The organism is Stenotrophomonas sp. STEN008 (assembly GCF_056760435.1).
The window spans coordinates 57672-114926 of the sequence record NZ_JBRRET010000002.1; the positions used below are offsets into that span (position 1 = coordinate 57672).

Consider the following 57255-nt stretch of genomic DNA (forward strand, 5'->3'; position numbering starts at 1 on the left):
CACGACCCGCGAAGGGACCGTCGCGCAGGGCGTTGACCCGTTCGCGGCCCTCGGCCAGATTGCGTTCGGCCAGCTGCATCGCCGATTCCAGCTGGCTGCGCACGGTTTCCGGTGTCTGTGGTGACTGGCTGATCGCGTGCAGGCGCAGGATCAGGCCCTGGCTGCCCTGCAGCAGCGTGTCATGCAGGTCACGGGCGATGCGCTCGCGTTCGCCGTTGCGCTCCTGCAGCCGGGCCCGGAACAGCGCGGCCAGCTGTCCGCTGCGGATCCGTACGGCCATCACCAGCACCGCCAGCACCAGCAGCGCGCACAGCAGCTTGAACCAGACCGTCTGCATGAAGGTCGGTGCGATGCGGAAGCTGCGATGCGCCGGCACCCGGCTCCAGATGCCGTCTTCGTTGGCGGCCTCCACCTCGAAGCGGTAGCTGCCGGGGGCCAGGTTGGTGTAGTAGGCGCGGGTGCTGCTGCCGGCGTCCTGCCAGTCCTCGTCGACACCCGACAGTCGATAGCGGTAGCGGTTGCGTTCGGGCCGGGCCAGTGAAAGGGCCACGTAGTCGATCTGCAGCTGGGTGGTACCAGCGGGCAGGCGCAGATTGTCACGCAGTGGTTCGTGCACGTTGCCGTACAGCACATCGCCGATGCGGACGCTCGGCGCCATGCTGTTGACGTGCGCGTGGGTCGTGTCCAGCCATGCCAGGCCCTGGTTGGTGGCCAGCCAGAGCAGCCCGTCACCGGCCAGCACCGCCGTGGAGATCGGACCGCTCTGCAGGGCGACGCCCGGCATGCCGTCCACGGCATCGAACAGGCGCGGCGTCACCGGCAGGCCGGCGCGCAGCGCGTGCCGCAGATGCGCGCTGTCCAGACGCACCAGGCCGCGGCTGCCGTTGAGCCAGAGCCGACCCTGTGCATCGGCCACCATGCCGGTGATGCCCTCGAGCACGCCCGCAAGGTCGGTGCGTACCGGCATGAAACGTCCGCCGCCCAGGCGTGCGGCCAGGCCCGATTCGCCGGCGACCAGCAACAGATCGCGCTGCTGCAGCAGGGCAGTCACCGGCCCCACTGACAGCCCCTGCGCGGCACCGAAGGTCTCGATCGTGCTATCACCCAGATGGCGCAGGCGTCCATCGGCATACCCCAGCAGCAGCTGGCCGTTGTCGTCCATTGCCAGGGAGGAACAGGCCTGCTCGGGCAGGCGCGTTTCGCGCTGCCAACGGCCCTGCGCGTAATGCAGCACGCCGCGCTCGCCGGTACAGACCCAGGCCTGCTCGTCATCGGGAAACAGCAGCGCGTGCAGTGGCTGGCCGGTGAACGGCGCCGGCAGTGCGATCCGTGCGGTCCGGCCGTTACGCGTGCGCGCGAGATTGACCCAGTCGAATTGCCAGATCGGCGTCGGCGCGCCGCGTGCAGCGGCTTTCAGTTGCGCGCCACTGCCGTCGAGCAGCTCCCGGCGCAGGTCATAAGGTGCCAGATCCTCGCCGTAGCCATACACGCGGCCATCGCTGGCACGGACCAGCGAGCGATACGGATCGGCAGGACCGGCCGACAGCGTTTTCACGCTGCGCGCGCGGAAGCGGTTGAGGCCGAGATTGGTGCCGACCCAGATATTGCCTTCGCGGTCGGCCATGATCGGCACGGCCGACGTTGCGGTCAGGCCATCCGGTGAATCGAAACGTTCCATGCGCACGGCGCGCCTGCCATCGAACGTGACCCTGGCGACCCCACCGTGCGGGCTCATCGTCGCCCACAGCGCGCCATCAGCGGTGAACTGCAGCCGCGCAGCGACCAGCTCCGGCAGGCGGCGTGCTTCGCGCTCGTGCTGTGGCAGCACACCCTCCGCGTTGGCCAGCGGCGAGGTGCCGCGCACGCGGTCGGCCAGCCACACCTCGCCCAGCGGGCTCTCCACCAACGTGGCCATCTGCGAGACAGCGATGCCGGTGTCCTCGAAGCGGACGGCACCCGGCGCGCGTTTCCAGATCTTCAGGTCGGCCAGCACCCAGAAGGTATTGCGGCTGTCCTGCAGGACCCACTGCACGCGCCGCTCGGGCAGGCCTGCGCTGGCCGGTGGCGGCCGCCAGCGCTTGCCGTCGAACCAGCGCAGCCCGCCGTTGATGGCGGCCCAGCGGCGCCCCTGCTGGTCGCGGCTGAAGCGCGGCACCACGCCGACCGGAACCCCTTCCTCGCGCCCGAAGTTGCGCAGCTGGCCATTGGCGAACTGGCTGATGCCCGCCTGGAAATAGCCGATCCACAGCGCATCGCCATCGCCGGGCACCAGGGTGACCATGTTGGTGGAGGGAAATCGGCTGCCGGGCGGTGCGGGCTGCCGCTCGAAGCGACGCCCGTCGAAGCGGTACAGCCCGGAGCCGGTGGCCAGCCAGAGCAGGCCGTCGCGATCCTGGGCGATGTCCCAGATATCGCCGGGTGCGCCCTGTCCCACCCGCCAGGCGGTGTGCTCGTAGCCGGGCAGCCCGCTGCTCACTGCCGGGCGCTGCACGGCGTGGGCGGGCAGGGCGATGCACAGCAGCAGGCACATCAGCAACGCCGTCAGGCGACGCAGGGAAGGGAAGGGGCAGCCATGCATGCAGCGCATTCTCGCAGGTGCGGGGCAGGGCGGGGTGACCCGAACGGGGTAGGCGCCTGCCGCGGCACTCGGCTATCACGCCGGCATGGACCACAGAGACTCTCCATGCAGCGCCTGTTCGTGATGTTTCCTGACCGCGGTCCCGGCGCCGGCCTGTTATGGCTGCGGCTGTGCGTGGTCGCAGCGCTGTGCGTGCGCCCGTCCAGCGCGGGCTGGCTGACGGCTGCCTGCCTGCTGGTCGCCCTGTCGCTGCTGCTGGGGGTGCTGACGCCGCTGTCGGCGCTGCTGGCCGTGCCGTGCCTGTTCTGGCAGTCGGTGCCGTGGGCCCTGGCGTTGCTGCCGTTGGCCCTGCTGGCACTTGGGCCGGGTGCCTACTCGCTGGACGCGCGGCTGTTCGGACGACGTGTGCTGGAGCGACGGTCTCCCCCATTCGGGTAGGTGCTGCCCTCGTCCGTCGGGGGTAGGGCATCGTGCCGGCGCCCCGCACCATGGGGCACCCCGTCGTGGCACCCCTCCATGGCTACCGTATCCCGCCCTGTTCCGACCGTCGCGGCGTTGCCGCCCCGGCAGGCTGCCGCTCTGCAGCGTGCGCTGCATTACATCGATGAACACCTGTCACAGCCGATGCGGGTCACCGAGCTGGCTGACGCGGCCTGCGTGAGCCGCTTCCATCTGGTGCGGCTGTTCCGCACCGGAACCGGCGCGAGCCCACTGCGCTACGTGCGCCGCCGCCGTATCGAGCGTGCCCGCCAGCTGCTGCCCGTCGTGCAACTGCCGATGTCCTGCCTGGCGCAGCAGCTGGGCTTCTTCGACCAGAGCCATTTCGTCCGCAGCTTCCGCGCGGAGACCGGCTGCAGCCCCGGCCAGTACCTGGCTGGAGATGCAGCCCTGTCCCTTCCCCCTGCCCTTGTTCGCAACGGAGTCCATCCATGAGCCTCGCTACCGCAATTCCTGCCAAAGGCCTGCTATCGCCCACCGATCACGCACTGGTCCTGATCGATTTCCAGTCGCAGATGGCATTTGCAACCCACACGATCGACATCTCGGCGCTGCGCAACAACGTCGCGCTGATCAGCAAGGGCGCGCAGGGTTTCAATGTGCCTGTGGTGCTGACCACGGTCGCGGAGACCTCGTTCTCCGGCCCGATGTTTCCGGAGCTGCCGGTGATCTTCCCCGGGCAGAAGGTGTTCGATCGCACCTCCATGAACACCTGGGAAGACCAGCCGGTGATCGATGAGATCAATCGCATCGGCAGGCGTCGCCTGGTGATGGCCGGGCTGTGGACCAGCGTGTGCATCGTGGGGCCTGCGCTGTCAGCGCTGGAGCAGGGTTTCCAGGTGTACGTGATCACCGACGCCTGCGGCGATGTCAGCGTGGAAGCACATGAGCGGGCGATCGCCCGCATGGTGCAGGCCGGTGCGGTGCCGATGACCAGCGTGCAGTACCTGCTGGAGCTGCAGCGCGACTGGGCGCGCGGCGAGACCTATGGCCTGACCACCGGCATCGCCCGTGATCACGCGGGCGGTTACGGCATCGGCATCCAGTACGCCAAGACCATGTTCGGCGCCCAGGAAGGCGGGCACTGACCATGGATCCGGGGCTCGACCTGGCGCTGCTGATCCTGCGCGTGGCGGCGGGCGGCTTCCTGCTGCCCCACGCGCTGGGCAAGCTGTTCGGCTGGTTCGGTGGCCCTGGCCTGAGCGGTTTCGCGGCCGAACTGCGTGGCTTCGGCCTGCCGTCGGCGGCGCCTCTGCCATTGCTGCTGGCCGGGCTGCAGGTGCTGTCCGGAATGGCCGTACTGCTGGGCTGGCAGACACGCATCGCTGCGCTGGCCGCAGCGGCGTTCATCGGCTTCACCGTGCTGCTGGCCGTGCCCAAGGGCTGGTTCTGGATGCGCGCCGGCGCCGAGTACCCCCTGATGTGGACCCTCGTCTTGCTGGCCATCGCGCTGGCCGGGCCGGGAGCCTGGGCGCTGGACAGCCCCGTATTTCCCGGAGACATCGCATGAACCATGAGCCACTCGATCCCGGCCGCCGCAGCGTCGTACTGGGCACCGGCGCTGCCGTGGCGCTGGGCCTTGCCGGACAGGCCGGTGCCGCCCTCGATTCCGCCCCCAAGGAGCGCCGCATGCACACACTGGTCATCCGCAACGCCCGCATCACCACGCTCGATCCACACCGTCCGCATGCACAGGCGCTGGCCGTACAGGAAGGGCGCATCATCGCCGTAGGCAGCGATGAAGAGATCATGCGTGGTTGGGGAGCCGAAGCCACGCTCATCGACGCACAGGGCAGGCGACTGGTGCCCGGCCTCAACGACAGTCACACCCACCTCATCCGTGGTGGCCTGAACTACAACCTGGAGCTGCGCTGGGACGGGCTGCGTTCGCTGGCCGATGCAATGGCCATTCTCAAGGCACAGGTCGATCGCACCCCGGCGCCGCAATGGGTGCGCGTGGTGGGGGGCTTCACTGCCGCCCAGTTCCACGAGAAGCGCCTGCCGACCCTGCAGGAGCTCAACCAGATCGCACCGGATACGCCGGTGTTCCTGCTGCACCTGTATGACCGCGCGCTGCTCAACGGAGCGGCGCTGCGTGCATGCGGCTACACCCGCGAAACGCCGGACCCGCCCGGTGGCCAGATCGTGCGCGATTCGCTGGGCAACCCCACCGGCCTGCTGCTGGCCAAGCCCAATGCGTTGATTCTGTATGCGACGCTGGCCAAGGGGCCACGCCTGCCGGTCGAATACCAGGCCAACTCCACCCGTCACTTCATGCGCGAGTTGAACCGGCTCGGCATCACCTCGGTGATCGATGCCGGGGGAGGCTTCCAGAACTATCCCGAGGACTACCAGGTCATCGAGCAGCTGCACCGCGACGACCAGCTGACCGTGCGTATCGCCTACAACCTGTTCACGCAGAACAAAGGCAAGGAAGTGGATGACTTCCGTGGCTGGAGTGAGATCCTGCAGCCCCGCCAGGGCGATGATCTGCTGCGCCACAACGGCGCCGGCGAGATGCTGGTGTTCTCGGCAGCGGACTTCGAGCTGTTCAGCGAACCACGCCCCGAGCTGCCGCCGGAACTGGAGCCGGAGCTGCATGATGTGGTGAAGCTGCTGGTGCAGAAGCGCTGGCCGTTCCGCATCCACGCGACCTATGACGAGAGCATCGGCCGCATCCTCGATGTCTATGAGCAGGTCAACCGCGAAGTACCGTTCGATGGACTGCACTGGTTCATCGATCACGCCGAGACCATCACCCCGCGCAACATCGAGCGGATCCGGGCACTGGGTGGGGGCATTGCCGTACAGCACCGCATGGCCTACCAGGGCGAAGCGTTCGTCGAACGCTATGGCGTGCAGGCGGCACGGCACACGCCGCCGGTGAAGCGCATGCTGGCCGAAGGCGTGCCGGTCGGCGCCGGCACCGATGCCACCCGCGTGGCCAGCTACAACCCCTGGGTCGCGCTGTCGTGGCTGGTCACCGGGCGCACCGTCGGCGGCCTGGCGCTGTATGGGGAGGAGAACCTGCTGGAGCGCGAGCAGGCCTTGCGCCTGTGGACGCAGGGCAGCGCATGGTTCTCCGGCGATGAAGCGGTGAAGGGCACCTTGAGGGAAGGCCAGTTGGCCGATTTCATCCTGCTCTCGGCCGATTTCTTCCGCGTCGAAGATGCCCGCATCGCCGACATCACCAGCGTGCTTACCGTGGTCGGTGGCCGCATCGTGCATGCCGGCGAAGACTATGCCGGACTGGCGCCGCAGCTGCCGCCGGCGATGCCGGACTGGTCGCCGGTCAACCGGTTCGGGGGGTATCACGTGGGCGGCGCGTCCACCGGCCTGGCGATGGCGCATCACCATCACCATGGTGCGGCCTGCAGGACCCACGGTGCACACGACCATGCCGCGCGCCACGCAGCACCCAGCAATGATCTGACCGCATTCTGGGGTGCGATGGGATGCTCGTGCTTCGCATTCTGAGCCTCGCCCTGCTGGCCGCGCCGTCCCTTGCGCTCGCCTGCGAGGGGGGCTACTGCAGCGATGCCGCTGATGGCACGTTGCAGTGGGATGCCTCGATGCGTCTGCGCGGCATGTACTACGACCCGACCCGCTTCGGTATCGGCGGCGGCGAGGATGGCTACGGCCTGCTTCGCGCATTGGCGTCGGCCACCTACGGTGAACGCGACTGGAAGGCGATGCTGCAGCTGGGCGTGCACGGCGAGCGTGGGAGGGCCGGTGGACCTGGCAGGACCGATCGGGGTGCGCTGGACGTGCAGCAGGCGTACTGGCGCTGGCAGCGCGGCGGCCTGCATGTGCAGCTCGGGCGGCAGGAGGCGGGCCATGGCAGCTCGCGCCTGCTGTCGGTGCGCGACGGGCCGAATATCCGCCTGGCCTTCGATGGTGCCAGGGTCGGATGGCAGGGCGGACTGGGCGTGCTGGAACTGATGGCACTGCGTCCGGTGGAGAACCGGCCGGGTGCGTTCGATGACCGTGGCGAACGCGGTTCGCATCTGTGGGGTGCCTATGCAACCACGGCGCCAGGCCAGGGTCCGGGCCAGTGGGACCTCTATCTGCTGGACTATCGCCGGGAGGACGCCCGCTTCGCGGCAGGCGCCGGCATCGAGCGCCGGCAGACTCTCGGGGCGCGCTGGTTCGGCCAGGCCGGATCGTTGGACTGGAACAGCGAGCTGGTCGTGCAGGGCGGTGAGCTGCGGACCACCAGCGAGCAGCTTGATATCCGCGCGTGGACGCTGGCCACCGATACCGGTTGGCGTTGGCCGCAACTGCCCTTGCAGCCACGGCTGGGACTGAAGGCCGACATCGCCAGTGGTGATGGCCGCCCGAACGACGCCCGGCTGGGCACCTTCAATGCCCTGTTCCCGAAATCGGCCTACTTCAGCGAAGCCAGCCTGCTGGCGCCGGCGAACCTGATGGACGTGCAGCCAACCCTCACACTGCGGTTGCACGAATCCGTCACCACTGAACTGGGCATGCAGATGGCCTGGAAGCACCGCCGCGCCGATGCGGTGTACACCACGCCCGCACCGCTGGTGGCGTTGCCCGGCAGCGCAGGCGGCGCGCGCAGGATCGGCCGCCAGTACAAATCCGAAACCCGCTGGCAGGCCAGTGCACACTGGCAGTGGCAGCTGCAGCTGGCCTGGGTCGATGCCGGTCCTGCGCTGACGCAGGCCGGTGGCCAGGACACGTTGTTCGCCTCGATCGTTGGAGCATGGCAATGGTGAATGCACGCACATCGCAACCTCCCGCACCGGCCGCAGGTGCCTGGTCCCCGCTGAAGATCCGCATGTTCCACTCGATCTGGCTGGCGATCCTGGCCAGCAACATCGGTACGTGGGTCAATGACGTGGCCGCGGCCTGGGTGATGGCCGAACGCACAGGATCACCGTTGATGGTGGCCCTGGTGCAGTCAGCCACAACCGTACCGATCGTGCTGCTGGCACTGGCCGCAGGAACCCTGGCCGACATCGTCGATCGCCGCACGTACCTGCTGGCCACCCAGGGATGGATGCTGGCAGTGGCGGCCTTGATGGCGGTGCTGACCTCGCTCGGCATGCTGACGCCGCAGCTGCTGGTGCTGCTCACGTTCTGCATGGGATGTGGCGCGGCGATGGCGATGCCGGCGCAGGCAGCGATCGTCTCCGAGCTGGTTCCGCAGTCGATGCTGCCGTCGGCAGTGGCGCTGAATTCGATCGGCATCAACATCGCCCGTTCGATCGGGCCTGCTGTCGGTGGCCTGATCGTCGCCCAGCTGGGAGCCGTGTGGGCCTTTGGCTTCAATGCCATCACCTTCGCTGCGATGCTGTTCGTGGTCTGGGGCTGGAAGCGTGACCCGAAGGCATCGAGCCTGCCGCCGGAAGGCTTCGGTGCCGGACTGAAGGCCGGACTGCGCTATGCCAGCCGCGCCGGGCGTCTGCAGGCGGTGCTGATCAAATCGGTCGGCTTTTTCTTCTTCGCTGCGGCGATGAACGCATTGTTGCCGGTGGTGGTGCGAGGGCAGATGCATGGCGGTGCAGGGCAGTACGGCATGCTGCTGGGCTGCATCGGCATCGGCGCGGTTGCCGGGGCGCTGCTGCTGCCTAGATTGCGCGCACAGCTGGACCGCGATCTGCTGGTGTTGCTGGCGACGCTGGCGCTGGCACTGAGCTTGGTTGGACTGGCGCTGACCCGCAGCTGGTACCTGCTGCCGGTGGTGATGCTGGTTAACGGTTTTGCCTGGATCACGGTGCTGTCCTCGTTGCAGATCGCCGCACAGACGGCGGTTCCGGCGTGGGTGAGGGCACGAGCGCTGGCGCTGTACATCATGGTGTTCTCGGCAGGCATGGCCGCCGGCGGCCTATGCTGGGGCGCGCTGGCGCAGCGAACATCGCCGGAACTGGCGCTGCTGGTTGCGGCAGCAGGCGCGGTCATCGGCGGGCTGCTGGTGTGGAGGGTGCGTATCGCTGGCACCGAAGATCTCAACCTGCGCCCTGCGGGTCATTGGCCGGCGCCGGAACTGTCGGTGCCGGTCTCCAACGATCGCGGGCCGGTGCTGGTGACGATCGAATACCGCATCGATGCCGCCGACCGTGCATCGTTCCAGGCGCAGATGCGCGCGCTGGGCACGGTCCGGCGCCGCGACGGTGCGGTGGTGTGGGGCGTGGTCGAAGATGTGGCCAGCCCGGGCATCCATCTGGAGTATTTCGTGACCCCGTCCTGGCTGGAGCACCTGCGCCAGCACGAACGCATCACGGCCGACGACAAGGCGATCCAGGAAGTGCTGCGTGCCCTGCACCGTGGTGAACGCGCGCCGGTGGTACGTCATTTCGTCGGCGGGCATGACCCGTTGCCCACGGCGGTACCGCACCATCACAGCGATATCTGACAGGTAGCGCCGGGCAATGCCCGGCGGATGCTGGATACGTTCGCCGGGCAATACCCGTCGCTACCCCGCAGGAGCGGCGGCACAGTGGGGCGCCGCCGCGGGACATCATTTGCGGGCGAACGCCAGCAGGTCGGCGTTGAAGCGATCGGCATGGGTGACGGTCAGGCCGTGCGGCGCGCCGGGGTAGACCGTCAGTTCGGCGTCCTTGATGATCTGCGAGGACAGCTTGGCCGACGCATCGAAGGGGACGATCTGGTCGTCGTCACCGTGCACGACCCATGCCGGCACGTCGATCTTCTGCAGATCTGCGGTGTAGTCGACTTCCGAGAATTCATGGATGCAGTCGTACTGGCCCTTCACACCGCCCAGCATGCCCTGCAGCCAGAACGAATCGCGCATGCCCTGGGTGACCGTGTTGCCGTCACGGTTGGCGCCGAAGAAGGGCGTGGCCAGGTCCTGGAAGAACTGCGAACGATCACCGCCGGTGCCCTTGCGGATGCCGTCGAAGACCTCCAGTGGCGTTCCGGCCGGGTTGCCCGCGGTCTTCAGCATCAGTGGCGGTACCGCACCGACCAGCACCACCTTCGCCACGCGCGCGCTGCCATGGCGGCCGATGTAGTGGGCCACCTCGCCACCACCGGTGGAGTGGCCGACCAGGATGGCGTCCTTCAGGTCCAATGCGTCGATCACCGCGGCCAGGTCGTCGGCGTAGGTGTCCATGTCGTTGCCGTCCCAGGTTTGGCTGGAACGACCGTGGCTGCGCCGGTCGTGGGCGATCACGCGGAAGCCGTTCTGGCCCATGAACAGCATCTGCGGGTCCCAGGCGTCTGAGGACAGTGGCCAGCCGTGCGCGAAAACGACCGGTTGCCCGGTGCCCCAGTCCTTGTAGAAGATGCGGGCGCCGTCGTTGACGGTGATGTAGTTGCTCATTGCGGTTTCCTTGGCGGAAGGGAAGGACGGCGGCGGCGAAGGTGGCCGTCGCCTGTGGCAGTACAGCGCAGAGGCGATGCAGTGGCTTGCACGGCTGTGCTGGATGAGCACGGATGTGACGCGGATCGCTCTGGCGCGCGGCGCTCGTCGTACCGACCATGAGTGCTGGTCGTGGGAGGGGGTGAAGATGAGGACTCTGCCGGGATGGGGGCTGCTGGCCATGCTGCTGACGACATCCGCAGCGGCGCAGACCCAGGTCTACAAGTGCACGGACGGCGGGCGTGCGCTGTACCAGCAGACGCCTTGCCAGGGGCAGGCGGAGTGGCGCTGGGAAGTGCCCGCCGAGCAGTCGCTGCCGCGCGGCAGTGCGCCGCTCACCGCCGAGGCGACCCCCACGGGTAACGGTGGACGCAGGCCGACGCGGCGATCGGGCCGTGCACAGGGGGCGTTGATTCCGAACAGTGCGGATGCTGCGGCCTGTGCACGGGCGCGCAGGATGCGCACGGAGGCGCTGGCCAGAACGCGCCGGGCGGATTTCGTCCAGCGCAGGCAGTGGGACGATGCCGTGTTCGAGGCCTGCCGCTGAAACGGGTCGCAATCAGGCCAAAAACGACAACGGCGCCGTTCGGCGCCGCTGTCGGGTTCTGTCGGGGGATTCAGCGAACGTCGCTGGCCGCTGCCGGCGCGGGTGTGCTGTCCGGCTTCGGCAGGCTCAATTCGGGGTTGCCCTGTTCGGCCTGCAGGATCTGGATGCGGCGCTGCAGGGCGTCCAGCTGGCTGTTGGTGCTCTGCACATCGGTGCTCAGGCTGACGGCCTGCTGCTGGGCCTGCTGCAGTGACGCGCTGACCTGGGCCGACTGCGCCTGCTGCTGCTCCATTTCCTGCTGCAGGGTACGCAGGCGCTCTTCGTTGTAGGCCACCAGGCGCTCGGTATAGCGCTTGCCGGCTTCCAGGCGGGTGGTATCGATGTAGACCTGCGCGAGCTGTTCGGTCTGCTGCACGAACGTGCGATAGACCCGCTCGGCGTTGTCGACGGCATCGGTCTTGATGACGCGCCAGAAGTTCTTTTCCTGGAACAGGGCGACGTAGTAGGTCAGGGTGCTGGCATTGAAAAGCAGGCTGGCGCCGTAGTTGCCGTTGTACGTGGTACGCAGTTCGGTCAGCTGGCGTGCGTCCATCAACTGCTTGAGCTCGTCCACCGTGTTGCGTACCACGGGTGCGCTGCTGCGTACCGGTTCGGCTGCGGCTTCGCGGCTGCTGCGCGCCGCCAGTGCGGACGGTGCCGCCAGCAGCATGGCCACGGCCAGCAGTGCCGCGCCGCGCGCGTGGCGGGCGAAGACGGTGCCCCCTGAAGTTTCTCGCATGTCTGGACCATCCACGGATGAGTGTGGGTTGAGATGGAAGTGTTCCCCGCCCGGGAGTCTAGCATGCGCGGCGGCGGCGCCAAGGGCGCCGGCCCGGCTCAGAACACAAGCTGTGCGCCATTGCACTGGATGGACTGGACGTTGACATCGGTGCGGCCCAGCTCCAGCCCCAGCAGGCTGGCCAGGGTCGTGCTCAGCAGGGAGCCGACGGTGTTGAGCACCGGCTTGAGCGCGGCCAGCACCGGGTTCAGCACGGTGCACAGCACACCGCTGCAGGACACGTTGTTGCCGGGCGCGGTGACACCGCCGCCGGCCGCCGCGTCGAGGAAGCCGTCCGGGGCGGTCTGGATGTACGAGGCCAGATTGGTGCGGACGCAGCCGTTGTAGTCGATCAGGTTGCCCAGCAGGCTGTCGCAGCGGTTGATGAGCAGCCCGCCGACCAGTGAGCCGAGCAGCCCGTCGAGCAGACCCAGGCCCTGTCCCGTCACGGTGGCGCGGTAGCCTGCCCACACCGAGCCATCTTCCCAGCAGGTGCCCAGCCCGATCAGGCAGGGTTTGGGCACGCCCTTCTTGACCGTCCAGTTGCCCAGCGGTGCCAGGTTGCGCGACGGGTCGCCGTCGCGCAGCAGGGGAATGAGCTGGTCGACGTTGTAGCGGCCGCCCGAGGGGAACGCTGCCTGCAGGTAGCGGTCGGCCAGTGCCTTGGCCGTGTCGTTGGCATTCATGCCCTGTGCCGGCGAGCTCAGCATGCCCGACAGGACACGCAGCAGCTCGTTGACCAGGTGCGAGACCGCGTCACCGACGGCCAGGGGATTGATCCGGGTGGTGCCGGTCTGGCCGGCGGCCAGGGTCAGGCTCTGCGTGCCGGTCAGCGCCGGCAGGGTGATCTTGTCGTTGATCAGCGGCCGTCCCAGCAGTGTCAGCAGTTGTTCGTTCTGCAAGGTGGCGTCGCAGACATTGCTCTTGGAGAAACGGTCGGCGGCATTGACCTTGCCGACGCACGCGCGCAGTACCGAGGAGTCCACCTGGATGGTGGCGGTGGGCGGTGCCGCGCTGCACTGGATGCTGGTCAGTGTTCCCATCGCGTTGGCCACGTCCACATGCAATGGCAGGTGCAGGCGCGTGCCCAGCAGGTTGAGCAGTGGCCCCACCCCGAACAGGCGGTCGCTGTCGACGTCGACCATCAGCCGGACCTGTGCGTTGTAGGCCCGCGAACCGACACCGCCGATGGCGATCGACGGCGGTTCGACAACACCTGCCTTGATATCCATGCCGAGCAGGTTGAGGTTCGGCACCGCTACGCCATTGCCATCATTGGCGATGGAGATGGCTGCATTGACCAGGTCAAGCACGTTGATCTGCGACTGCAGCGCACTGCCCACCGTGCCGTCGGGAGAGATCACCTCGGCGAACAGTCCGCCGCCGCCGTTCTGGCTGCCCAGCGCGATATTCACCCGATTGATGTCAAGGCGGGTGGCCACCAGGTCGGACAGCGCACGCAGCTGCACGCCCGCGGTGGTGCTGCGGCCGACCACCGTGGCGGTGGCGTCCACCAGCCGTGCCAGTGAAACCTGGTTCAACGACAGCAGGCGATTGAAGTCGGCCACGCTGAGATTGGCGGTGACCGGAATGCCGAGCGCATTGAGCAGGCCTGACGGTGTGATGTTGGCCTGCGCCAGTCCGTCGTACGACAGCACCGTGGCGTTGGTGACGTCCAGCCCCACCAGGCGCAGGGTGCCCATCAAGGGCGAGTTGCCGTTCGTGCGCAGCAGCTGCGAACCCACCGCGAACACCGCCGTCGGTTCCGAGCGGCGCGCCACGGCCTGTACGGTGATGGTCGGCAGGCTCTCGTTCTGGCCGAAGAACGGCAGCACGCTGCGGGTCGCAACCACCCGCACCGCATTGCGCGGATTGCTGGCGTCGACCGTCTCGCTGAAGCGGTTGCCTCCGCGTGCGGCGCTCCAGTTGCCGCAGCGGACCTGCACCGTGCCCGGGAACTGGTTCTGCGTGAGTGCGCTCTGCCGCGCGGCGCTGTTGTCGCCGTTGTTCGATGTACACAGCTCAAGTCGCTGTGCACCTGCCAGCGCCGCCAGGTCCACGACCTTCTGCGCATCGCGCTTGGCCCAGAACAGGAAGCCGACCTCGATCAGACCCAGCATGGCCACCAGTGCCAGCATCACCAGCATCATGGTGACGGACATGCCGCCGCGCGGGCGGTGGAAACGGGGCTGGCGAGAGCGGTTCATGGCATGCCTCAGCGTCCGGAGTTGGAGGTGCTCTTGGAACTGCCGACATCCGTGTCGAAGAAGGCGGGGATGTCCTGCTCGAAACTCTTCAGGTAGCGCGCGTAGCTGGCGGTGGCCTGATCACCGAGGATCGGCAGCCGCGGGCCGGCCTGTTGCCCGGACGCCTGCAGCTGGAACAGCTGGCGCGTGGCATCACCGACCTCGTTGCGCCGCGGCGCAGCCGGTGCAGCGGCCACCCGGGCAGGAGGCGCGGGCGGCATCGCGGGGGGCGGCGCAGGCGCCGCGAGGTCGACGGTTGCCAGTGCTTCGGCCTGCTGCGGCGCGATGGCAGGGGCCGCTGCCGGGCTGCCTCCCAGCATCTGGCCGGTCAGCGGCGCCTGTGGCGCCTGTGCGTGGGCTCCCGTGGCAAGCAGGCAGCAGGTGACCGCAGGCAGCAGGCGTCGGATCAGGGTCATCGCGGTCATGGCGTGTTCTCGGTGGGGTGGTCGGACGTGCCGAAGCGCTCCAGCATCGACGGCGGCAGACGGGAGGGATCGCGATCGCGGGCGTCACGGCGTGTTTCGGCCGCCAGCCGGCTGCTGGCGGGGGCGGTAGCGTTGGTCGGCGCGGTGGTGATCCGTGCCGCGCTGCTGGCCGCCGCCTGCGCCTGGCGCTGCTGCAGCCGGCTGCGGATCTGCTGGGCCTGCTGCTGGATGCTGCGCCGGGTGTCTTCGTTGAGGTTGGCCTGCGCAGCCAGGCGTTCGGCCGTGGCGTTGTCGCCGCGCAGGACCGCCCACAGCGCCAGGTTGGCGGTCGCCTTGGCGTTGCCCGGTGACAGTTCCAGTGCTTTGGCCAGCGGCTCGCGGGCCTGATCGAAGCGGCCGGCACGCAGACGCGCATACCCCAGGTCACCCAGGTAATCGGTATTCAACGGCTGCAGCTGGGTGGCGCGGGCCAGCGACAGTTCGCTGCCGGCCTCGTCATCGCGATGCGCGGCGATCAGGCCCAGGCCATGTGCCGCGGCGGCGGCCTGCGGCCCGCTGCTGAGTTCGCGGTACAGCGCGGCCGCGGCGTCGGTCTGGCCGGTCTCGCGCAGTGCATTGGCCTGCAGCAGGCGCAGCGCCGGAGGATCGCCGTAGCGCTGGCGGAATGCATCCACATGCGCCAGCGAGGCGTACCAGGCCCCTTGCAGCTGCATGCGCTCGATCAGCTCAAGGTAGGCATTGCGGCTGTCCTGCGGCGCGGGCCCGGGCTCGGCCAGGGTGGGCGCGCGCAGGTACTTCGGGGTGGACGAGGCGCATCCCGCGACGGCAGTGGCAAGAGCAAACAACAGACAGGCGTGGCGCAGAGCAGGCATGACGGTCATCCCATGTTCGACAGGGTTTTGGCCAGCGCGACCAGCGCAGGCCCGGCCAGCACCAGCATCAGTGCAGGCAGCAGGGTCAGCATCATCACCACGGTCATCTTCACCGAGAGCTTGCCGACCTTCTCTTTCAGAGCATTGCGGCGCTGTTCGCGCAGCCGGATGCTGAACTGGCGCAGCGGCTCCTGCACCGCGCCGCCGTGGGCGTGCACCTGCAGGATCAACTGCACCAGGCTGGACAGGTCGTCATCGCCGTAGACATCGCTGAGCCGGCGCAGCGACTGGGCGCGAGTGCGTCCATGGGTGTAGGCGACGTTCGCCTCCTGGATCTCGCCACCGAGCACCGGCAGTGCGTCGCGCAGCTTGTCGCCCAGGGTCTGCAGGCTCTGATCCATGCTGAAGCCAACCCCCTGCAGAAGGCGCAGCAGGTCGATCAACAGCGGCAACTCGTTGTTGACGGCGCGCCGCCGCCGCTTGACCCACGCGGCCAGCACGAACTTGGGCAGCAGCAGGCCGGCGGCGAGCGCGCCGACGATCACCATGATCCGGGCCAGGCCGGTGGCATCGCTCACGGCCAGGGTCAGCGCCAGCACCAGTACTGCCAGCAGCAGGCGCAGGCCCAGATAGATCGCCGTGCCGCGACGGGTGTTCCAGCCGGCCAGATCAAGCAGCAGGCGATCCTCGCCTGCCAGCAGTGCGGCTTCCAGGCGCCCGCCGCTGAGCGTCCGGCCGAAGCGCTCCAGCCAGCCCAGTGAATCCCTGCGGGCCGCGTCCTCGTCGGCGATCGGATCACGTGGCTGCAATGCGGTCTTCAGCGTTGCCGCACTGCGGTCCTCGCGATGGCTGCGGACCCAGCCGCCCACACCGAGCAGGGCGACGCCGGCGGCCAGGACCAGCAGGGCAAGTGCGAACCAGGCAGTTGCGCTCATCGGGAACCTCCGCTGCGGATGCTCATAGCGACTTGGCCAGGCGATACAGCAGGAAACCCCCGAGCAGTTCCAGGCCCAGGGCGATCAGCAGGATCTTGTGACCGAGCGGATCGTGCAGGACGGGCTGGAAGAACTCGGGGCTGGAGATCGCCATCAGTACGGCGCTGGCGGGCGGAAGCAGTCCCAGCACCCAGGCCGACATGCGGGTCTCGGACGTGGTGGCTGACAGCTCCTGCTGGGCCTGCTCCAGGTCGCGCATGAAATCGCCCATGCGCTGCAGGATCTGATCGGCGCGGCCGCCGATGCGGACGCTGACGCCCATCACCACGGCCAGCACCTTCAGCACCTCCATCCGATAGGGCTGCGCGGCGAGGTTCAGTGCGCGGTCCAGGTCCATGCCGCCCCGCGCGTATCGCACCGTGGTGTCCAGCAGCTCACGCAGCGGCGGCGTCGCCTGCTGCGACGCGACCTGGAAGGCCGACTGCAGGCTGTTGCCGAGCGCGGTCAGGCGGACCAGGTTGTCGAGGAAGTCCGGCAGCTGATGCAGCAGCTTGGCCTGCAACTTGGCGGTGCGGCGCATGATCCACAACCAGCAGCCCAGCAGGTACAGCAGCAGCGTCAGCGGCAGCATCCATGCCGTTCCCAGCCGCAGCATCGCGAACAGCGAGAGGGCCAGGCCGGGCACCAGCAGCATCAGCGGCACCTTCCAGCCGGTGGCGAGGCCCGCGCGTTGCAGCAGGCCATTCCAGGGCAGCGCGCGACGGCCAGCTGCTGCCGGCAGCGGCCGCGATCCATCGTTGGCCGCAGCCGCGTTGCTGCCCGGGCCCGCGCTGCCACGTGCCAGCTGCTGTTCGGCATGCTGCAGGGATGCCTGCCGCTGTTCGCGGCTGTTGGCGGTGCCCCACAGCCATACCGCCAGCGCCAGCAGCACCGACACGATGCTCAATACGCCCAGCAGCAGGCCGGTTCCCATGTTCAGTAGTCTCCGTAGAGGGATTCGCGCAACAGTTGGCGGAACGGCTCGAGCTTGTGCGAGTGCGGCTGGAAGCCCAGCCCGATCCAGCGGTCGGTCTCCTTGCCACTGCCGTCGATCTGCACTTCGTGGCGGAACATCTCCTGGGTGGTGATCAGGTTGTCGCTGACGCCGGTGATCTCGGTGATCGATACCAGCACGCGCCGGCCACTGCCGAGGCGCGAGATCTGCACGATGAAATCGATCGCGCTGGCGATCTGCCGGCGCAGGCTGTCTTCGCTGCCCTGGAACCCGGCGAAGCCGGCCAGCATCTCGATGCGATAGAGACAGTCGCGCGGCGAGTTGGCATGGATGGTGGCCATCGAGCCGTCGTGGCCGGTGTTCATCGCCTGCAGCATCTCCAGCACTTCCGCGCCGCGCACCTCGCCCACCACGATGCGGTCGGGGCGCATGCGCAGGCTGTTGCGCACCAGGTCACGGATGCTGACGGCGCCCTGTCCCTCCGCACCACCGATGCGGCTCTCCAGGCGCACCACGTGCGGATGGTTGAGCGAGAGCTCGGCGGTGTCCTCGACGGTGATCACGCGCTCGGTGGGTGGCACGTAGCTGGCCAGGGCGTTCAGCAGCGAGGTCTTGCCCGAGCTGGTGCCACCGGAGACGAGGATGTTGCAGCGACCCAGCACCATCGCCTTCAGCAGCGCCTGCATCGGCGCATCGAAGGTGCCCTTGGCCAGCAGTTCATCGGGCGTGAACGGGTCCTTGCGGAACTTGCGGATGGAGACCATCGGGCCGTCCACCGCCAGCGGCGAGATGATCGCATTGAGGCGGCCGCCGTTGGGCAGGCGCGCATCCACCATCGGGTTGGAGTCATCCAGGCGCCGGCCAAGTGGTGCGAGGATGCGGCGCAGGATGCGCAGCAGATGGGTGTCGTCGGTGAAGCGCTGGGTTGCGCGCTTGAGCTGTCCGCCCTGCGAGACGTGCACATCCTTGAAGCCATTGATCAGGATGTCTTCGATGGTGGGATCATGCAGCAGGTCGTCCAGCGGGCCGAAGCCGGTCAGCTCCTTGACCAGGCCCTCGGCCACCACCTGCATCTCCTCTTCATTGATCGGGATGCGCCACTCCTGGATGAAACCCACGGTCTGCACCTGCACCCAGCGCGCGATCGTGTCCGGTGCCCAGGAATCGATATCGATGCGCTCGTCCTCGATGCTGTTGAGCAGGTGCTCATGCGCCGCGGACAGCACCTTCTGGTACTGCTCGGTCTCTGCGAACGGCAGATTGCCCGCAACGTGGTCAGGCACGGTGTGGCGGGCGACGGCGTGCGGAAACGGGGTTACTTTGTCTTCCATTGCGATCCACCCAGGGCAAGGGCAAGTCTTTCCCGCAGGCCGTGCGTCTGGACCGGGCATGCAGCCGGATCCAGGCGTTGGACGAGCGGGGCGAGGGCACGCAGGTACGGATCACGCGGCGCGTCCTGCAGCAGCAGGTGGCCGTGGCTGGCGGAGGCACGTACGCGTGGTCGTTCGGGGAGCGTGGCCAGCAGTGGAAGCTCGAACCGTCGGGCGATCTGCTCCGGGCTCATGCCGCTGCTGTCGTCATGGCGGTTGATCACCAGTTGCAGGCGCTTCTCCCGTTCGCGCTGGCCGGACAGATGCTTGAGCGCATGGTCAAGCGAGACCAGAGTGGCAATCGAAGCGTCCGCGACCAGCCAGATCTCGTCGGCCTGGTCCAGCAGCAGCGGGGGCAGTTGACGCAGCGGGCAGCCGCCGGCGTCGCAGAGCACGCTGGCGAACACGCCGCGCAGCCGCTGCAGCAGGGCGCCCGGATCGGACGGCGGAAGCGCATCGCTGCCGCTGGCGCGGTCGAGCAGGACCAGTCCGCTGTCATGGCGCGCCATCGCAGTGCGCGCCAGGGTGGCGTCGATGCGGCTGGCATTGCGCAGTGCGTCTTCGTAGTGGAAGCGGCTGTCCAGATTGAGGTAGAGCGCCAGGTCGCCCGCCGGCTGCGCCAGTTCCAGCAGCAGACCGTCCTGGGTGCTGGCCTCGCCCTGCGCCAATGCATGGGTCTGCTGTGCAAGCACGGCCAGATGCGCGGCCAGTGTGCTGGTGCCGACCCCGGCACGTACGCCCAGCAGCAGGATCAACCGCGCCTTGTGCGGCTGGTGTGCGGCAGCGGCGGGCCGGGGCGAGAGCGCGCGGCGAAGCGCGGCCTCGATGCCGGTGTTGTCGCTGTCCAGGTCGAGCACATCGCGCAGGCCGGCGCGCAGCGCCATCACCACGCCTTCGACCTGCCCGGCACTGGTGGCGCCAACGGCGACCAGCGCAAGGTCCGGCTGGGTCTGCTGCAGCTGCTGCGCCAGCACGGTCGAGGCGGCGGCGTGCTCGGGGCGGAAGTCGAGCAGTACCAGATTCTGCGGACCGCGTTGCAGGTCCTGCGCGGATGTCGGCTCACCGCTGTCCTGCCAGTGCAGGGTGGTGGCAGGCGGCAGCTTGGCCGCCAGCCGCGGCAGCAGTTCGCGATCCATCCCGTACAGGACCAGGTTCATCGGCGGTCCTTGCGGATGCAGCGGCTGGGCAGTGGCGTAGGGCATGGGCGTGGTATCGCAGGCATTATGGATTCAACGTGAGAAACCGGGCACCGGGTCCTGGCTGACCGGACCCAGCAGCCAGGAACCCCACTCAGGCAGGTTGGGCCGGGCCTCGCGCTCGCCTGGCAGTGCCAGCTCGGCATTGCGGGCGAGGGGCTGCACCAGCCGTGGCGTGACGATGATCACCAGTTCCTTGTCTTGGCGCTTGTAGTCGAAATCGCGGAAGAACGAGCCGATGATCGGCAGGTCGCCCAGCAGCGGGATCTTGTTCACCGTGGAGGCGACCGTCGAGCTGACGAGACCGCCGATCACGAAGCTCTCGCCATCGCCCAGTTCCACCGTGGTATCGGCACGGCGGGTGCTGATCGACGGAATCTGCACACCGTTGAGGGAAATGGCGTTGGTGTAGTCGAGGTCGCTGGCTTCCGGCGCCACCTTCAGGGCGATGCGGTTGGGCGCGAGCACGGTCGGGGTGACGGTCAGGCCGATGCCGAACGGCTTGTAGGTGATGGTGGTGGTCCCCAGGCCCTGGGGTTCGAGGATCGGCAGTTCACCACCGGCGAGGAAGCTGGCGCTCTGGCCGGACAGCGCGACCAGGGTCGGCTCGGCCAGCACCCGGGCCATGCCATTGGACTGCAGCAGATCGAGGTCCGCGTTCCACAGGCCCTTCGTCGAGCCGAACACCAGGCGGAACGCCGACGAGATGGGCGATTCCGATTCGTTGCTGGAATTGCCCTCCTGCATGCCGGGCAGCACGCCGGTGTTGCCCGGCAGGATGCCGCCCGGACGAGCGAAGCCATAGGCAAAACCGCCGTTGCGGTTCTGGAAGCTGATGCCGACCTGTTTCAGCGCGGTCTTGTTGAACTCGACCACCTTCACCTCGACCTGGACCACACCGCCGCTGGCGATGGTGGAGGCATCGGCCAGCTGGCCATCCTTGCCCAACGCCATCGCGGCCGCCTTCTGTTCCTGCATGTGCGAGAGCGCGCTGTCGGTGCTTCCCTGCAGCAGGCCCTGCTGGTCCTGCTGGGTGAACACCAGACCGCTGGAACCCGCATCGGCCGCCCCCTGCACCGCGCTCTGCACGCGGACCTGCACGCGCTGTGGCTCCGACTGCTTGCGGTGCCACAGCAGCAGGGTGGTGGTGCCGGGGGCCTTGCCGACCAGCAGCGCCTGGCGCTGGCCACGCAGCATCACGATATCGGCGACGCCCGGATCGGCGATGGCCACCCGTTCCAGGTCCGCGGGCAGCGTCCACGGCCGCTGTTCGCGGGCCTGCAGCACCAGGTCGTCAGCAGCCACGCTGGTCGCAGGCGCCAGCAGCACCAGCAGCAGAGCGAGCCAGCGCTGGCGGGAGGAGGGGCTTGGACTCTGGCGACGTTCGGTCATGGAAGCTCTCGGTGCAGGTCAAAGGGAGCCGCGGGGCGCAGAACCATCGCCGCGGATGATCTCGATTCCGGATGCGCGCGGTGCGCTGCGGCGGGCGGCGGCGGGCTGTGCGGGGGCGTCGTTCACCGTGCGTGCGCGTGCGCTGCTGCGGCCGGCCAGGGCATCGCCATCGATGCCGGCGAAGGCGTGGTTCTCGGGGCGCTGCAACGCCAGCTGCTGTTCCGCGTCCAGGCCACGCAGCGGATCGATCACGCCTCGCGCCTGCGGGAACAGGGCCAGGTCGGGCTGGCCGGCGTCGGCGGGATTGCGCAGCGCGAGGTAGAGCTTGCCCTGCTGCGCGCCCAGCAGCAGCCGGTTGGCGTCGGCCACCGGCACCGCCAGCACGGCGCTGCGGGCCGGCTGGGCTGCGTCACCGCTACTGCCGCCACTGCTGCTGGCGTTGCTGGTGATATCTGCCGCGCGCGGGTCTGCACGGTTACTGGTATCGGCGCTGGCATTCGTGCTGCCCGCGTTCGGGGCGATGTCCTGCTGGCCATAGCTGAGCACGCGCAGGCGCGACAGCAGAAGGCGGGTCTGTGCGGCGTCGGGCGCCGCGTTGTAGCTGGCAGGTTCGCTGCGCAGGTTGAGGAACACATCGACGAAATCGCCCGGCAGGATACGGTTGCCGGCACCGACCAGTTCATCCACCGGCACCGCCAGTGCACGCTCGCCGGGCCGCAGCTGCAGCGAGAAGCCCTGAGCCAGCACCGCGTCGCTGATGGTGCTGCCTTCGGCGATGTCCTGCACCGGCACCTTGCCGACCACGGCGGCCAGGTCGGCGACGGCGCCCGGCACGGCCGCGCTTCGACGCGCCAGGCGCACGCCATTGGCAGTGATCGGTTCACCGGCCGGCAGCCGGGCGATGGCCTCGACCACCGTAATGGCCTGTGCGTCGGCCTGAACGACCGGAGCCGCGCTTTCCGCCGAAGGGGCGGGCCTGCGGCCGATCACGAATGCGATCAGCGCCAGCAGCACCGCGAGTGCGATCAGAGCGATGGCGGCGATGCGGGTCAACTTGAGCATGGAACCGTCTCCTGTACCGTCAGTTGCCGGAGCCGAGGTCGAGCTGGGCGACCGCGACGCTGCGGATGGGGGCCCGCATCACCCAGCCGTAAAGCGTGGCGGTGCCGGGGAAGAAAGGGTGGGCGGCGTAGTCGTAGCGGACGGTGACCGTCATGCACTGCGCGGTCGCCATGCCCGCGCAGGGTGCCTGCGCCGAGACCTGGATCGGACCGGTGCCGCCGGCGCTGCAGTCAGGGTTCTGCCTGGAGAACTGCAGCAGCCATTGCATCGACTGGCGTGCTGCGACGCACGCGGCGGTGCGTCGTTCGTTGGCGGTTCCGAAGCGCAGCGATGCGCGCGCGCCTTCGGCAGCGGCCGTTGCAAGCGTCTGCTGGGCAGCCATGATCAGCACGCCGGAAAAAGTGAACAGCAGCAGCGGCACCAGGCCGAGAATCATCATCAGCGCGTATTCGACGGCAACCACGCCACGCTGGCGCCGCGGACCGAGGGTGTTCATGCGAGACCTCCGTAGGTCGTGGCCAGGAGCCAGCCGATCGCCGCCAATGCGAGGTAGGCCGCATAGGGAATGCCGCGGCGCCCCTGGCGGGCAGCCTCCATTCCGCGCAATGCGGGGTGTGTCTGCCATTGCTCGCTGGCCCGCGACACCTGCAGCTGCACGCGCATCGGAAGGTGCGTGCCGAGCTGGCGCCCGAGCAGGATCGCCACTGCATGGGCGCCGGCGGCAAGGCTGGCCACTACCCATATCGGCAGCAGGGCATGCCATCCCAGCAGCAGGCCGAGCACCGCAAAGAATTTCACGTCGCCAGCGCCCATCCAGCGCAGTGCGTAGAAGGGCAGGAGCGCGAGCAAGCCGGCAACGGCACCGAGCAGGTGCGCCGGCCATGGCAGTCGTGGCTCACCAAATTGCCCGGCGACGAGCAGAGGTATTGCGAGTGCGCACGCCGCCAGCAGCCAGGCATTGGGCACCCGGCGGGCATACAGATCGCTGATCGCGATCCGCAGGCACACACCGATGGCCAATAGTCCCAGCAGTGTCATCGCACTCCCCTTCGTCCGTCACTGGACCGTCTGCAACCGCATCCCGGCCTGCGGCCACCGTGGTCGCGGATGGCGCGACCAGCGGTGGTGCGTCCGCAGGTCGCTCAGGTGGTTGCTTCGGTGGCGATTGCCGAAAGGCGGGTGAACAGCGTGGTGAAGAATTCCGTGATCTGGGTGCGGCCCACGGCAATCAGGATGCCGGCGATCACAGCGGCCAGCAGCCCGTACTCGAGTGCGGTCACGCCATCTTCTTCTTTCAGGAACTTGCGGATGGAAGCGTTCATGACGGTTGTCTCCCTCTACCTGTCAATGGCAACAAGACACCTGCATCGGCCGGTTGCCCGACTCCGTCGGGACCGTCCATGGACCTCTGCCATCCTGGCGGAGGTGGCAATGCGGGACTGTCCCGCATCGCTAAAGCAGGGTGATCTCCGCCAGGGAGTGCAGCGACCGCGCATGTGCGACCGCGCGGCACCAGGCCGGTGGTCGCAACGTCATCGAGCAGCGCGTGCATCGTCATGCTGTCCCCTGGGTGTGACCGCATCGGAGCGGTTCGATCACCGTGATACCGACTTTGCCTGAATGGCGGCCGGGTGCAACCGGAACCTATATGCAAATTCGGCAGGAATCTCTTATTCCTGATAATCGGTTGCTTATTCTGTGATGAAGCGCCGTTCCCAGGCGTAACGATTCATCGTGATGTTAATAATGTGACCCGGGTTAACGCATGCGAGAATCGTGCCACTGGCGCCCACATTTCCTTCACGCCGGGCGCGGGTTGCTGTATTCCCGTGCGACCTGTTTACCTGCGTGGATTATCGGGCATACTCGTATTCAAGGTTTGGTACTTTCAAGGTGGAGCCGGCCAGTGGCCGCATCCATCACGGCAACGGATGATGCTCTTGGAAACCGCGCGCACCTGTAGGGCAGTGGGGGTTGCGGCGGGCAGCTGACCAACGGGGGACGACACTGTCATGGTTGATGGTGGGGTGGTTGACAGCGACGACGGCGAGCTCCGGTCGATCGACCTGGCCACGCTGAGCGGTGTGCTTCGCGTATGCGATGTGGAACTGTTGCTGCTCGACGGCAATGGTCCGCGCGCGGCGTTCGCTTCGCGCGTGCATGAGGAAGCCCTGTTCTGCAGCATCAGCTGCGGATTCCATTGCCGTGGCCGCTTCATGCTGCCGCCGGACTGGGCGATGCTGGGGTATCTGCAGGCCACCGACGAGGCGGTGAGCTGGTGCCATGGCGTACCGCTGGCGGCCGGGATGGCGTTGACCGTGCTTCCCGAAGGCATCAGTGAATTCACCCTCAGCCCCGGTACCCGCTTGACCCTGATGCTGGTGCCGGTATCCCGCGTGCAGCGCAAGCTGACCGAACTGAGCCTGCGCAGCACACCGCCGGCGGGACAGGCGCTCTCGCTGTTCAATCTGTCCGGTGATGATGCCCCGCTGGCGCTGCATTACCAGCAGCTGCACCAGCAGCTGGGGCAGGGTGCCAGCCTGCAGCCGGAGGAAACCGAGCGGCTGCTGCATGAGCACATCCAGGCCCTGCTGGGTGCCGGTGCCGTCGATCGCCCGGGGTGCAGCCGCGCACGGCGTACGCATTACCTGATCGCCCAGCGCGCCGAGAATTTCATGCGGCTCAACCTGCGTCGCAATATATACATGAATGAAATCTGCGACGCCGCCGGTGTCAGCGAGCGTGGCCTGCGCTATGCATTTGAAGATCTGTTCGGTACGTCGCCCAACCGTTATCTGTCCATGCTGCGCCTGTGTGCAGCCTGCCGCAGCCTGTCGATGGCCGACTCCAGCAGGCGTTCTGTCAAGGCGATCGCGCTGAGCTGTGGCCTGTGGGATCTCTCCCGCTTTGCCGACAATTACCGGAAGGTGTTCGGTGAACTTCCGCGGGATACCCTGATGCGTGCACCCGCGCAGTTGGGCCAACCGGCCTGAGTCTTGCCCCACAGGGGCTTTCACGGCATTGCTGCCGGTTTTGCATATCCGGCTGCCGAATCCGGCCGTGGATTTGCCGGATTGCGCGATTGCCCTGCCGGATTGAAGTGCGCCACGCCTCCGCGAACCGTTGAAATGTCAGTCACCTGCCTAGCGGCAAGTCCACTGTCATTCAAGTTGTTCGCCTACGGGGGAAATGCTCATGAACCGCATCTACCGGCGTGTATGGAACCGCCAGCTCAATGCTCTGGTTGTGGCCTCGGAACTGGCCACCGGCGATAGCGGCGGCACCGCATCACGCGATCCGCGCACCTCCCTGCTGACGCCCAGCGCCCTTGCGCTTGCACTGCTGTGCGTGCTGGCCAGCGGGCCGGCATCCGCAACCGAATCCAACCAGTCGCTGCGCGATCTGCAGGCGCTGGCGGCCAAGTACACCCAGACCTTGCCGGTGAAGGTCGATGCCGAAGTCGCCCTGGCCGCAGCCGCGCGACAGGCGCAGGCGACGCCTGCGATCAGTGCCGATACGCGTGTGGGCCTGCAGTTGAGCACGACCTCGCTGCCGCTGGTGCGCGATGTCCTGCCGGCCGCCGTGCAGGTGAAGCTGGGGGCGAACGCATCGCCGCAGCATGTGCCCACGCCAGCCCTGGCCGCTGATGTGCGGGCCCAGCTCGGCATCGGAGCGGGTACCCAGGTGGATACCTCACTGGCAGCGAACGTTTCCTCCGGTGCCGCTTCGCCGCTGGGGCTGACAGCCGATGCGAAGGCAAAGGCCAGGGTCGGCATCGCAGGCGCTCCGCTGGCATCGGTGGGTGCCGGCGCCAGGGCGGCAGCGGGCATCACGACGTCCTCGCAGGGATTGTCCGGGTTGAAGGCCGGCATCGACGGCAACGCCGACTCGCATCTGGCCATCGCCGGACATCGAATCGAGGGCCAGGGCAAGGCCTCCGCAACCGCAGCGGTGAGCTTGCCCGCCAAGGAAGAACTGCCGGGCGAGACCGATGATCGCGCGATCACGGCGGCGTTCGATGCAGGCGTCGCCGGCAAGGTGCGCGTGCAGGGCCCGGGTGGCCAGGACGTGGTGGCCGATCGCAACCTGAAGCTCGCGGGCCGGACCGTCGTGAGTGCGCAGGCCAGCACGCTCGGTCTCGGAGGCCTGCATCACGGCGCCCTGGGCGATCTTGGCGGTGCGGTGGGTGGCGTAGTGCACGGCGTAGTCGGCACGGTGGGCAGCGCAGCAGGCGGGACGCTGCACGAAACCGTCGGCACCGTAGGTGGCGCAGTGGGCGGCACGCTGCATAACACCGTGGGCGCAGTAGGTGGCACGCTTCACGGAGCTGCCGGCACGGTCGGCGGTGCGGTGGGTGGCGTAGTGCACGACGTGGTCGGCACGGTGGGCAGCGCAGCAGGCGGAACGCTACACGAAACCGTCGGCGCCGTCGGCGGTGCGGTGAGCGGTGTACTGAACGGCACTGTCGGCACCGTGGGTGGCGCAGTGGGCGGCACGCTCCACGGTGCTGTCGGTACGGTCGGCAGTGCGGTGGGCGGTGTACTGAACGGCACCGTCGGCAACGTCGGTGGTTCCCTGGGCGACACGTTGAACAACACCGTAGGTGCTGTAGGTGGCGTCCTCGATGGAACCGTCGGCACCGTCGGTGGTGCTGTGGGTGGCGCGCTCAACGGCACTGTCGGCACGATCGGCAGCGCCGTAGGCGGCGCTTTGAACGGCACCGTGGGTGCGGTTGGCGGTGTCCTCGATGGAACCGTCGGCACCGTCGGTGGTGCTGTGGGTGGCGCGCTCAACGGCACTGTCGGCACGGTCGGCAGCGCCGTAGGCGGCGCGTTGAACGGCACCGTGGGTGCGGTTGGTGGCGTCCTCGATGGAACCGTCGGCACCGTCGGTGGCGCCGTGGGGGGCGCGCTCAACGGCACCGTCGGCACGGTTGGCAGTGCCGTGGGTGGCGCTCTGAACGGCACCGTAGGTGCGGTCGGCGGTGTCCTCGATGGAACCGTCGGCACCGTTGGCGGTGCGCTCAACGGCACGGTTGGCACGGTCGGCAGCGCCGTAGGCGGCGCTCTGAACGGCACCGTAGGTGCAGTCGGCGGCGTCCTGGATGGAACCGTCGGCACCGTTGGCGGTGCGCTCAACGGCACGGTTGGCACGGTTGGCAGTGCTGTGGGTGGCGCGTTGAACGGCACTGTAGGTGCGGTCGGCGGCGTCCTGGATGGAACTGTCGGCACGGTCGGCGGTGCAGTCGGCGGTGCGCTGAACGGCACGGTCGGCACGGTCGGCAGCGCGGTAGGCGGCGCGTTGAACGGTACGGTAGGTGCGGTCGGTGGCGTCCTGGATGGAACTGTCGGCGCGGTCGGCGGTGCAGTCGGCGGTGCGCTGAACGGCACCGTTGGCACAGTCGGCAGCGCCGTAGGCGGTGCTTTGAACGGCACCGTGGGCGCAGTCGGCGGTGCAGTCGGAGGCGTGCTCAACGGCACGGTCGGCGCAGTCGGTGGTGCGGTGGGTGGTGTGCTCAACGGCACCGTCGGCACCATCGGAGGTGCCGTGGGCGGTGCACTCAACAATACGGTCGGCTCGGTCGGCAGCGTTGTCGGTGGCCTGCTCGGGGGTGGCAGCACCACGCCGGGCAGCGGGCTGGACGGCGTACTCACCGGCACGCTCGGCAACGTCGGCGGTGCGGTGGGCAACCTGCTGGAGGGCAACCTCAACGGTACCGTCAACAATCTCGGCGGCGCAGTCGGCGGGCTGGTGGGCGGCACGCTGGGTGGCCTGGGCCTGACCCAGCCCTCGGCGATTCCGCCGGACAGCCCGAAGGCACCCGCTCCGGCTGATCCGAATGCGGGACTCATCATCGGTACCGGTGGCCTGGTCGGCAACGTCGGCCAGCTGATCGGCCCGACGACCAGCAGCCTGTTCGGCGGTGACGGCTATCTGCACAACGGCAATCTCAAGCTCAGCAACGCGAACGTGATGCAGGCCTACTCCACGGTCAACGTGCTCGGCCTGCCGGTCGTGAACCTGTCACCGGTCGGCAGCACCCTCAATGGCCTGGGCGGCGCGGTGACCGGTGGCAGCTCGCACCTGACCCTGATCGGTGGCGTCACTTCCGACAGTTACATCTACAACATCAACAACGGCAACCCCGGTGGCCTGCTGGGCCTGCTGCTGCCGACCGATTCGCCGGCATGGGCCGCCAAGTGCCTGGATATCGCGTTGGCCGACATCTCCTGCTGGGCGGTCAACGCCGCACAGGACTACCAGGTGCTGATGGGTGACGGTGCCTTCGCCAACGGCTCCAAGGAAGTGGTGATCGGCGCCAATGCCCGCCATGAGCTGCCGAAGGTGGACGCCAACGTGGCGTTCCCGGGAGCCGGTCCCAACGATCCCACCAATCCAACCGGCGTGCCGACTGCGGACTACGCCGCGCGCATGGGCCACTCGGTGATTGTCGGCGACAGCGCGGTGGGTACTGCCAACGGCCAGACCCTGCTGGGTGCGGAGGCGACCTCGAACCAGGCCAATTCGGTGGCACTGGGCTACCGTTCTGCTGCGCTGCGCGGCGCACAGGCCAGCTACAGCGCCTATGGCCTGACCGCCGCCCAGGTCTCTGCCGGTGAAGTTTCGGTGGGTACCGCCAACGGTGGCGAGCGCCAGATCACCAATCTGGCTGCGGGTAGCGCCAATACCGATGCGGTCAACGTCGCCCAGTTGAAGGGCGCGATCAGCCTGATCGATGATGTTTCGGCCGGCGCGGTGATGTACGACGTCGATGGCGCAGGCAATCCAGACTATCGCCGCGTCACGCTCGGCAACGGCACGGGTACCACCACCATCGGGAACCTCGCCGCGGGTGCGGTGACCGCCGGCAGCCTGGAAGCGGTCAACGGCGGCCAGCTGGCCACCACCAACGCCGCCATCGCCGGCTTCTTCGGTGGCATCACCGCCTTCGATCCGGTCAGTGGCGCCTTCACCGCGCCGCTGTTCGAGATCAGCACGATCTCCACCGACGGCGCCATTGCGCAGGGCCTGTACAACAATGCGACCGATGCCTTCGACGCCGTCGACGGCTCGCTGGTCAATCTCAACACGCAGATCAACGATATCCGCAACGGCGGCACCAAGTACCTGCGAGTGAACTCCACGGGCGTGGAGGCAGTGGCCACCGGTGCCGACTCCATCGCGGTCGGTACCAACGCCCGCGCCACGGCTGCCAACGCGATCGCGGTCGGTGCCGGCAGCCTGGCTGATCGTGCGAACAGCGTGTCGATCGGTGCCGCGGGTGCCGAACGCCAGGTGACGAATCTGGCCGCCGGTACGGCTGCCACCGATGCGGTGAACCTGGGCCAGCTGCAGGCCTCGGAGGAAGGCGCGCTGCGCTACGACCTCAATGGCGATGGCAGCGTCAACTACGCCAGCGCCACGCTGGGTCAGGGCGGCACGGCGACCACGCTGCGCAACCTCGGCCCGGGCCAGGTGAGCGCCACGAGCAGCGAAGCCATCAATGGTGCCCAGCTGTTCGCTGCCAACCAGGCCGTCGCCACCCATCTCGGAGGCGGCGCGGCGGTCAATGCGGCCGGTGTGCTGACCGCGCCGACCTACACGATCAACAACATCGCCGCCAATGGCACCATCAGCCAGGGCAGCTACAACGACGTCGGCACCGCCTTCGACGCGGTCAGCAATTCGCTGGCCAATGTCGCCGACCAGACCGACGATATCGACAAGCGCGCGGTGAAGTACGATGTCGATGGCAGTGGCAACGTCGTCAACACGGTCACCCTGAGCGGTACCGGCACGGGTGCGGTGAAGGTGACCAACGTGGCGGCCGGCAGCATCCTTGCAGGCAGCAGCGACGCCATCACCGGCGACCAGCTGTTCAGCACGAACTCGACCATCGCCAGCTACTTCGGCGGCAGCACGGCCTTCGACGGCACCACCAATCTGTGGACCGCGCCGTCGTTCAGCATCTCCAGCATCGCCACCGACGGCACCCTGACCGCCAACGACTACAGCAACGTCACCGCGGCGTTCTCCGCGGTGGACGGTTCGCTGAGGGTGCTCAACCAGCGCATCACCAACGGTGGCGGCAGCCCGTACCTGGCAGTGAACTCCAGCGCCGCGGCGGCCGCTGCGGCAGGTGCGGAGGCGCTGGCGGTGGGTCCGCAGGCCAGTGCGGCAGGTGCTTCGGCCGTGGCAGTCGGCAACGGTGCCAACGCCAGCGCGGACAACAGCGTGGCACTGGGTGCCGGCTCGGTGGCCAGCGTCGGCGCGCAGAGCGGCTATACCGGTGCCTATGGTCAGACGGGTGCCAGCAATTCGGCAGGCGAAGTGTCGGTCGGCAGCAGCGGCAGTGAACGCAAGATCACCCACGTTGCCGACGGCTCGGACGATCACGACGCGACGAATGTCGGCCAGCTGAAGAATGGCGTGAACTATGCCATCGATCAGTCCAAGGCCTACACCGACCAGAAGATCCAGAACATCACCAACGTCGCCGGCAGCTTCCGCGCCAACAACAGCAACAACCTGGCCGATCCGGCCGCGACGGGCGCCAATTCCGCAGCCGGTGGTGCAGGATCGACGGCCGCCGGTGCCAACTCGACGGCCCTGGGCAACGGCTCGCAGGCACAGGCCGACAACTCGGTGGCCCTGGGCGCAGGGTCGGTGGCCAACCGTGCCAACACGGTTTCGGTGGGGGCCAGCGGCGCCGAACGGCAGGTGGTCAATGTGGCAGACGGCACCCAGGCCACCGATGCGGTCAACGTGCGGCAGCTGCAGGCCTCGCAGCAGGGCACCATCCGCTACGACACCACCGTCAACGGAGCCACCAACTTCAACAGTGTCACTCTCGGCAGCAGCACCAGCGGCCCGACGACGGTCCGCAACGTTGCCGCCGGTACGGCAGGCACCGACGCGGTCAATGTCGACCAGCTGAAGTCCGGCATGGCGCAGACTCTGGACTGGTCGAAGGCCTATACCGACGAGCGCATGGGCGGCTTCGAGCGCGACCTGCGCAGGACCGACAACCGCGCTTCGGCCGGCATCGCTTCGGCCATGGCCACGGCCTCGCTGCCGCAGCCGAGCGAAGCGGGTCGCAGCATGGCCTCGTTCGCCGCCGGCAGCTACAACGGCGAATCGGGCGTGGCGGTGGGCTTGTCCGGTGTCTCGGAAGGAGGCCGCTGGATCTACAAGTTCAGCGGCTCCACCAACAGCCGTGGCGAGGCCGGTGTGGCCGTCGGTGCCGGCATCCAGTGGTAACCGCCGTAGCCGGGCCGCAATCGCGGCCCGGCTGCCGCGCAAACGTCTACAGGGGGAATGACATGAATCAGCATCGCATCGCCCGCGCCGGCCGCATCGCCGCGTCGCTGGGCCTGATCCTCGCCGCCGGCCTGCTGGCCGCCTGCCGCAGCCACGCGCCCGCCGGTGAGGGTCCGGCGGAGGCCACTGCAGTGGCCTTCCCGGAAGTCTCCAAGGCGTCGCTGAAGGAGGGTACCTATCCCGACATCGCCGACCTGCGCCGCTTCGCGCCCGGGATGAGCAAGCGGCAGCTGTACAGCCTGCTGGGTACGCCCCACTTCAACGAAGGCATGTGGGGCGTGCGCGAGTGGAACTATCTGTTCAACTTCCGCACCGCACAGGGCGCCGAGTACTTCACCTGCCAGTTCCAGGTGCGCTTCGACAACAAGGGCATCGCCCAGGCCGGCTACTGGAAGCCCGAATCCTGCGCCGCCGTGCTCGACCCGCCGCGGCCACCACCGCCGCCGCCGGCACCCGCGCCACTGCCCGAACAGCCGCTGCGCCTGGCCGCCGATGCACTGTTCGGTTTCGACAGCGCGGTACTCAGCGCCGAAGGCCAGCAGGCGGTGCAGGGCATCCTGGCGCAGGTCCGTGAGGCCAGCAAGGTGCAGTCGATCCAGGTCGTCGGCTACACCGACCGTATCGGTGCGGCCAGCTACAACCAGCAACTCTCGCAGAAGCGGGCCGAAGCGGTGCGCACGGCCCTGGTGCAGGGCGGAGTGCCGCCGGGCAGCATCAGTGCCGAAGGGCGCGGCGCGGCTGAACCGATCGTGCAGTGCGCACAGCGCAACCGTCGCGAACTGATCGCGTGCCTTGCGCCGAATCGCCGGGTGCAGATCGTCGGGATCGCGCACCCGCGCTGAAGTCTCCCGCGCCGTGGCCATGCCCCGGCATCCCGAGTCCCCCCTGACCACCGGCAGGACGTGGCCACGTCTCCCCCGTCGTCCACCCCTGCCGGTGGCTCAGGTTTTCATACGGTGCACGCGATGAACGCCCAATTCCTGCCTCTGTCCATGAAGACGGAAACCACCCTCAGCGTGTATGGCCAGCTCGGCAATCATGCGGTCGTGCGCATCCCCGGGCGGCGCCTGCCGGGCCTGATCCTGCAGGCCGATACCGTGGCCGGGTTCCTGGCCCAGCTGCAGGAAACCCAGGCCTGCCTGCGCAGCGGCCGGGCACAGCGTGCCGATGCGGAGCTGGACATGCTGATCGACATGCTGGAGCAATGGTACGCGTTGATCGAGTCGCGGCTGGCCGATGCCGGCGAAGCGCTGTAGCAGCGGGGCGGGCGATCAATCGGCGTCTTCGACGCGCTCGCCCATCAGTTCGCGCTGGCGCTTGTCCAGCTCCTCGGCGTAGCGCCTGCGCACGAAGGCCTCGGAAACAATGCCCAGCAGCTGGCCATCGGCGGCAACCACGGCCAGTTCGTCGGCCTGCGTCCGGTCGAAGCACTGCATCACGCTGACCACATCCGCGCCCGGCAACAGTGACACCTCGCGGTTCTCGGCCAGATCGCCAACGGGTGTCTCCGGCTTCACGCCGTCGGCGTAGACGCGCGGAATCTGCACGATGCCGGCGTAGTGGCCTTCGCTGTCGATCAGGACCACGCGACTGCCGGAGCCCAGCGGGAAACGCTGGCGGAACGCAGCGGCATCCAGCCCGGCCGGAGTGGTGGCAACGCCCTTGCGCATCATCCGCCCGGCGTTGAGGGTGTGGATCCAGCCGACGTCGCGTGCGCTGCGGATGGTTTCGCCGCGCAGATGCATGCGCCATGTCGAGAACGAGTAACCGAACCACTGGCGGACCAGTGTGCTGGAGACCAGTACCGCGCTCATCACCACGCTGGTCAGCAGGAAGTCGTGGGTGCCTTCCAGCACCAGCATGGCCATGGTCATCGGCGCGCCGACCACTGCGGCGGCCAACGCGGCCATGCCCGCAAGCGCCGCGGACGTGGCGTCGACCACGGGCACGCCAGTGGCCATCGCCAGCAGGCCGGCAAACAGGGTGCCGACCAGGGTGCCCATGAACAGCGACGCAAAGAACAGGCCACCGCGGAAGCCGAAGCCCAGCGAAATGCCCGAGGCCAGAAGCTTCAGGGCGAGCAGGCCGCCGATCCAGATCAGTGGCAGCTGCGTGGTCAGGTCCAGGTGAAGCGCACCGTGACCGGAGGAAAGCACCTGCGGGCTGGCCATGGCCAGTGGAATCAGCAGGAGGCCGCCGACCACCGGGCGCCCCCACAGGGGCAGTGGACTGCGCTTGACCACGCCTTCGATGGAGGCGATCAGCCGCATCACGCCGATCCCCACCATGGCGCAGCAGCAACCGAGGAGGCCGTAGATCGCGTAGTCGGCGGCGCGCACATCGATGGTCGAGGCTGCGGGCAGCAGGTACGCCTCGATGCCAGCCTGGTCGGCGACGAATGCACCCGCCAGTGCGGCCAGGGCCACAGGCGCGAGAGCGGCGGGCGTGTAGGCGCCGATGACGATCTCGAACGCGTAGAACGCGCCGGCCAGCGGAGCCCCGAAGGCCGCGGCGATGGCGCCGGCGGCACCGGCACCGACCAGGATGCGCACATCATTGCGGCGCAGGCGCATGACACGGCCCAGCTGCGAGCCGCTGCCCGCACCCATCTGGGTATACGAAGCCTCAAGGCCGACGGACGCACCGCAGCCGTTCGACAGCAGGGTCTGGGTGAGCACGATCAGATTGTCGCGCATCGACATGCGACCGCCATGCAGGGCATTGGCCTCGACCGCGTCGAGCAGCGGGCGCTTGCGCCGCGCGGCCGCCAGGCTGACCAGCCCGACCAGCAGGCCGCCCAGCGGCAGCACCAGCAGGGCGGTCCAGCTGAGCGCGGGCAGGGAGCTGAGGCGCATGCCGGGTTCCAGCCCGTACAGCGCACTCTGCAGCCCGCGCGCGATGTCCGACTGCAGCAGCGTCAGGCCACCGGCGATCAGGCCGACCAGCAACGCCAGTGCGATGAACCACAGGTCGCTGCCACGCAGGCGCAGTCGCAGGCCCTGGAAGGCCAGATGCAGGCGCGATGGTGGAACCGTGGAGGCCATGGTGGCGGCATGATACGCCGCCATCGTGATCGCCACCGTCACCGCATCGGGCATTTACCGCATCAGAAGCGGTAGCGTCCCTGAAGGTAGAAGGTGCGTGGCGCGGCCACCATGCGCCCGGCATTGCCGTCGACATTGCGGGTGTACCAGCGCTTGTCGGCCAGGTTGTTCACGCCGGCCGTGATCTCGCTGTCGCCCAGCCCCGGAACCTGCCAGGCCACCTGCGCATTCCACAGCCGCACCCCCGGCACGCGGCCCACACGTGCATCGGCGCTTTCCTGCCAGGTGTTGGCAGCGTCGGAGAATTGGCCGCTCTGGTGCGTGCTGGAGACATTGAAGGTCCAGGCCGACAGCGCATAGCGGGCGCCGATGCTGTCGGTGTCGCGCGAGTAGAAGGGCACGTCCCGGCCGCGGTTGTCACCGGACTGCTGGATCGCCTTGGTCCAGGTGTAGTTGGCGTACAGTTCCAGTCCGGCCAGCACGCTGTCTTCGGCGAAGCGGTACTCGAGCGCGCTTTCCACACCCTTGTGGTCGGTCGCACCGATGTTCTGGAAGGTGGGAGGAGTGATTCCCGGCACCTGCAGGATCTGGTTGTCGAAGCGCATCCTGAACAGCGTGACATCCGCGCGCAGCGCGCCGTCCTGCCAGCGGGCGCCCAGCTCGGTGGTCCTGGCCACCTCTGGATTCAGCGGATTGCTGGCGGTCTGCGAGTTCAGCTGGATGTTCTGCACCGGCCCGAACGAGGTGGTGTAGTTGCCGAACACGGTCAGCTGCGGGGTCAACAGGTAGGCGACGTTGAGCGAGGGCAGGGCTTTGTCGTTGCGGCTGCTGAAGGTGGTGCCGCCATCGGCCTGGCGGCGGTCCATGTCGATCCATTCCATGCGCACCCCCGGCGTGATCCGCCACTGGCCGATGGCGATGCGGTCGTCGAGATAGAAGGCGTGGGCGTCGGTCGCATTGTCGAAGCGGTTGATGGGGCTTGCGGCGCCGGTGCGGCGGGTCACCGTGTAGCTGCGGTCGTTGCCGCGCTCGCGCAGGAAGCGGTAGCCCGCGGTGACGTCGTGCACGCTCGCCCCCCAGTGCAGGCGCTGGGTGTAGCGCGGTTCGATGCCGAGCACGCGGTAGTCGCGCGGCTGCACGCTCACCTGGGTGTTGGCAGCGTTGATCAGCGAGCTGGCACGGGTGCTTTCGTTGTAATAGGCCAGTACCTCGAACTCGCTGGTGTCGGACAACGTGTGGGTGTAGCCCAGATCGATGCCCGTGCGGTGGCCCTTCCAGAAGTCATCGGGACGCGTGTTCTGGAACGGATCCGCCTCGTACTGCGCGCGGGTCAGGCCGCCTGGCGTCAGCGAGCGGACGTCGTAGTAGGACAGCTTGGCACGCAGCGTCTGCTGGTCGTCGATGGCGTAGGCGAACTTCAGTGCCAGATCGTTGAAACGGTCGTCGCTGCCTTCGCGCCAGCCGCGACCGTCCTGGCCGGAATAGAGCAGGGCGACGCCCAGGCCGTTGTCGCTGGTGCCGCCGAGGAAGGTGTTGTACTGGGTGCTGTCGCCGCCGCCATGGTCATGGGCGTTGTAGCGGATCCCGACCTCGCCGTGCAGGCCGCTCTGCTGCGGAATGGCGCGGGTGCTGAAGTTGATGATGCCGCCCACGTTCTGCGGCCCGTAACGCACGGCTCCGCCGCCGCGCACGACGTCGATCGATTCGATGTTGGACAGGCTGGCCGGCGCGAACGACAGCTGGGGCTGGCCGTAGGGTGCGACGGCCAGCGGCACGCCATCCAGCAGCACCGTCGAGCGGGGTGAGTAGCGGCCGGTGAGGCCGCGCACGCCGATGTTCAGCGACACCGAACTGCCGGCGGTGCCGGAGTTGTCGGTGACCTGCACGCCGGGGATGCGGCGCATGGCGTCGCCGATGCTGGTCGCGCCACTGGTCTCGATGCGCTGGCGATCGACCACCGTACGTGCCCCGGCGAAGCTCTTGACGCTGTCATGCAGGCCGGTGCCCAGCCAACTGCCGGAGACCTGGATGCTGTCGAGCGTGGTCGGGGCGTCCTGGGCGAGGGCCGAAGCAAGGGGCATCAGGCACAGGGCGAGGGCTGCCACCAAGGGCAGCTGGGCCGGTTTCGGGGTGCGGAGGGGCATCTGGACGGCACAGGGAAGGTGGTAAATGAGAATTATTGCTGATTCCATTCGTGAATGGAATCGAGGGCCGATGGCCTCTGGGGTCGGGTGGTAAAGTGAATGATTGCCTCCTGACTCACCGAGATCCGTCATGCCTGCAGCTGTCTTCTATCCCGTCGGAACCCCTGGCCAGCCGTGGGGAGCGGCGGAACGGGAGCAGTGGCGTGCGCGCCAGCAGCGCCTGCGCCGCTACGACGAGGAAGTACTGCCGCGCATCGAGGCACTGGCAGCGCGCTTCGACAAGGTGGCCTACGGCCAGCTCGACTACGCGGGAGAGACCTATACCCTGTTCGCCCTGCGCAGCCGCGACTGGAACCCGGCGCTGCCGGCGGCGCTGGTCACCGGCGGCGTGCACGGCTACGAAACCAGTGGCGTGATGGGTGCCCTGGAGTTCCTTGAAAAGCACGCGGCCGATTACGCGGGCAAGGCCAACCTGCTGGTGGCACCGTGCGTCAACCCATGGGGTTTCGAGCGCATCAACCGCTGGAACTTCGACGCGATCGATCCGAACCGCAACTTCCGTGCCGGTGGTCCGGCTCGCGAATCAACCGCGCTGATCGAGCTGATCGAACCCCTCAAGGGCCAGTTCGCGCTGCACATCGATCTGCATGAGACCACCGACAGCGATGAAAGCGAGTTCCGCCCTGCGCTGGCGGCGCGCGACGGCAAGCCGTTCGAACCGGGCCTGATTCCTGATGGCTTCTACCTGGTGGACGACAGCGCCAATCCGCAGCCGGCGTTCCAGCAGGCCGTGATCGCGGCGGTGGAAAAGGTGACCCACATTGCACCGGCCGACGACAAGGGCGAGATCATCGGCTCTCCGGTGGTGGCCCATGGCGTGATCGAGTACCCGCTGGTGGAACTGGCCCTCTGTGCCGGCATCACCGGTGCGCCGTACACCACCACCACCGAAGTCTACCCGGACAGCCCGCGCGCCACGCCGCAGCAGTGCAACGATGCGCAGGTGGCCGCGGTCTGCTCCGCGCTGGACTACGCACTGGCGCATTGCTGAGGGGGGGCGAGCCCCTGCGCGGCTGCCGTTGCGGCCAACCCTGGTGCATGCCGGGCCGATAGGGCCCGGCGCTATCGCAGCGCGTCTGCCCACCACAGCGCGGCCGGCCCGGGCGGTGTGTCGCGCCGCCACACCAGGTCGCTGTGGATGCGCCGCGGCCAACCGGGCAGGGCCAGTTCCACCAGGTGTCCGCGGTCGTAGCGCTGCACCAGCGCTCTCGGAAGTTCGGCCCAGCCGATGCCCTCCTCGGCCATTTCCATCACCATCAGGTAGTCCGATGCGGTCCAGGCCGGGCCGGCGACGGCACGCGCGTGATCGACCTGTGCGCTCAAGCGAATCTGCCGATGGCGGGCAAGCTGCGCTGCGGCGCGCGCACCGGCCGCGGCCAGTGCGTGTCCGTGCGCGACATACACCGCCAGCTCGCTGTGATGGGCCAGGGGCTGTGCGATCACTGCATCCGGATAGCGCTCCTGGCGAGGCAGCAGGCCCAGTCCGGCGCGGCCGCTGCCGACCAGTTCCAGCACATCGTGCCCTTCAGCGTCGAGCCACTCCAGTTCGATTTCGGGAAAGGCTTCAGCGAAACGCTGCAGCACCTGTTGCGCCGGGTCCAGCTGGTAAACATCGGAGAACACCACCGTCAGCCGGGGTTCGACAGGTGCAGCCAGGCGCACGCTCAGCTGCCGCAGGCGCGCATCGGCAGCCAGGATTTCCTGGGCATGGCCCAGCACCTGCCGCCCCGGGTCGGTAAGCTGCGGATAGCGCCCGCTGCGGTCGAACAGGGATACGCCCAGATCGGCTTCCAGATGGGCGATGGCGGTGCTGACCGTCGATTGCGTCTTGCGCAGGCGCCGCGCGGCAGCCGAGAAGGAGCCCAGTGCGGCAGCCTCGACGAACGCCTGCAGGGATTCAGGAGAGTAGGGCATCGATCCATCGCTCATATCGATGGATTCCATTTTTGATCCATCGTAAATGGCGATGATACTGGGCGCCATCGCCCCTGTCAGCGGGCGCTGTGAATCCTGCTGGAGTTTTCCCATGACCCGTCGTGTTCCCGCCCCAGGCCCCCTGATTGCCTGGGCCTGCCTGACCGTGGCGATCGTCGCCGAAGTGGTCGGCACGTCCTTCATGGCCCATGCCGCCCGCGCCGGTGGCTGGACCGGCTACCTGGTGATGGCCGGGGCGCTGGCGTTGTCCTATTACTTCCTGGCGCTGTCGGTACGGCGCATCGCGGTCGGCGTTGCGTACGCGGTGTGGGAGGGGCTGGGGCTGACCCTGCTGACCCTGGTCGGCATTGCGGTGTTCGGCGAGAGCCTGTCGATGCAGCAGCTGGCCGGCCTGCTGCTGGCGGTGGCCGGCATTGTCTGCGTCACCCTTGGGGAGGCGCACTGATGAACACAACGGCACTGTTCTTCGTGATCTGTTCTGCACTGATCGACGTCGCGGCAAACATGATGGTGGCCAAGTCTGAAGGCTTCCGCCGCTGGCAATGGGGTGTCGCTGCCGTCGTCATGGTCTGGATCGCCTTCGCGCTGCTGGGCCAGGCAGTACGCCACCTGGACCTGGCCACGGCCTATGCGCTGTGGGGTGCCATCGGCGTGATCGGCACCGCTGCCTGCGGGCGCCTGCTGTTCGGCAATCGCCTGCGGCCCATCGGCTGGATCGGCATTGCACTGGTGACGGGGGCGGTGCTTCTGCTCAGTACCGCATGAGCGGCGACGATTGCAGACCGGAGCGCGCTGTCCGACACTGCGGTTTTTCCGCAACGGAGTGCCGCCATGTTCAGCCACATCACCGTCGGTTCCAATGATCTTGCGGTCTCGCGCCGCTTCTACGACGCACTGTTCGCAGCCATCGGCGGCCGACCGGGCATGACCGATGAAGATGGAAAACTGGTCTACGTCAAGGACGGGCGGATGTTCATCGTGACCCCGCCCATCGATGGCCAGCCGGCGTGCCACGCCAATGGCGGCACGATTGGTTTCGCGCTGGAGACTCCGCAGGCAGTTCACGCCTGGCAGGACGCAGGCATCGCCCACGGCGGCAGCGCCATCGAAGATCCGCCGGGCGTACGCCACAAGGCCGGGCGGCAGCTGTACCTGGCCTACCTGCGCGATCCCGACGGCAACAAGTTGTGCGCCGTGCACGTGATGCGCTGAACTTCGCGGCGCGCGCGTGATACCACGCGCGTGCTGTCCCTGTGCTGTCATCGCGCGACAGCACTTCATCCTGCGTCCACCGCCGTTCAGCCAGAATCCGCCGGCTCACTCTTTGATCGACCGGAGAACGCCGCCCCGTGGAAGCCCTGGAGCCGCAACAATCCCCGGTGCGCACCCTGCGGCCTGTATTCGCCTTCGCGGCGATCATCGTCGTGGCGTTCGCGCTGTTCGTCAGCCTCTATCCAATCGGTGCCGGTCGCCTGCTGCTCAGCGCCCAGGACTGGGCGGCACTCAACGTTGGCTGGTACTACCTGCTGGCGATGACCCTCTATCTGGTGTTCGTGGTCGGCGTGGCGCTGTCCAAGTATGGTGGCATCAAGCTCGGTGCCGACCATGACGAGCCCGAGTTCAGCTATCTCTCCTGGGCGGGCATGCTGTTCGCCGCGGGCATCAGCATCACCCTGTTCTTCTTCTGTGTCTCCGAGCCGCTGACCCATTACCTGCAGCCGCCGCAGGGCGATCCCGCCGCTGGTGAGGCCGGCGCGCGCCAGGCCATGCAGCTGCTGTTCCTGCACTGGGGCCTGCATGGCTGGGGCGTGTTCGCGCTGGCGGCAATGGCCATGGCCTACTTCGCCTATCGCCACAACCTGCCGTTGGCGCTGCGCTCGGCGCTGTATCCGCTGATCGGCAAGCGCATCAACGGACCGATCGGCTACACCGTGGATGCGCTGGGCATCGTCGCCACCGTGTTCGGCATCGGCGCCGACATGGGCTTCGGTGTCCTGCACCTCAACGCCGGGTTGTCGCACCTGTTCGACATCCCGCACTCGAACTTCGTGCAGATCGCCCTGGTCGCCAGCATGATGGGGGCAGCGGTGGCCGTTGCAGTGTCCGGCGTGGAGAAGGGGGTCCGCTGGATGGCCAACATCAACATGCTGCTGGCGATCGCGCTGGTGCTGTTCATGCTGTTCGCCGGGCCCACCCAATACCTGTTCGGCACGTTGATGCAGAACCTGGGCGACTATCTGGGCAGCGTGGTCGGCAAGAGCTTTGACGTGTACGCCTATGGCGGACGGCCGGCATGGCTGGGCGGCTGGACGGTGTTCTACTGGGCCTGGTGGATCGGCTGGGCGCCGTTCGTCGGCCTGTTCATCGCCCGCATCTCGCGCGGACGTACCATTCGCGAATTCGTGTTCGGCGTGCTGCTGATTCCGCTCGGCTTCACCCTGGCCTGGTTGTCGATCTTCGGCAACAGCGCGCTGGACCAGGTGCTGCACCATGGCCAGCAGCAGCTGGCACAGCTGGCCGTGGATGACCCACCGACCGTGCTGTACGCATTGCTTGATGGTTATCCGTGGAGCCGCACGGTGATCGCGGTGACCGTGCTGGTCAGCTTCATCTTTTTCGTGACATCGGCCGATTCGGGCGCGGTGGTGCTGTCCACGCTGTCGTCGCACGGCGGCGCTCCGGAAGACGATGGCCCGCGCTGGCTGCGCGTGTTCTGGGGCACGGTGATCGCCGTGCTCACCGCAGGCCTGCTGCTGGCGGGCAGCATCGATGCGTTGAAGTCGGCGGTGGTGCTGGCGTCGCTGCCATTCTCGGCGGTGCTGCTGCTGATGATGTGGGGCCTCACCCGAGCCTTCAGTGACGAATCGCACCGCAAGCGCGCGCTGCAGTACCGGCCATCGCCGCTGATCGGCGACGATCGCCACCACCAGGGCTGGCGCCAGCGGCTTGCGCAGGCCATGCACTTCCCGGTGCGCGACCAGGTCTACCGCTTCATGGATGACACGGTGAAACCGGCGATGGAAGCCGTGGCCGAGCAGCTGCGCGAACAGGGCTGGGACGTACATACCCGCATCGAAGCCGGCGACATGGAACTTTCGGTCAACCATGGCGAGCAGCAGGACTTCCTGTATCGGGTGATCCTCCGCGGCTACCTGACGCCGTCGTTCGCCGCCCAGCAGCTGCGCAACCAGCGCTACTACCGCGCCGAAGTGCATCTGTTCGAAGGCAGCCAGGATTACGACCTGGTCGGATACAGCCGCAAGCAGATCATCAACGACATCATCAGCCAGTACGAGCGGCATCTGCAGTTCCTGCACCTGAGCCGGTGACGTGCAACCGCCGGGGCATGACCCGGCGGTCGGTGGTGGCGCGCAGCCACGCCATCACGGGCGCAAGAGCACCTTGCCGTTGCGGCCGGAACCTGCGCCGGCCTTGACCGCCGCGGCGACATCATCGAGTGCGAACACCTGTTCCACCGGCAGCGTCAGTTCGCCGCCGGCTGCACGCTGCAGCAGTTCGCCCACCAGCCGTCGCTTGTCGTCCACCGCCATCGCCTGGCTGACCTTGCTGCCCCAGAAGCCTTTCACGGTGGCTTCCTTGTAGATCAGGCCTCCGGCGGGGATGCGCATGGGCTCGCCGCTCATCACGCCGAAGGACACCAGCGTGCCGTGGTGGCCGAGCAGGTCGACCAGGTCACCGCTGGCGTCGCCGCCGATGGAATCCACGGCGGCCGCCGCCTGCGCTTCACCGGTCACTGCACGCACGCGGTCCTTCCAGCCGTCCACCGAGGTATCGAATACATGATCGATGCCGAGCGCCTGCAGCTGCGCGACTGCATCGGCGTTGCGCACCAGGTTGGCCACATGGACACCACGTGCCCGCGCCAGCATCGCCAGCGACTTGCCGACCGCGCCATTGGCGGTGTTCTGCACGATCCATTGGCCTGGCTCGACATGCAGGAATTCCAGCAGCATCAGCGCACTGAGCGGCATGGCAATCAGCTGCGCAGCGGTCTCGTCGGGGATCGATTCGGGCATCGGAATCACCATCCGTGCCGGCGCGATGAATGCTTCGGCCCAGGTGCCGTGCACCGAGGCGGCAGCGACACGCTGACCGACCCGAAGGCCTTCGACGCCGTCGCCAACCGCGTCGACCACGCCCAGTGCCTCGCTGCCACCGATCGCCGGCAGCGTCGGCTTGTAGCCATACAGGCCGCGCACGGTCAGCAGATCGTGGTTGTGGATGGAGGCGAGCACGGTACGGATGCGCACCTCGCCAGGACCAGGTTCAGGCAGGGCGGCCTCGGCGACGGCAAGGACGTCGGACGGGTCGCCGAAGGAGGAGTACTGGGCAGCGCGCATGGGGGATGTTCCGCGGAAAGTGGAGGTTGTATCGAAGTGGGGATGCGTGCGGCGTCGACAAGGCGGCGCAGACGCAACACGGCATCCTGCGACGGTTCGTCGCGGAGGGCGCTATTTACTGCATCTTGTGTTGACGATATCCATCATCCCCACTATGTTGGGGCCGTCACTCCCGGTCAGCCGCCGCCGCCGGACGATGCAAGACACGTCCCGCGGCCCGCCCCTGAAGGCTTGCCGTGTCGACGCGGCCGCCCTCGTGCGGACTCAGGTCGCCCCCACGGCCCGGATACCGGCCGCAGGCGCAGGCACTTGCCGACGATCTGGTGTTCCCGCGCTTTGGCATCCCACCCAATCGCCCCGTGCGCCGGTATCGCGTGCAGGGCCGCCATGGCATCGGCGCAATCGTGCGTGCGAGCCTGGAGACGCAGGACCATGACTGAATACACCTACCGCGCGGCCGATCCGGCCGGCGCCGGCGACGCCCTGCGCGCCGGTGGCGAGCGCGTGCCGACCTGGATCACCAAGGAGGCCGGCAACCGACGCCTGCCGTTCGACGCCGGGCGCCTGCAGCGCAGCATCGACGCCATCCATGCCGAGTTCCCGCAGCTGGACGTAGCCGACTACCGCCGCGTGGTACAGGCGATGGTTGAGCGCAAGCCCAGCATCAGTGCCGACGACCTGGTGGACCTGCTGATCCGCGAGGCGGAATCCCGTGTGGACCTGGTCGCGCCGGACTGGGAGCGGTTCGCCGCCCGCATCTACCTGCGCCGCCTCTACAAGCGCGCCAGCCGCAACCGCTTCTACGATGTCAGCCTGAAGTACGGCTCGTACGTAGGCCTGCAGGAGAGCCTGGCCGACCGTGGCGTCTACAGCAATGACATCCTGCGCTGCTACTCCAAGGAGGAGCTGCAGCAGGCCGGAGAGATGATCGATCCCGACCGCGACCGTCTGTTCGCGTACAACGGCCTGTACCTGCTGGCGACGCGCTACCTGGCCAGCGACCGCAGCCGCGAGGTGTACGAGTTGCCGCAGGAGCGCTGGCTGACCATCGCCCTGTACCTGATGCAGGAGGAGAAGCCGCGTGAGCGGCGGATGCAGCTGGTCGGCGAGGCCTACTGGGCGCTGTCGAACCTGTACATGACGGTGGCCACGCCGACGCTGGCCAACGCCGGCAAGGTCGGTGGACAGCTGTCCAGCTGCTTCATCGATACAGTGGACGACAGCCTGCAGGGCATCTATGACTCCAATACGGACATTGCCCGGGTTTCCAAGCACGGCGGGGGTGTCGGCGCCTACCTGGGCTACGTGCGCAGCAGCGGTGCACCGATCCGGGGTGTGCCCAACTCGTCCGGCGGCGTAGTGCCCTGGATCAAGCAGCTCAACAACACCGCGGTATCGGTCGATCAGCTCGGCCAGCGCAAAGGCGCGGTGGCGGTATACCTGGACATCTGGCACCGCGACATCGAGGCCTTCCTCGATCTGCGCCTGAACAACGGCGACCAGCGCCTGCGCGCGCATGATGTGTTCACGTCGGTCTGCGTCCCCGATCTGTTCATGGAGGCGGTCGAGCGTCGGGCCGACTGGTACCTGTTCGACCCGCATGAGGTAAAGCAGGCCAAGGGCTGGTACCTGCAGGACTTCTACGATGAGACGCGCGGTGCGGGCAGCTTCCGCGACCGCTACGCGGAGCTGGTGGCCGACGAGCGCATCAGCCGGCGCACCGTGCGCGCGATCGATCTGTTCAAGCGCATCATGCTCAGCCAGCTGGAGACCGGCAATCCATTCCTGTTCTACCGCGATGAAGTCAATCGCAGGAACCCGAACAAGCATGCGGGCATGGTCTATTCCAGCAACCTGTGCACGGAGATCCTGCAGAACATGAGCCCGACGCGGATGATCCAGGAGATCGTCAGCGGCGACCAGATCGTCACCACCCGCCGCGCCGGCGATTTCGTGGTGTGCAACCTGTCCTCGATCAATCTCGGACGGGCGGTCACCGCGCCGGACGATCTGCTGGCGAAGGACGTGCTGGAACGGTTGATCCCGATCCAGGTGCGCATGCTGGACAACGTGATCGATCTCAATGCCTTGCCGGTGCCGCAGGCCACGATCACCAACCGCAAGTACCGGGCCATCGGCCTGGGCACGTTCGGCTGGCATCACCTGCTGGCGCAGCAGGCGATCCCGTGGGAATCGCCGGAGGCCGAGGCGCTGGCCGACCGCCTGTACGAACGCATCAACTTCCTGACCATCCAGGCCAGTGCCGAACTGGCGAAAGAGAAGGGCCAGTATCCGATGTTCGCCGGCAGCGACTGGCACACCGGCCGCTACTTCAGCGACCGCGATTACCGTGATGCGGCCTGGCAGGGCCTGGCGCGTGAGGTGGCCCGCCATGGTCTGCGCAATGGCTGGCTGCTGGCGGTCGCGCCGAACATGAGCACCGCCCAGATCGCCGGTTCCACGGCCTCGATCGATCCCATCTACAGCGCGTTCTACTACGAGGAGAAGAAGGACTTCCGGCGACCGGTCGCAGCCCCCGGGCTGTCGCTGGAAACCTGGCCTTACTACGAGAAGGGTGCCTACAAGGTGGACCAGTTCGCCAGCGTCCGGCAGAACGCCCGGCGCCAGCGCCATGTGGACCAGTCGATCAGCTTCAACCTGTATGTGCCCAGCACCATCCGTGCGAGCACGTTGCTGGAGCTGCACCTGAGCGCATGGCGCGCGGGACTGAAGACCACCTACTACGTGCGCTCCAACGACATCGACATCAGCGAATGCGAGTGGTGTTCAAGCTGATCGCTGCGCCCCAGCCGCGGTAGCGCCGGGCCATGCCCGGCGAGCGCACCGCGCGGCCACTCTACATTCCGCCGGGCATGGCCCGGCGCTACCTCTGCAGGAACGATCATGGCAACGCCGCTTGACCGCATCAAGATCCTTGAACCACGCCATCCCAACCGCAGCACCGGCATCATCAACGGCCGCACCAGCGGCATACTGAACTGGAACGACATTCCGTACCCCTCGTTCTATCGGGCGTACAAGGAACTGTCGACCAACTTCTGGATCCCCGACGAAGTGGACATGAAGCTGGACGCACGCCAGTACGGTGAACTGTCCGGACGCGAGAAGAACGCCTACGACTCGATCATCGGCCTGCTGGCCACGCTCGATTCGCCGCAGACCCGGTTCATCTACAACGTCGCCGAGTACATCACCGATCCGGCCGCGCATGCCAATGCGGCGATCATCGGCCAGCAGGAAGTGATACATAACGAAAGCTACAGCTATGTGCTGGCGTCGATCACCGATCTGCCCAACCAGAACCGGGTGTTCGAACTGGCCCGCACGCATCCGACCATCATCAGCCGCAACGCGCCGATCATGCAGGCGTACGACGACTTCATGCGCGACAAGACCGCCGAGACGCTGCTGAGGTCGCTGATCCAGTCGTCGATCCTGGAGGGCATCAACTTCTATTCCGGCTTCGCCTATTTCTACAACCTGGTGCGGCAGAACCGCATGACCGGCACCGGCAAGATCATCAGCTTCATCAACCGCGACGAGCTGGCCCATACCAAGTTCATCAGCGAGGTGATCCGCGCCATCGTCGGCGAGAATCCGGAACTGCAGACCAACGAGCTGACGGCTTACGTACACAGCGCCTTCGAGCATGCCATCACGCTGGAGACGCAATGGTCGTCGGAAGTGCTGGATGGCATCGACGGCATCGATGTGGACGAGATGGTGCGCTACGTGAAGTACCGCGCCAACAAGATGGCCGGCATGCTGGGTATCGAGCGGCTGTACAGCGATACGACCGACAATGTGATGCCGTGGATCAAGGCCTACGCCGACAACTTCACCGAAACCAAGACCGACTTCTTCGAGATGCGCAATGCAAGTTACAAGAAGACCAACGTCGACAACGGCTTCGACGATCTCTGAGCGGGGGCCGGCGCTGGGCATCCTGATCGTGGTCGCCTCGCTCAGTGGCAATACCCGGGAGCTGGGACGGCAGATCGCCGAGCGGTGTCGCGCGGCGGGTCACGCGGTGCATTGGCAGGAGGCCGACGACCTGCGCCAGCCGGCTCCGCTGGCGGCCGATGAAGCCGACCTCGTGCTGCTGGGCAGCTGGACCGACAACGCCGGGCGCACACCGGCGGAGATGAAGGCATGGGTGGCCGGCATTGCCGGGCTGGGTCAGCGGCCGCGACAGGTAGCCGTGTTCGGCACCGGTGAGACACAGTGGGGCCAGGAGTACTATTGCGGCGCCGTGCACCGCCTGATGCGCTACTTCCACAGCAGCTACCCGCCGCTGGAGATTGAACAGATGCCGCACGGCGAGCGCCACGCCGCCGCCATCGACGCCTGGACCGACGCGGTCCTGGCCCATTACCGGAGTACCACCGATGCAGATCATCGACGCCACCACGCCTGAGCAGCTCCAGCAGCTGTTGGCCGAACATCCCCGGGTCCTGGTGGATTTCCACAAGGACCAGTGCCCGGGCTGCCGGATGCTGGAGATGTCCCTGCAGCGTGTCGCCAGCAGCGGCGCGGGGCAGGGCATGACCCTGCTGCGGGTGCAGCTGGAAGTGCTGGGTGAAACCTTCTTCAGGGAGCTGGGGCTGCGGCAGACACCAACGCTTGCGCTGTTCCGTGACGGCAACGAACGCATCCGCCTGGCCGGATTCCAGTCGCCACAGCAGATCGAGGCTGCCATCGCCCTGCATCTGTAGAGCGGGGCCACGCTCGACAGCGCTGCACGCGTGCGTCGAGCATGGCCCGGTGGCGGCCCTCGGCCGTCAGGCGGCGGCAAAGGTGTCGACCAGCAGCTTCACATTCAATGCCACGATCACCAGCGCGATCAACCAGGCGATCGTACCCAGCCACCGCGGCGCCACCAGTGCGCCCATGGTCACCTTGTCGGTCACGATCCGCACCAGGGGAATGATCGCGAACGGCAGCTGCATCGACAGCACCACCTGGCTCAGCACCAGCAGCTTCACCGCGCCCTGGTCGCCGAACAGCACGATCACCACCACCACCGGAATGATCGCCAGCGCCCGGGTCAGCAGCCGCCGCAGCCAGGGCGGCAGGCGAAGGCGCAGGAAGCCCTCCATCACGATCTGCCCGGCCAGCGTCGCGGTCACCGTGGAATTCAGGCCCGATGCCAGCAGTGCCACCGCGAACAGCGTCGCCGCGGCGCCCACGCCCAGCATCGGTGCCAGCAACTGATGCGCCTGCTCGATGTCTTCCACGTCGAAGCGACCGTTGGCATGGAATACGGCCGCGGCCAGGATCAGGATGCTGGCATTGATGAACAGTGCCAGCGTCAGGGCCAGCGTGCTGTCGGTCACCGCCCAGCGCAGCGCGCTGCGGCGACCCTCGTCGGTACGCGGATACGCTCGGGTCTGCACGATGGACGAGTGGAGGTACAGGTTGTGCGGCATGACCGTGGCGCCGATGATGCCGATCGCGATGTACAGGGCGTGCGGATCGGTGACCACCTGTGCGCGTGGAATGAAGCCGCCAAGCACCGCCATGACAGGCGGCGCGGCCATCGCGATCTGGACCACGAAGCAGGCGAAGATCACCATCAGCAGCGCGATGACGAAGGCCTCCAGCGCGCGGAAGCCGCGGTTCATCAGCAGCAGCACCAGCAGCGTGTCCAGCGCGGTGATCACTGCACCCCACAGCAGCGGCAGGTCGAAGAGCAGCTTCAGTGCGATGGCGGTGCCGATCACCTCGGCCAGGTCGCAGGCGATGATGGCTGCCTCGCACAGCGCCCACAGGGCCAGGTTGACCGGCTTCGGGTAGCGCGCGCGACAGGCCTGGGCCAGGTCCAGCCCGGTGGCGATACCCAGCCGCGCCGAGAGCGCCTGCAGGATCACCGCCATCAGATTGGACACGAGGATGACCGACAGCAGCAGGTAGCCGAAGCGTGAGCCGCCGGCCAGGTCGGTGGCCCAGTTGCCAGGGTCCATGTAGCCGACCGAGATCATGTAGCCCGGGCCGAGGAACGCCAGCAGGCGGAACCACCAGTGGCCCTTGTCGGGTACCGCCACCGAGGCATTGAGCGCACCCAGGCTGGCCGGGGCAGGGGCCGAAGGGTCATCGGGCGCCAGGGTGTTCATGCGCGTAATATAGCCCCTGCTATATCCAATAGCAATGTGAAACAATCGTCTTTATCGCGTCACTGGTCCAGAATTCAGGTTCATTCCCGGACGACTTCGGCAGGACAGGCGCACGCGTGGGCAAGAGCGACGATTCGACATCGCCAAAGAATCCCCCCTTGATCGAGGCCGAGCGCCAGGTCGAGAGCTTCCGGCAGGTGCGCGAGGCGCACCGGATGGAACTGGTGGAGGACTATGTCGAGCTGATCTCGGACCTGCTGGCCGATGGCGGCGAGGCCCGCCAGGTCGACATCGCCACCCGCCTGGGGGTGGCGCAGCCGACGGTGGCGAAGATGCTGCGGCGGCTGGCCCGCGACGGCTGGGTCGTGCAGCGGCCCTATCGTGGTGTCTTCCTGACCGCCGAGGGCGAGGCGCTGGCCCATGCCAGTCGCCAGCGGCACCAGACGGTGGAGCGCTTCCTGTTGGCGCTGGGCGTGGATGCCGATACCGCCCGGCGCGATGCCGAAGGCATCGAGCATCATGTCAGCGAGCAGACGCTGGCGCTGTTCGAAGCATTCGTGCGCAAGGCCGAGGGCGGGTAGGGCCGGTGCCCGCGATCTGAAGGGTGGCGGTAGCGCCGGGCCATGCCCGGCGGCTGCATGCGCTCGGAAGGAGGGGTAGCGCCGGGCCATGCCCGGCGGCCGTGGAAGGAGCCGCAGATCACTCAAGCGGCGGGCAGCGCGCCTGTTCCTGTGCGCATGCCCCTGCCTGCCACAGCTTCAGCACAGGCTGCAGACCCTCATAGCGCCGCCCATGCCACCCCTTCGCCAGCACGCGACCTTCCGCGTCGATCAGCACCAGATTGGGCGGCGCGGGGCCGGCCAGGGCCTGCAGCACCGGCATGCGCGCGGCCCTGCGCGGGTCCAGCACCGGCCACGGCATGTCCTGGCGGCGCATGTAGCGGCGCAGCGCGGCCTCGCTCTCATCCTGGCTGACGTACACCACCTCGGTGTCCGCACCGGCCTCGCGCAGTGCGTCACGCACGCTGCGCAGGGTCGGCACGAAGGCATGGCAGGGCGCGCACCAGTCCGCACCGAAGTACAGCGCGATCAATCGCGGCGGCGGCGACCACTGCATCGGGCGCAGCGATCGCGCCTCTGGTCGCATCAGCGACGCCGAGACCTGCGCGTGCAGATTCTCTGCCGCGACCGGCGCGGCCAGCAGCGCGCTGCCGGCGCACAGCAGAACGCGCAGTGCTTCAGAACGCATAGCGCAGGCTGACATACCACGAGCGCGCGAAGCGGGGCCCGTAGACGTAGTCGCTGTCGCGCAGCGCGCCGGCTTCAAGATCCTTCTGCCGCTGATCGAACACGTTCTTGACTCCGGCTGCCACGGACACCTCCTGTTCGGCGCCCACCCCCAGGTGGCGATGCCAGCGGGCACCCAGGTCGGTCACCCAGAAGGCACGGGTGCGGTGCAGTTCACCCAGCCGGTTGTTCAGCACCGGCATTGAACCGGTGTGGCGCAGCGCGATGAAGGTCTCCCACGGTTCCGAAGGCAACCAGCCGAGCTGGGCCAGCCCGGTCCAGCGAGGGGTCTTGAGGTAGTCGCGGCTGTCGATCACGGTGTCGCCGCCCTCGCCGGTGTCATCGAAGATGCGCTGGGGTTCGCGGAAGCGCGAGCGGTACCACGATGCGCCCGCGGTAAGACGCCATTGCGGCGAGGGTTGCCAGCCCAGATTGGTTTCCATGCCCAGTACGTCCGAGCCCGAGGCGTTGTAGCGCAGCTGGCCGAGCTGGCCGTCGGCGCCGCGCAGGATCTCGCCCAGCGCAAAGGTGTCACGGATGCGCGCGTAGGAGGCGGTGGCGTCCCACGTCCACACGGGCTCGGCCGGATCCGAACGCCAGTCGAAGCCGAGCAGGGTGGTCAGCGCACGTTCCTCCCTCAGGCTCTCGGCATTGCGCACGCGCACCTGCTCGCCACCGAGCGTGTCCACATGCACATCCTCGACGAAGATTTCCGGTGCGCGGAATCCGCTGGCAATGCCCGCCCGCCACTTCAGGTTCTCCGTGGCCTGCCAGGCCAAGGCGACACGCGGTGAGAGCACCGCGTTGTCCAGTTCGGAAGTCTTGTCCACGCGCGCGCCGATCACCAGGTCGATGTCCTCGCGCAGGCTCCATTCGTCCTGCACGAAGGCGCCCAGGTTGTGGAAGCTGGCGTCCTCCAGCACGGCCAGGCGCTGGCCGTCACCGGTCCGGTTGTCGTCGCGCAGGCGCTCGTGCTTGTACTGCACGCCGAACGCCAGGGCATGCGCGCCCAGCCGCCAGTTCAACTGGCTGTCGAGGTAATGCAGCGGATTGTGCGTGCGTCCGTATTGCCGCCAGGAGCGCGAGGCGGCGCTGCCGGCCACGGTGGGGTCCAGCTCGGAGGGATCGTATCCGGCTGCCGACGGGTCGGTGACCACATCGCCGAGACCGCCATAGAAGCTGTCGCGATCGATGTCGGCGAAGGCATAGGCGAGGCGGAAGTCGATGTCCGGGCTTACTTCCTGGTCCCAGGACACGCTGCCACGCCGGTACGTGGTGTCGAGCGATTCTGCGATGTTGGCCAGATACTCCGGCTGGTCAAGGCGGTTGCCGCCGCGCCGGGTTTCATCGGTGACCTGCACGTCCACGCGCAGCCGTGTTCCCGGTGTGGGCGCATACCACGCCTGCAGTCCACCGACCTTGAGATCCTTGCGCGTGATCTCGGTGTAGTCATCACCGTTGTAGTCGATGCCACTGTTCCAGTTGCGCTGGGCGATCACCGACAGCCCGGCATCGACCTGCGCGGCGACCAGATCCAGCCGGACATCTGCATTCTTCTGCGGCGTGCCACGCAGCACATCCACGCCGGCCTGCACATGGCCACCACTGCGCGAGGGCAGCGGCGGAACCAGGTTGATCACGCCGGCCACCGCGCCGGGTCCATACAGCGCCGAGCCACCGCCCTTGACCACTTCGATGCGATCGACGAAGCCGGCGGGAATCTGCTCCAGGCCGTACACGCTGCCCAGCGTGGACAGCAGCGGGATGCCGTCGAACAGCAGCTGGTTGTAGGCACCCGGCAGGCCCAGCAGCTGCACTTCGCTGGTGTTGCAGTTCTGGCAGTTGCTTTCCACGCGCAGGCCATTGATCAGTTCGACCGCACGGGAGAAATCGGTGGCCGCACGCAGCGCGATGTCCTCCCTGCGCAGCACTTCGGTACGGATCGGCACATCGGCAAGCAGGCGCTCGCTGCGCGTGGCGGTACTGACCTTGACCTGCACCCGGTCCAGCTGCGTGGGCGAGGGCGTGCCGGCTAGTACCGGGGTCGACAGGGCAAAGAAGATGGCGGTGGCCAGCGGAAGGTGGCACGGCGGCACGGCGTGGGGCATGGAGGCGTCGTCCTTGGGGAAGAGAGCGGCGAGGGCGACCTGGCTGGTGTACATGAAAGCAAATGCTCATAGATATAGCAATTGCTATATCAAGCGCGACGCTGCTTTCATGGGCACGGCACAGGGCGCCTCATCAGGAATGACGGTGTTATAACATTACAATAGACGACGTCACCCCTGCCGGATGTCATATCCGGCAGGGGTGTTCAGGCGCGTGTTCCGGGCGGGACGCCGGGTGTCACCAGGCGGCGCGCAGGCCGACCTGTGCACCGTGGTTGCGATAGCCGCTGTCGCCGCGCTGCACGCGCAGGTCGCCCCAGGCACTCCAGCGTTGCCCCAGCTGCAGCTGCGCGCCCGCCTGCATTTCGTAGCGGCTGTCGGGCGTCTTCGCGCTCAACAGCTCTTCGTTGAAGCGCATCGAGGGATCTCGCTGGCCGCGCAGCCAGTTGACCGCCAGGAAGGGTTGTACGCGATTGCCGCGCAGGGTGCTCTGTCCAAACAGACGCACACCCAGCCGACTGTTCAGCCCGATGCTGCGGCCATCCTCGACCCGCGTTCCGTTGTCTTCAACCAGGCTGTCACTGTCGTAGTCGGTCCAGGTCAGCTGTGCCTGCGGCTGCAGGTACAGAGTGCTGGCCTCGCGGGTGCGGATCGCCCAGGCGTAGCCGAGCTCCAGCGACGCGCTGCGGACGTCCGCATCGTAGGTTTCCGCCGCAATGCCCTCGCCCTGCACATCATTGTCGAAGCGGGCAGCCTGCACCCAGCCGTCCACGTACAGACCGCCGCTGCTCTGTGCATCCTGTACCCAGCCCAGGTACACGCCTGCCGATTTGCCCTTGATCCTGCCGCGGGTGCCATAGCCGGACAGCATGGAGACCGCGCGGGTGGTGGCGTCGCCGGTGCCGAGCATCACGCCCACCTGGCCGCGCCCGTCGCTCCAGCGCCACAGATCGCTGCCCAGCTGCAGGACGTTGAGATGCGTGCGAGCATCGACCTGGCCGGCAATGCTGGCCTGGATCTGATCGCGGCCACCACGCACCCAGGTTCCCGGGCGCGCGCGGTCGAAGCCGGGCTCGCCGCGATCGTGACGACGTACCTGGAACATCTGCTCGGCTGCGATCTGGTTGGCCAGATAGGCGCCGGGCTCCGGGCGCAGCACGGGTTCGGGATCGGGGTCAGGATCGGGAGGAGGAATCACCGGATCCTCCGGATCGCACTCCGGCAGGGAAGGATTGATATCGCATGGATTGCCCGTGTAGGCCGAGGTCAGGTACCAGTTGCCGTTGGCCGTCGTGGCCGAGCCTTTGTGCAGGAAGTACTCGTACATGCCGCCGATGGCGCGGCCCTGCAGCGCGAAGCTGCCGTTGCTGGCGCCATCGACCTGGACCAGCAGGATGCCGTCGACCGTCTGCGCGCCAGCGCCCGCGATGTTGTTGACAATGACGTTGGTGGCGCCGCTGGTGGCGCCGGTCACATGCAGGCGCGAACTGGCGGCGGCGTCGCCGGCCAGCACGGTGTTGAAATGCAGGGTGCCGCCGTTGCCGGTGTAATCGCCATTGACGGTCAACTGCGGATACGCCGCCTGACCCTCCGCGCCGAGCAGGATGTGGCTGTCCGCGCCGAGGGTGAGGTTGCCGGTGCTGCTGTCGCCGGACAGCGTCCAGCGTCCGCCCTGGTCGACGATCACCTCGGCCGGGCCGGTGATCTGTCCGGTCAGCACCAGCCCATCGAGGAAGCGCAGGGTCGTGCTGGCGGTATCGGCGATGACGAAGTTGCCGTTGAGGGTGGACGTGCGAGCCGTGAAGTCCAGTGCCATGTCGGGATCGACGTCAACCAGATTGCCGTTGCCACCGATGAGCGTTGCGCCGTTCTGGACGGTGAGGCGTGCCAGATCGGGAGCACGGCCAAGCTCCATTCTCACCTTGACGGCGGGACCGGTGGTGCCCTCCACGCGTGATCCATCCACCAGTACGTGCCAGTCCGCAGGGTCCGCATAGGGGGGTTGGTTCACTCTGGAATTTCCCAGTAGCAGGCCGATGTCGCTGCCGATGGCGGCGGAGCCATCACGCAGCTCGATCGAGCCGGCCAGGCTGCGCATGCCGATGGCTCCGGAGAAGGTCGAGCGCTCGGCAACGATGGTGCCGCCCCCACTGGCCTGAGCACCAATGGCGGCACCCGATACCTTGCTGTCGATGAACTGGGCGAGGCTGAGAGGCTGCGGGGTGGCGGTAACCAGCGCGCCGGTTGAAAAGCCGAAGCCGCTGGCATTCGTGTTGACGATCTCCGACCTGAGGAAGCGGCCCTGCGAGTTGGTCATCGATGCTCCCGCTCCCGACGCATTGCTGGCAATGGTCGTGTCCGTCGCATTGACGACGCCCCCCTCGCTGGTAACCACGCGACCCACACTGACGCCATCGAGGTTCAATGTTCCGCGGACGGAAAAATCACGGCCCTCATAGGGGCTTCCCGGATCCACCGTCAGCGTGGTGCCGGCCGGGACAAAAACTGACTGGGCATGACCTGTCTGCGGCACGCCGACGCAGGCCGCCAGGGCCAGCGCAAGGGGAGCGACCTGCGCGGGCAGGGCGCGTGAAGCGGACTTCATCGTGTACATGGGATCTCTCCAATGCGTTGGATGGGGCCCGTCCCCACAGGCCAAAGGCAACACTCTGCGGGGCGACAGCCTGCAGAGCCATGCAACTTTTCCAGAACCTGCGGCGGCGTCCATCCAGCTGTGGAGGGCCTATTCAGCTGCGGAACTCGCGCATGCTGGATAGTCCTGCTGAAGTGAAAACGGCATGAAGCCCCTGTCGAAGCGAGGCGAACCCCATTTCACCGATCTAAATCGTGACGCAAATCACAGATGACCGAGGGGGCGACGTCTCGAAATACTGCATTGCAGCATTCCGGCGCAAAGCGGCAACGGTCTGGAGCCTGGCGATCAGCCGCGGCGGAAGGCGGCCGGGGTGCGGGCGCCGACGATGATCATGCGGATCATCGTGGAGATCTGTTCGACCAGTTCCGGATCCTTCTCCGGCGGCAGGTCCATCGCGGTGGCACCCATCGCGAACACCAGACGGGTGATCGCCTTGGCCACCAGTTCCGGTGCATGCAGCACGGCGCCGTCGAGGGCCGCCAGGCGCACCAGGTCGTGCTGCAGCTCTTCCTCGAAGTAGTGCAGCTCGCGCTCGACGGCGTGCTTGAAGTCATCCGAACCGACTGCGCCTTCGCGCAGCAGGACGTGCAGCAGCTTGTCGTCTGCGCGCAGCTGCTCCATGAAGGTCTCCACTGATACCCGCACCACGCTGGTGGCGGAGGAGGTCGCGCGCTGCCGCGCCTCGCCGATGATGGTGCGTAGCGAGCGGCCGGCCACATCGATGAGGGCCACGGCGAGTTCGTCCATGTCGCGGAACTGCCGGTAGAAGCTGTTCGGCGCGATGCCTGCCTCACGCGCGACCTCGCGCAGGCTGAGGGTGGACAGGCTGCGGTGCGGGCCGATCAGCTTCAGGGCTGCGGCCAGCAGATCTTCGCGGCTCACCGTACGGCGGGCCGGGCTCTGCGCATCTTCGGGTATCGACAGGACGGTGGCAGCGGCCATGAGGGTTCCGGTGGGGCAAGGCTGAATCATACCCAATCCGGTTCAATATACACGTGTATACACAGGTGTATGTGCGCCCGTATAGTGGCTGCCATGAGCGCTGTCGTCCGTCCGTCCCCGTTTTCCCTGCACCGCTGGCTGTCGCCCACGCTGTTCGATTTCTGGGCCGGCCAGATCAATCCGTTGTGGACGCTGCGCGAGCCCTTGGCACGCCTGGTCCGACGCGAACCAGCGGGCGAGGGCGCGGCCACCCTGATCCTGCGCTGCAACCGGCACTGGGCCGGCATGCGCGCCGGCCAGCACGTCACCCTCGGCGTCGAGCTTGAGGGGCGGGTATGGCAGCGCAGCTACAGCCCGACCCCGCTGAGTGGCCGCGAACTGGCCATTACCGTCAAAGCCGTGGAAGGGGGGCGGGTCAGCCAGCACCTGGTGAACCAGGCGCGGCCCGGTGACCTGTTCCGCATCGATGCCGCCTTCGGTGACTTCCATATGCCGGCCGCCGCGCCGGTGTTGCTGCTGGCGGCGGGCAGCGGCATCACGCCGATGCGCAGCCTGCTGCGCGAGGCCTGCCAGCGACCGCTGGGCGCGCCGGTGGACCTGTTCTACTGGGAACGCACAGCGGCCGCCATCCAGTTCCGTGACGAACTGCATACGCTGGCGACAGCGACGCCGGGCCTGCGCGTGCACCTGCTGACCACCCGGGAGGGCGAGGTGCCGGCCGCGCGCATCGATACCCACGCCCTGCAGATTCCCGGCGATGACACGCCGCTGGCACAGCGCCATGTACTGGCCTGTGGCCCGGACGGCTTCGTTGCCGCCGCGCGCCGCCGCCTTGCGCATCAGGTGGCCGGTTTCCAGGCGGAAGCCTTCACGCCGCCCGCGCCGCTGCTGGATGCCGACGGCGAAGGCGAGGTGTCGCTGACCCTGGCACGCAGTGGGCGCCAGCTGCGCGTGCCGCGCGGCCGCTCCCTGCTGGAGAGCCTG

At 67.5% G+C, this 57255-nt stretch carries 47 protein-coding genes (2 of these 47 running past the window's edge); 23 read left to right on the top strand and 24 right to left on the bottom strand.

Annotation, left to right across the window (positions count from 1 at the left end):
• Nucleotides 1–2587 carry the 5' portion of a sensor histidine kinase gene (locus ACVOME_RS01305; protein WP_445394380.1) on the bottom strand. Its footprint begins 443 nt before the window's first position, so only the first 2587 of its 3030 coding nucleotides appear in the window; it begins with the start codon at nucleotides 2585–2587; the stop codon falls past the left edge of the window.
• Nucleotides 2588–2683: 96 nt separating this feature from the next.
• Here ACVOME_RS01305 and ACVOME_RS01310 point away from each other — a divergent pair, with 96 nt between their 5' ends.
• From ACVOME_RS01310 to ACVOME_RS01340, 7 genes are all read left to right on the top strand, one after another.
• The gene (locus ACVOME_RS01310) at nucleotides 2684–3016 is read left to right on the top strand and encodes a hypothetical protein (protein ID WP_346480181.1); all 333 of its coding nucleotides are present in this window, start codon (nucleotides 2684–2686) and stop codon (nucleotides 3014–3016) included.
• A gap of 78 nt (nucleotides 3017–3094) precedes the next feature.
• A complete protein-coding gene (locus ACVOME_RS01315; RefSeq protein WP_065175261.1) occupies nucleotides 3095–3511 on the top strand; it encodes a helix-turn-helix transcriptional regulator in 417 nt (138 codons plus the stop codon).
• The gene (locus ACVOME_RS01320; RefSeq protein WP_065175260.1) at nucleotides 3508–4164 is read left to right on the top strand and encodes a hydrolase; all 657 of its coding nucleotides are present in this window, start codon (nucleotides 3508–3510) and stop codon (nucleotides 4162–4164) included. Before ACVOME_RS01315 ends, ACVOME_RS01320 begins: the two co-directional genes overlap by 4 nt.
• 2 nt (nucleotides 4165–4166) lie before the next feature.
• A complete protein-coding gene (locus ACVOME_RS01325) occupies nucleotides 4167–4586 on the top strand; it encodes a DoxX family protein (protein WP_065182957.1) in 420 nt (139 codons plus the stop codon).
• 119 nt (nucleotides 4587–4705) lie between these two features.
• Entirely contained in the window at nucleotides 4706–6553 is a 1848-nt protein-coding gene (locus ACVOME_RS01330; RefSeq protein ID WP_481504655.1) for an amidohydrolase, read from the top strand.
• Nucleotides 6532–7815: an alginate export family protein gene (locus tag ACVOME_RS01335; protein WP_263174595.1), complete on the top strand. Its 1284-nt coding sequence runs from the start codon at nucleotides 6532–6534 to the stop codon at nucleotides 7813–7815. The genes ACVOME_RS01330 and ACVOME_RS01335 overlap by 22 nt, the downstream gene beginning before the upstream one ends.
• Nucleotides 7809–9455 (top strand): MFS transporter, encoded by a 1647-nt coding sequence (locus ACVOME_RS01340; RefSeq protein WP_481504656.1) that lies wholly within the window; start codon nucleotides 7809–7811, stop codon nucleotides 9453–9455. Before ACVOME_RS01335 ends, ACVOME_RS01340 begins: the two co-directional genes overlap by 7 nt.
• A 105-nt stretch (nucleotides 9456–9560) precedes the next feature.
• Here ACVOME_RS01340 and ACVOME_RS01345 read toward each other — a convergent pair whose 3' ends face one another.
• Complete coding sequence (locus ACVOME_RS01345) at nucleotides 9561–10385, bottom strand: alpha/beta fold hydrolase (RefSeq protein ID WP_065175255.1); 825 nt, start codon at nucleotides 10383–10385, stop codon at nucleotides 9561–9563.
• Nucleotides 10386–10395: 10 nt separating this feature from the next.
• Between ACVOME_RS01345 and ACVOME_RS01350 the strand changes: the two genes are divergently transcribed.
• Nucleotides 10396–10971, top strand: coding sequence for a DUF4124 domain-containing protein (locus tag ACVOME_RS01350; RefSeq protein WP_481504613.1), 576 nt, complete (start codon nucleotides 10396–10398; stop codon nucleotides 10969–10971).
• A 70-nt stretch (nucleotides 10972–11041) separates the two neighbouring features.
• Here ACVOME_RS01350 and ACVOME_RS01355 read toward each other — a convergent pair whose 3' ends face one another.
• The 13 genes from ACVOME_RS01355 to ACVOME_RS01415 all read right to left on the bottom strand — a co-directional run bounded on the left by ACVOME_RS01355 (nucleotide 11042) and on the right by ACVOME_RS01415 (nucleotide 23602).
• A complete protein-coding gene (locus ACVOME_RS01355; protein ID WP_065175254.1) occupies nucleotides 11042–11749 on the bottom strand; it encodes a DUF2968 domain-containing protein in 708 nt (235 codons plus the stop codon).
• Between the two features lie 98 nt (nucleotides 11750–11847).
• Nucleotides 11848–13995 carry a TadG family pilus assembly protein gene (locus ACVOME_RS01360; protein WP_164152531.1) on the bottom strand — a complete coding sequence of 716 codons (2148 nt, stop codon included), beginning with the start codon at nucleotides 13993–13995 and terminating at the stop codon, nucleotides 11848–11850.
• Between the two features lie 8 nt (nucleotides 13996–14003).
• Entirely contained in the window at nucleotides 14004–14459 is a 456-nt protein-coding gene (locus tag ACVOME_RS01365) for a DUF3613 domain-containing protein (RefSeq protein ID WP_065182949.1), read from the bottom strand.
• A complete protein-coding gene (locus tag ACVOME_RS01370; RefSeq protein ID WP_262100531.1) occupies nucleotides 14456–15331 on the bottom strand; it encodes a tetratricopeptide repeat protein in 876 nt (291 codons plus the stop codon). The genes ACVOME_RS01365 and ACVOME_RS01370 overlap by 4 nt, the downstream gene beginning before the upstream one ends.
• A gap of 5 nt (nucleotides 15332–15336) precedes the next feature.
• On the bottom strand, nucleotides 15337–16266 hold the full coding sequence (locus tag ACVOME_RS01375; protein ID WP_065182948.1) for a type II secretion system F family protein: 930 nt from the start codon (nucleotides 16264–16266) through the stop codon (nucleotides 15337–15339).
• 22 nt (nucleotides 16267–16288) lie between these two features.
• Nucleotides 16289–17239 carry a type II secretion system F family protein gene (locus ACVOME_RS01380; RefSeq protein WP_065182947.1) on the bottom strand — a complete coding sequence of 317 codons (951 nt, stop codon included), beginning with the start codon at nucleotides 17237–17239 and terminating at the stop codon, nucleotides 16289–16291.
• A gap of 2 nt (nucleotides 17240–17241) precedes the next feature.
• Nucleotides 17242–18591 (bottom strand): TadA family conjugal transfer-associated ATPase, encoded by a 1350-nt coding sequence (locus ACVOME_RS01385; RefSeq protein WP_065182946.1) that lies wholly within the window; start codon nucleotides 18589–18591, stop codon nucleotides 17242–17244.
• Entirely contained in the window at nucleotides 18576–19832 is a 1257-nt protein-coding gene (locus ACVOME_RS01390) for a CpaE/TadZ family protein (RefSeq protein WP_065175248.1), read from the bottom strand. The genes ACVOME_RS01385 and ACVOME_RS01390 overlap by 16 nt, the downstream gene beginning before the upstream one ends.
• 27 nt (nucleotides 19833–19859) lie before the next feature.
• On the bottom strand, nucleotides 19860–21218 hold the full coding sequence (locus tag ACVOME_RS01395; protein ID WP_180875312.1) for a type II and III secretion system protein family protein: 1359 nt from the start codon (nucleotides 21216–21218) through the stop codon (nucleotides 19860–19862).
• An 18-nt stretch (nucleotides 21219–21236) separates the two neighbouring features.
• Nucleotides 21237–22280 carry a Flp pilus assembly protein CpaB gene (gene cpaB / locus ACVOME_RS01400; protein ID WP_481504614.1) on the bottom strand — a complete coding sequence of 348 codons (1044 nt, stop codon included), beginning with the start codon at nucleotides 22278–22280 and terminating at the stop codon, nucleotides 21237–21239.
• Between the two features lie 19 nt (nucleotides 22281–22299).
• The gene (locus tag ACVOME_RS01405) at nucleotides 22300–22776 is read right to left on the bottom strand and encodes a TadE/TadG family type IV pilus assembly protein (protein ID WP_111185924.1); all 477 of its coding nucleotides are present in this window, start codon (nucleotides 22774–22776) and stop codon (nucleotides 22300–22302) included.
• Nucleotides 22773–23318 carry an A24 family peptidase gene (locus ACVOME_RS01410; RefSeq protein WP_481504615.1) on the bottom strand — a complete coding sequence of 182 codons (546 nt, stop codon included), beginning with the start codon at nucleotides 23316–23318 and terminating at the stop codon, nucleotides 22773–22775. The genes ACVOME_RS01405 and ACVOME_RS01410 overlap by 4 nt, the downstream gene beginning before the upstream one ends.
• A gap of 104 nt (nucleotides 23319–23422) precedes the next feature.
• Nucleotides 23423–23602 carry a Flp family type IVb pilin gene (locus tag ACVOME_RS01415; RefSeq protein WP_065175243.1) on the bottom strand — a complete coding sequence of 60 codons (180 nt, stop codon included), beginning with the start codon at nucleotides 23600–23602 and terminating at the stop codon, nucleotides 23423–23425.
• A 690-nt stretch (nucleotides 23603–24292) separates the two neighbouring features.
• Here ACVOME_RS01415 and ACVOME_RS01420 point away from each other — a divergent pair.
• The 4 genes from ACVOME_RS01420 (at nucleotide 24293) to ACVOME_RS01435 (ending at nucleotide 32857) form a co-directional block, all read left to right on the top strand.
• Nucleotides 24293–25273 carry an AraC family transcriptional regulator gene (locus tag ACVOME_RS01420; RefSeq protein WP_065175242.1) on the top strand — a complete coding sequence of 327 codons (981 nt, stop codon included), beginning with the start codon at nucleotides 24293–24295 and terminating at the stop codon, nucleotides 25271–25273.
• A gap of 202 nt (nucleotides 25274–25475) precedes the next feature.
• Entirely contained in the window at nucleotides 25476–31541 is a 6066-nt protein-coding gene (locus ACVOME_RS01425) for an ESPR-type extended signal peptide-containing protein (RefSeq protein WP_481504616.1), read from the top strand.
• 62 nt (nucleotides 31542–31603) lie between these two features.
• Nucleotides 31604–32443 carry an OmpA family protein gene (locus ACVOME_RS01430; protein WP_053517837.1) on the top strand — a complete coding sequence of 280 codons (840 nt, stop codon included), beginning with the start codon at nucleotides 31604–31606 and terminating at the stop codon, nucleotides 32441–32443.
• Nucleotides 32444–32566: 123 nt separating this feature from the next.
• Nucleotides 32567–32857 (top strand): DUF6959 family protein, encoded by a 291-nt coding sequence (locus ACVOME_RS01435; protein ID WP_053517836.1) that lies wholly within the window; start codon nucleotides 32567–32569, stop codon nucleotides 32855–32857.
• 15 nt (nucleotides 32858–32872) lie between these two features.
• On the opposite strand, the gene ACVOME_RS01440 is transcribed toward ACVOME_RS01435, so the two are convergent.
• Both ACVOME_RS01440 and ACVOME_RS01445 read right to left on the bottom strand, forming a co-directional pair.
• Entirely contained in the window at nucleotides 32873–34669 is a 1797-nt protein-coding gene (locus ACVOME_RS01440; RefSeq protein WP_053517842.1) for a chloride channel protein, read from the bottom strand.
• Nucleotides 34670–34707: 38 nt separating this feature from the next.
• Nucleotides 34708–36789 (bottom strand): TonB-dependent receptor family protein, encoded by a 2082-nt coding sequence (locus ACVOME_RS01445; RefSeq protein WP_481504617.1) that lies wholly within the window; start codon nucleotides 36787–36789, stop codon nucleotides 34708–34710.
• Between the two features lie 130 nt (nucleotides 36790–36919).
• On the opposite strand from ACVOME_RS01445, the gene ACVOME_RS01450 reads away from it, so the two are divergent.
• Complete coding sequence (locus tag ACVOME_RS01450; RefSeq protein ID WP_476341289.1) at nucleotides 36920–37840, top strand: DUF2817 domain-containing protein; 921 nt, start codon at nucleotides 36920–36922, stop codon at nucleotides 37838–37840.
• 71 nt (nucleotides 37841–37911) lie between these two features.
• Here ACVOME_RS01450 and ACVOME_RS01455 read toward each other — a convergent pair whose 3' ends face one another.
• The gene (locus ACVOME_RS01455) at nucleotides 37912–38763 is read right to left on the bottom strand and encodes a LysR family transcriptional regulator (protein ID WP_065182974.1); all 852 of its coding nucleotides are present in this window, start codon (nucleotides 38761–38763) and stop codon (nucleotides 37912–37914) included.
• Nucleotides 38764–38875: 112 nt separating this feature from the next.
• On the opposite strand from ACVOME_RS01455, the gene ACVOME_RS01460 reads away from it, so the two are divergent.
• The 4 genes from ACVOME_RS01460 (at nucleotide 38876) to betT (ending at nucleotide 42113) form a co-directional block, all read left to right on the top strand.
• Nucleotides 38876–39229, top strand: coding sequence for an SMR family transporter (locus ACVOME_RS01460; RefSeq protein WP_053517832.1), 354 nt, complete (start codon nucleotides 38876–38878; stop codon nucleotides 39227–39229).
• Nucleotides 39229–39549 (top strand): DMT family transporter, encoded by a 321-nt coding sequence (locus tag ACVOME_RS01465; protein ID WP_065175236.1) that lies wholly within the window; start codon nucleotides 39229–39231, stop codon nucleotides 39547–39549. The genes ACVOME_RS01460 and ACVOME_RS01465 overlap by 1 nt, the downstream gene beginning before the upstream one ends.
• 66 nt (nucleotides 39550–39615) lie before the next feature.
• The gene (locus ACVOME_RS01470) at nucleotides 39616–39996 is read left to right on the top strand and encodes a VOC family protein (protein ID WP_065175235.1); all 381 of its coding nucleotides are present in this window, start codon (nucleotides 39616–39618) and stop codon (nucleotides 39994–39996) included.
• A 137-nt stretch (nucleotides 39997–40133) separates the two neighbouring features.
• Nucleotides 40134–42113, top strand: coding sequence for a choline BCCT transporter BetT (betT, locus tag ACVOME_RS01475; protein ID WP_065182937.1), 1980 nt, complete (start codon nucleotides 40134–40136; stop codon nucleotides 42111–42113).
• Between the two features lie 54 nt (nucleotides 42114–42167).
• Here betT and ACVOME_RS01480 read toward each other — a convergent pair whose 3' ends face one another.
• On the bottom strand, nucleotides 42168–43145 hold the full coding sequence (locus ACVOME_RS01480; protein ID WP_053517825.1) for a zinc-binding dehydrogenase: 978 nt from the start codon (nucleotides 43143–43145) through the stop codon (nucleotides 42168–42170).
• 432 nt (nucleotides 43146–43577) lie between these two features.
• On the opposite strand from ACVOME_RS01480, the gene ACVOME_RS01485 reads away from it, so the two are divergent.
• From ACVOME_RS01485 to ACVOME_RS01500, 4 genes are all read left to right on the top strand, one after another.
• Complete coding sequence (locus tag ACVOME_RS01485; protein WP_346475102.1) at nucleotides 43578–45941, top strand: ribonucleoside-diphosphate reductase subunit alpha; 2364 nt, start codon at nucleotides 43578–43580, stop codon at nucleotides 45939–45941.
• 105 nt (nucleotides 45942–46046) lie between these two features.
• Nucleotides 46047–47090, top strand: a complete 1044-nt coding sequence (locus ACVOME_RS01490) for a ribonucleotide-diphosphate reductase subunit beta (protein ID WP_262218324.1) — start codon at nucleotides 46047–46049, stop codon at nucleotides 47088–47090.
• Nucleotides 47091–47103: 13 nt separating this feature from the next.
• Entirely contained in the window at nucleotides 47104–47583 is a 480-nt protein-coding gene (locus ACVOME_RS01495) for a flavodoxin (RefSeq protein ID WP_197571186.1), read from the top strand.
• Nucleotides 47555–47881, top strand: a complete 327-nt coding sequence (locus ACVOME_RS01500; protein WP_053517820.1) for a thioredoxin family protein — start codon at nucleotides 47555–47557, stop codon at nucleotides 47879–47881. Before ACVOME_RS01495 ends, ACVOME_RS01500 begins: the two co-directional genes overlap by 29 nt.
• Nucleotides 47882–47947: 66 nt before the next feature.
• Here the strand turns inward: ACVOME_RS01500 and ACVOME_RS01505 are convergent, their stop codons facing one another.
• A complete protein-coding gene (locus ACVOME_RS01505; protein ID WP_053517819.1) occupies nucleotides 47948–49279 on the bottom strand; it encodes an Nramp family divalent metal transporter in 1332 nt (443 codons plus the stop codon).
• A 116-nt stretch (nucleotides 49280–49395) separates the two neighbouring features.
• Between ACVOME_RS01505 and mntR the strand changes: the two genes are divergently transcribed.
• Nucleotides 49396–49860, top strand: a complete 465-nt coding sequence (mntR, locus tag ACVOME_RS01510; RefSeq protein WP_053517818.1) for a manganese-binding transcriptional regulator MntR — start codon at nucleotides 49396–49398, stop codon at nucleotides 49858–49860.
• A 118-nt stretch (nucleotides 49861–49978) separates the two neighbouring features.
• Here the strand turns inward: mntR and ACVOME_RS01515 are convergent, their stop codons facing one another.
• From ACVOME_RS01515 to fabR, 4 genes are all read right to left on the bottom strand, one after another.
• Nucleotides 49979–50527 (bottom strand): thioredoxin-like domain-containing protein, encoded by a 549-nt coding sequence (locus ACVOME_RS01515; RefSeq protein ID WP_164152555.1) that lies wholly within the window; start codon nucleotides 50525–50527, stop codon nucleotides 49979–49981.
• On the bottom strand, nucleotides 50517–52673 hold the full coding sequence (locus tag ACVOME_RS01520; RefSeq protein WP_481504657.1) for a TonB-dependent receptor plug domain-containing protein: 2157 nt from the start codon (nucleotides 52671–52673) through the stop codon (nucleotides 50517–50519). The genes ACVOME_RS01515 and ACVOME_RS01520 overlap by 11 nt, the downstream gene beginning before the upstream one ends.
• Nucleotides 52674–52911: 238 nt before the next feature.
• Nucleotides 52912–55287: an autotransporter family protein gene (locus ACVOME_RS01525; protein ID WP_263174547.1), complete on the bottom strand. Its 2376-nt coding sequence runs from the start codon at nucleotides 55285–55287 to the stop codon at nucleotides 52912–52914.
• Nucleotides 55288–55614: 327 nt separating this feature from the next.
• Nucleotides 55615–56271 carry an HTH-type transcriptional repressor FabR gene (gene fabR / locus ACVOME_RS01530; RefSeq protein WP_053517811.1) on the bottom strand — a complete coding sequence of 219 codons (657 nt, stop codon included), beginning with the start codon at nucleotides 56269–56271 and terminating at the stop codon, nucleotides 55615–55617.
• A 93-nt stretch (nucleotides 56272–56364) separates the two neighbouring features.
• Between fabR and ACVOME_RS01535 the strand changes: the two genes are divergently transcribed.
• Nucleotides 56365–57255 carry the 5' portion of a ferredoxin reductase gene (locus tag ACVOME_RS01535; protein ID WP_197600077.1) on the top strand. Its footprint extends 180 nt past the window's final position, so the window shows 891 of its 1071 coding nt (coding positions 1–891); the start codon lies at nucleotides 56365–56367; its stop codon lies off the right edge, out of view.

What these genes read in the sequence shown, in the direction of transcription:
- ACVOME_RS01340 (WP_481504656.1), top strand. Translation starts at nt 7,809, where the DNA reads ATGGTGAATGCACGCACATCGCAACCTCCCGCACCGGCCGCAGGTGCC.
- ACVOME_RS01470 (WP_065175235.1), top strand. Translation starts at nt 39,616, where the DNA reads ATGTTCAGCCACATCACCGTCGGTTCCAATGATCTTGCGGTCTCGCGC.
- fabR (WP_053517811.1), bottom strand. Translation starts at nt 56,271, where the DNA reads ATGGCCGCTGCCACCGTCCTGTCGATACCCGAAGATGCGCAGAGCCCG.
- ACVOME_RS01515 (WP_164152555.1), bottom strand. Translation starts at nt 50,527, where the DNA reads ATGCGTTCTGAAGCACTGCGCGTTCTGCTGTGCGCCGGCAGCGCGCTG.
- ACVOME_RS01355 (WP_065175254.1), bottom strand. Translation starts at nt 11,749, where the DNA reads ATGCGAGAAACTTCAGGGGGCACCGTCTTCGCCCGCCACGCGCGCGGC.
- cpaB (WP_481504614.1), bottom strand. Translation starts at nt 22,280, where the DNA reads ATGCTCAAGTTGACCCGCATCGCCGCCATCGCTCTGATCGCACTCGCG.
- ACVOME_RS01405 (WP_111185924.1), bottom strand. Translation starts at nt 22,776, where the DNA reads ATGAACACCCTCGGTCCGCGGCGCCAGCGTGGCGTGGTTGCCGTCGAA.
- ACVOME_RS01315 (WP_065175261.1), top strand. Translation starts at nt 3,095, where the DNA reads ATGGCTACCGTATCCCGCCCTGTTCCGACCGTCGCGGCGTTGCCGCCC.
- ACVOME_RS01365 (WP_065182949.1), bottom strand. Translation starts at nt 14,459, where the DNA reads ATGACCGCGATGACCCTGATCCGACGCCTGCTGCCTGCGGTCACCTGC.
- ACVOME_RS01520 (WP_481504657.1), bottom strand. Translation starts at nt 52,673, where the DNA reads ATGCCCCACGCCGTGCCGCCGTGCCACCTTCCGCTGGCCACCGCCATC.
- ACVOME_RS01525 (WP_263174547.1), bottom strand. Translation starts at nt 55,287, where the DNA reads ATGTACACGATGAAGTCCGCTTCACGCGCCCTGCCCGCGCAGGTCGCT.
- ACVOME_RS01465 (WP_065175236.1), top strand. Translation starts at nt 39,229, where the DNA reads ATGAACACAACGGCACTGTTCTTCGTGATCTGTTCTGCACTGATCGAC.
- ACVOME_RS01395 (WP_180875312.1), bottom strand. Translation starts at nt 21,218, where the DNA reads ATGACCGAACGTCGCCAGAGTCCAAGCCCCTCCTCCCGCCAGCGCTGG.
- ACVOME_RS01505 (WP_053517819.1), bottom strand. Translation starts at nt 49,279, where the DNA reads ATGAACACCCTGGCGCCCGATGACCCTTCGGCCCCTGCCCCGGCCAGC.
- ACVOME_RS01360 (WP_164152531.1), bottom strand. Translation starts at nt 13,995, where the DNA reads ATGAACCGCTCTCGCCAGCCCCGTTTCCACCGCCCGCGCGGCGGCATG.
- ACVOME_RS01410 (WP_481504615.1), bottom strand. Translation starts at nt 23,318, where the DNA reads ATGACACTGCTGGGACTATTGGCCATCGGTGTGTGCCTGCGGATCGCG.
- ACVOME_RS01485 (WP_346475102.1), top strand. Translation starts at nt 43,578, where the DNA reads ATGACTGAATACACCTACCGCGCGGCCGATCCGGCCGGCGCCGGCGAC.
- ACVOME_RS01415 (WP_065175243.1), bottom strand. Translation starts at nt 23,602, where the DNA reads ATGAACGCTTCCATCCGCAAGTTCCTGAAAGAAGAAGATGGCGTGACC.
- ACVOME_RS01500 (WP_053517820.1), top strand. Translation starts at nt 47,555, where the DNA reads ATGCAGATCATCGACGCCACCACGCCTGAGCAGCTCCAGCAGCTGTTG.
- ACVOME_RS01375 (WP_065182948.1), bottom strand. Translation starts at nt 16,266, where the DNA reads ATGAGCGCAACTGCCTGGTTCGCACTTGCCCTGCTGGTCCTGGCCGCC.
- ACVOME_RS01420 (WP_065175242.1), top strand. Translation starts at nt 24,293, where the DNA reads ATGGTTGATGGTGGGGTGGTTGACAGCGACGACGGCGAGCTCCGGTCG.
- ACVOME_RS01385 (WP_065182946.1), bottom strand. Translation starts at nt 18,591, where the DNA reads ATGGAAGACAAAGTAACCCCGTTTCCGCACGCCGTCGCCCGCCACACC.
- ACVOME_RS01450 (WP_476341289.1), top strand. Translation starts at nt 36,920, where the DNA reads ATGCCTGCAGCTGTCTTCTATCCCGTCGGAACCCCTGGCCAGCCGTGG.
- ACVOME_RS01455 (WP_065182974.1), bottom strand. Translation starts at nt 38,763, where the DNA reads ATGCCCTACTCTCCTGAATCCCTGCAGGCGTTCGTCGAGGCTGCCGCA.
- ACVOME_RS01310 (WP_346480181.1), top strand. Translation starts at nt 2,684, where the DNA reads ATGCAGCGCCTGTTCGTGATGTTTCCTGACCGCGGTCCCGGCGCCGGC.
- ACVOME_RS01370 (WP_262100531.1), bottom strand. Translation starts at nt 15,331, where the DNA reads ATGCCTGCTCTGCGCCACGCCTGTCTGTTGTTTGCTCTTGCCACTGCC.
- ACVOME_RS01345 (WP_065175255.1), bottom strand. Translation starts at nt 10,385, where the DNA reads ATGAGCAACTACATCACCGTCAACGACGGCGCCCGCATCTTCTACAAG.
- ACVOME_RS01380 (WP_065182947.1), bottom strand. Translation starts at nt 17,239, where the DNA reads ATGGGAACCGGCCTGCTGCTGGGCGTATTGAGCATCGTGTCGGTGCTG.
- ACVOME_RS01325 (WP_065182957.1), top strand. Translation starts at nt 4,167, where the DNA reads ATGGATCCGGGGCTCGACCTGGCGCTGCTGATCCTGCGCGTGGCGGCG.
- ACVOME_RS01390 (WP_065175248.1), bottom strand. Translation starts at nt 19,832, where the DNA reads ATGCCCTACGCCACTGCCCAGCCGCTGCATCCGCAAGGACCGCCGATG.
- ACVOME_RS01440 (WP_053517842.1), bottom strand. Translation starts at nt 34,669, where the DNA reads ATGGCGGCGTATCATGCCGCCACCATGGCCTCCACGGTTCCACCATCG.
- ACVOME_RS01460 (WP_053517832.1), top strand. Translation starts at nt 38,876, where the DNA reads ATGACCCGTCGTGTTCCCGCCCCAGGCCCCCTGATTGCCTGGGCCTGC.
- ACVOME_RS01425 (WP_481504616.1), top strand. Translation starts at nt 25,476, where the DNA reads ATGAACCGCATCTACCGGCGTGTATGGAACCGCCAGCTCAATGCTCTG.
- ACVOME_RS01435 (WP_053517836.1), top strand. Translation starts at nt 32,567, where the DNA reads ATGAACGCCCAATTCCTGCCTCTGTCCATGAAGACGGAAACCACCCTC.
- ACVOME_RS01445 (WP_481504617.1), bottom strand. Translation starts at nt 36,789, where the DNA reads ATGCCCCTCCGCACCCCGAAACCGGCCCAGCTGCCCTTGGTGGCAGCC.
- ACVOME_RS01430 (WP_053517837.1), top strand. Translation starts at nt 31,604, where the DNA reads ATGAATCAGCATCGCATCGCCCGCGCCGGCCGCATCGCCGCGTCGCTG.
- ACVOME_RS01320 (WP_065175260.1), top strand. Translation starts at nt 3,508, where the DNA reads ATGAGCCTCGCTACCGCAATTCCTGCCAAAGGCCTGCTATCGCCCACC.
- ACVOME_RS01335 (WP_263174595.1), top strand. Translation starts at nt 6,532, where the DNA reads ATGCTCGTGCTTCGCATTCTGAGCCTCGCCCTGCTGGCCGCGCCGTCC.
- ACVOME_RS01330 (WP_481504655.1), top strand. Translation starts at nt 4,706, where the DNA reads ATGCACACACTGGTCATCCGCAACGCCCGCATCACCACGCTCGATCCA.
- ACVOME_RS01480 (WP_053517825.1), bottom strand. Translation starts at nt 43,145, where the DNA reads ATGCGCGCTGCCCAGTACTCCTCCTTCGGCGACCCGTCCGACGTCCTT.